This window comes from Serratia proteamaculans, assembly GCF_013337185.1.
In the GTDB taxonomy this organism is placed as follows: Bacteria; Pseudomonadota; Gammaproteobacteria; order Enterobacterales; family Enterobacteriaceae; genus Serratia; species Serratia proteamaculans_D.
Window position 1 is genome coordinate 114,138 of record NZ_SWDE01000002.1, and the last position, 57,671, is coordinate 171,808.

56 protein-coding genes (2 of these 56 cut by a window edge) are annotated in these 57,671 nt (G+C 52.3%); 47 read left to right on the plus strand and 9 right to left on the minus strand.

Translation table 11 applies throughout. From position 1 onward, the window contains the following. The 7 genes from FCL49_RS10775 to flhD all read right to left on the minus strand — a co-directional run. On the minus strand, positions 1 to 1,343 hold the 5' portion of the coding sequence (locus FCL49_RS10775; RefSeq protein WP_174353588.1) for a methyl-accepting chemotaxis protein. The gene continues 328 nt to the left of window position 1, outside the view; only the first 1,343 of its 1,671 coding nucleotides appear in the window; its start codon is at positions 1,341 to 1,343; the stop codon falls past the left edge of the window. Positions 1,344 to 1,498: 155 nt separating this feature from the next. After that, the gene (cheW, locus tag FCL49_RS10780) at positions 1,499 to 1,999 is read right to left on the minus strand and encodes a chemotaxis protein CheW (protein ID WP_012145706.1); all 501 of its coding nucleotides are present in this window, start codon (positions 1,997 to 1,999) and stop codon (positions 1,499 to 1,501) included. 32 nt (positions 2,000 to 2,031) lie between these two features. Continuing rightward, the gene (cheA, locus tag FCL49_RS10785; protein WP_174353589.1) at positions 2,032 to 4,005 is read right to left on the minus strand and encodes a chemotaxis protein CheA; all 1,974 of its coding nucleotides are present in this window, start codon (positions 4,003 to 4,005) and stop codon (positions 2,032 to 2,034) included. A gap of 4 nt (positions 4,006 to 4,009) precedes the next feature. Then, complete coding sequence (motB, locus tag FCL49_RS10790) at positions 4,010 to 4,975, minus strand: flagellar motor protein MotB (protein ID WP_174353590.1); 966 nt, start codon at positions 4,973 to 4,975, stop codon at positions 4,010 to 4,012. Further along, positions 4,972 to 5,862 carry a flagellar motor stator protein MotA gene (gene motA / locus FCL49_RS10795; protein WP_017893240.1) on the minus strand — a complete coding sequence of 297 codons (891 nt, stop codon included), beginning with the start codon at positions 5,860 to 5,862 and terminating at the stop codon, positions 4,972 to 4,974. The genes motB and motA overlap by 4 nt, the downstream gene beginning before the upstream one ends. 158 nt (positions 5,863 to 6,020) lie before the next feature. Then, positions 6,021 to 6,602: a flagellar transcriptional regulator FlhC gene (gene flhC, locus FCL49_RS10800; RefSeq protein WP_037418921.1), complete on the minus strand. Its 582-nt coding sequence runs from the start codon at positions 6,600 to 6,602 to the stop codon at positions 6,021 to 6,023. A 2-nt stretch (positions 6,603 to 6,604) separates the two neighbouring features. After that, on the minus strand, positions 6,605 to 6,955 hold the full coding sequence (flhD, locus tag FCL49_RS10805) for a flagellar transcriptional regulator FlhD (protein ID WP_044552100.1): 351 nt from the start codon (positions 6,953 to 6,955) through the stop codon (positions 6,605 to 6,607). A 1,393-nt stretch (positions 6,956 to 8,348) separates the two neighbouring features. Between flhD and ydgT the strand changes: the two genes are divergently transcribed. From ydgT to FCL49_RS10820, 3 genes are all read left to right on the plus strand, one after another. Next, positions 8,349 to 8,564 carry a transcription modulator YdgT gene (gene ydgT, locus FCL49_RS10810; RefSeq protein WP_012145712.1) on the plus strand — a complete coding sequence of 72 codons (216 nt, stop codon included), beginning with the start codon at positions 8,349 to 8,351 and terminating at the stop codon, positions 8,562 to 8,564. A gap of 152 nt (positions 8,565 to 8,716) precedes the next feature. Continuing rightward, on the plus strand, positions 8,717 to 9,136 hold the full coding sequence (gene uspC, locus FCL49_RS10815; RefSeq protein ID WP_135317048.1) for a universal stress protein UspC: 420 nt from the start codon (positions 8,717 to 8,719) through the stop codon (positions 9,134 to 9,136). Positions 9,137 to 9,212: 76 nt separating this feature from the next. Further along, complete coding sequence (locus FCL49_RS10820; protein ID WP_174353591.1) at positions 9,213 to 10,247, plus strand: NADP-dependent oxidoreductase; 1,035 nt, start codon at positions 9,213 to 9,215, stop codon at positions 10,245 to 10,247. Between the two features lie 98 nt (positions 10,248 to 10,345). Here the strand turns inward: FCL49_RS10820 and pcp are convergent, their stop codons facing one another. Next, positions 10,346 to 10,993, minus strand: a complete 648-nt coding sequence (gene pcp, locus FCL49_RS10825; RefSeq protein ID WP_174353592.1) for a pyroglutamyl-peptidase I — start codon at positions 10,991 to 10,993, stop codon at positions 10,346 to 10,348. A gap of 97 nt (positions 10,994 to 11,090) precedes the next feature. On the opposite strand from pcp, the gene FCL49_RS10830 reads away from it, so the two are divergent. The 12 genes from FCL49_RS10830 (at position 11,091) to FCL49_RS10885 (ending at position 25,377) form a co-directional block, all read left to right on the plus strand. After that, positions 11,091 to 12,023 (plus strand): LysR family transcriptional regulator, encoded by a 933-nt coding sequence (locus tag FCL49_RS10830; RefSeq protein WP_174353593.1) that lies wholly within the window; start codon positions 11,091 to 11,093, stop codon positions 12,021 to 12,023. Between the two features lie 1,110 nt (positions 12,024 to 13,133). Continuing rightward, entirely contained in the window at positions 13,134 to 13,634 is a 501-nt protein-coding gene (tagV, locus tag FCL49_RS10835; RefSeq protein WP_174353594.1) for a type VI secretion system accessory protein TagV, read from the plus strand. Between the two features lie 25 nt (positions 13,635 to 13,659). Beyond that, the gene (gene tssJ / locus FCL49_RS10840; RefSeq protein ID WP_174353595.1) at positions 13,660 to 14,190 is read left to right on the plus strand and encodes a type VI secretion system lipoprotein TssJ; all 531 of its coding nucleotides are present in this window, start codon (positions 13,660 to 13,662) and stop codon (positions 14,188 to 14,190) included. Between the two features lie 40 nt (positions 14,191 to 14,230). Next, on the plus strand, positions 14,231 to 15,577 hold the full coding sequence (gene tssK, locus FCL49_RS10845) for a type VI secretion system baseplate subunit TssK (protein ID WP_174353596.1): 1,347 nt from the start codon (positions 14,231 to 14,233) through the stop codon (positions 15,575 to 15,577). Between the two features lie 21 nt (positions 15,578 to 15,598). Further along, positions 15,599 to 16,801 carry a DotU family type VI secretion system protein gene (locus FCL49_RS10850; RefSeq protein WP_174353983.1) on the plus strand — a complete coding sequence of 401 codons (1,203 nt, stop codon included), beginning with the start codon at positions 15,599 to 15,601 and terminating at the stop codon, positions 16,799 to 16,801. After that, positions 16,801 to 20,439, plus strand: a complete 3,639-nt coding sequence (tssM, locus tag FCL49_RS10855) for a type VI secretion system membrane subunit TssM (protein ID WP_174353597.1) — start codon at positions 16,801 to 16,803, stop codon at positions 20,437 to 20,439. The genes FCL49_RS10850 and tssM overlap by 1 nt, the downstream gene beginning before the upstream one ends. Before the next feature lie 18 nt (positions 20,440 to 20,457). Beyond that, the gene (gene tagF / locus FCL49_RS10860; RefSeq protein WP_153860951.1) at positions 20,458 to 21,177 is read left to right on the plus strand and encodes a type VI secretion system-associated protein TagF; all 720 of its coding nucleotides are present in this window, start codon (positions 20,458 to 20,460) and stop codon (positions 21,175 to 21,177) included. A 23-nt stretch (positions 21,178 to 21,200) separates the two neighbouring features. Then, positions 21,201 to 22,226: a type VI secretion system protein TssA gene (tssA, locus tag FCL49_RS10865; RefSeq protein WP_174353598.1), complete on the plus strand. Its 1,026-nt coding sequence runs from the start codon at positions 21,201 to 21,203 to the stop codon at positions 22,224 to 22,226. Between the two features lie 104 nt (positions 22,227 to 22,330). After that, positions 22,331 to 22,867 carry a type VI secretion system contractile sheath small subunit gene (tssB, locus tag FCL49_RS10870; protein WP_012145725.1) on the plus strand — a complete coding sequence of 179 codons (537 nt, stop codon included), beginning with the start codon at positions 22,331 to 22,333 and terminating at the stop codon, positions 22,865 to 22,867. Between the two features lie 3 nt (positions 22,868 to 22,870). After that, positions 22,871 to 24,376: a type VI secretion system contractile sheath large subunit gene (gene tssC / locus FCL49_RS10875; protein ID WP_012145726.1), complete on the plus strand. Its 1,506-nt coding sequence runs from the start codon at positions 22,871 to 22,873 to the stop codon at positions 24,374 to 24,376. A 57-nt stretch (positions 24,377 to 24,433) separates the two neighbouring features. Continuing rightward, positions 24,434 to 24,940: a type VI secretion system amidase effector protein Tae4 gene (locus tag FCL49_RS10880; protein WP_112349604.1), complete on the plus strand. Its 507-nt coding sequence runs from the start codon at positions 24,434 to 24,436 to the stop codon at positions 24,938 to 24,940. Then, on the plus strand, positions 24,937 to 25,377 hold the full coding sequence (locus FCL49_RS10885) for a T6SS amidase immunity protein Tai4 family protein (RefSeq protein WP_174353599.1): 441 nt from the start codon (positions 24,937 to 24,939) through the stop codon (positions 25,375 to 25,377). Before FCL49_RS10880 ends, FCL49_RS10885 begins: the two co-directional genes overlap by 4 nt. A 95-nt stretch (positions 25,378 to 25,472) precedes the next feature. On the opposite strand, the gene FCL49_RS10890 is transcribed toward FCL49_RS10885, so the two are convergent. Beyond that, a complete protein-coding gene (locus tag FCL49_RS10890) occupies positions 25,473 to 25,682 on the minus strand; it encodes a hypothetical protein (protein WP_174353600.1) in 210 nt (69 codons plus the stop codon). Between the two features lie 276 nt (positions 25,683 to 25,958). On the opposite strand from FCL49_RS10890, the gene FCL49_RS10895 reads away from it, so the two are divergent. The 32 genes from FCL49_RS10895 to FCL49_RS11050 form a co-directional block, all read left to right on the plus strand. Further along, positions 25,959 to 26,441, plus strand: coding sequence for an Hcp family type VI secretion system effector (locus FCL49_RS10895; RefSeq protein WP_012145727.1), 483 nt, complete (start codon positions 25,959 to 25,961; stop codon positions 26,439 to 26,441). 289 nt (positions 26,442 to 26,730) lie between these two features. Next, positions 26,731 to 28,470 (plus strand): type VI secretion system-associated FHA domain protein TagH, encoded by a 1,740-nt coding sequence (gene tagH, locus FCL49_RS10900; RefSeq protein ID WP_174353601.1) that lies wholly within the window; start codon positions 26,731 to 26,733, stop codon positions 28,468 to 28,470. Next, positions 28,470 to 29,243: a PP2C family protein-serine/threonine phosphatase gene (locus FCL49_RS10905; protein WP_153859919.1), complete on the plus strand. Its 774-nt coding sequence runs from the start codon at positions 28,470 to 28,472 to the stop codon at positions 29,241 to 29,243. Before tagH ends, FCL49_RS10905 begins: the two co-directional genes overlap by 1 nt. A 30-nt stretch (positions 29,244 to 29,273) precedes the next feature. Beyond that, positions 29,274 to 30,260 carry a type VI secretion system-associated protein gene (locus FCL49_RS10910; RefSeq protein ID WP_174353602.1) on the plus strand — a complete coding sequence of 329 codons (987 nt, stop codon included), beginning with the start codon at positions 29,274 to 29,276 and terminating at the stop codon, positions 30,258 to 30,260. A gap of 17 nt (positions 30,261 to 30,277) precedes the next feature. After that, on the plus strand, positions 30,278 to 31,093 hold the full coding sequence (locus FCL49_RS10915; protein WP_368040111.1) for a type VI secretion system accessory protein TagJ: 816 nt from the start codon (positions 30,278 to 30,280) through the stop codon (positions 31,091 to 31,093). Positions 31,094 to 31,095: 2 nt separating this feature from the next. After that, positions 31,096 to 31,671 (plus strand): type VI secretion system baseplate subunit TssE, encoded by a 576-nt coding sequence (locus FCL49_RS10920; RefSeq protein WP_017893256.1) that lies wholly within the window; start codon positions 31,096 to 31,098, stop codon positions 31,669 to 31,671. A 4-nt stretch (positions 31,672 to 31,675) separates the two neighbouring features. Beyond that, positions 31,676 to 33,562 carry a type VI secretion system baseplate subunit TssF gene (gene tssF / locus FCL49_RS10925; protein WP_153859917.1) on the plus strand — a complete coding sequence of 629 codons (1,887 nt, stop codon included), beginning with the start codon at positions 31,676 to 31,678 and terminating at the stop codon, positions 33,560 to 33,562. Next, the gene (gene tssG / locus FCL49_RS10930) at positions 33,559 to 34,632 is read left to right on the plus strand and encodes a type VI secretion system baseplate subunit TssG (protein ID WP_174353603.1); all 1,074 of its coding nucleotides are present in this window, start codon (positions 33,559 to 33,561) and stop codon (positions 34,630 to 34,632) included. Before tssF ends, tssG begins: the two co-directional genes overlap by 4 nt. A gap of 57 nt (positions 34,633 to 34,689) precedes the next feature. Then, entirely contained in the window at positions 34,690 to 37,353 is a 2,664-nt protein-coding gene (tssH, locus tag FCL49_RS10935; protein WP_174353604.1) for a type VI secretion system ATPase TssH, read from the plus strand. 48 nt (positions 37,354 to 37,401) lie between these two features. Beyond that, on the plus strand, positions 37,402 to 38,844 hold the full coding sequence (locus FCL49_RS10940; protein WP_174353605.1) for a serine/threonine protein kinase: 1,443 nt from the start codon (positions 37,402 to 37,404) through the stop codon (positions 38,842 to 38,844). An 85-nt stretch (positions 38,845 to 38,929) separates the two neighbouring features. After that, entirely contained in the window at positions 38,930 to 40,858 is a 1,929-nt protein-coding gene (locus FCL49_RS10945; RefSeq protein ID WP_174353606.1) for a type VI secretion system Vgr family protein, read from the plus strand. A gap of 41 nt (positions 40,859 to 40,899) precedes the next feature. Then, the gene (locus FCL49_RS10950) at positions 40,900 to 41,340 is read left to right on the plus strand and encodes a DcrB-related protein (protein ID WP_174353607.1); all 441 of its coding nucleotides are present in this window, start codon (positions 40,900 to 40,902) and stop codon (positions 41,338 to 41,340) included. Between the two features lie 2 nt (positions 41,341 to 41,342). After that, positions 41,343 to 45,782, plus strand: coding sequence for an RHS repeat-associated core domain-containing protein (locus FCL49_RS10955; protein WP_174353608.1), 4,440 nt, complete (start codon positions 41,343 to 41,345; stop codon positions 45,780 to 45,782). A gap of 2 nt (positions 45,783 to 45,784) precedes the next feature. Further along, positions 45,785 to 46,066 (plus strand): hypothetical protein, encoded by a 282-nt coding sequence (locus tag FCL49_RS10960; RefSeq protein ID WP_174353609.1) that lies wholly within the window; start codon positions 45,785 to 45,787, stop codon positions 46,064 to 46,066. Between the two features lie 189 nt (positions 46,067 to 46,255). Beyond that, positions 46,256 to 46,630, plus strand: a complete 375-nt coding sequence (locus FCL49_RS10965; RefSeq protein WP_174353610.1) for a hypothetical protein — start codon at positions 46,256 to 46,258, stop codon at positions 46,628 to 46,630. 774 nt (positions 46,631 to 47,404) lie between these two features. Then, positions 47,405 to 47,668 (plus strand): hypothetical protein, encoded by a 264-nt coding sequence (locus FCL49_RS10970; RefSeq protein WP_174353611.1) that lies wholly within the window; start codon positions 47,405 to 47,407, stop codon positions 47,666 to 47,668. A gap of 453 nt (positions 47,669 to 48,121) precedes the next feature. Further along, positions 48,122 to 48,502: an immunity protein Tsi6 family protein gene (locus FCL49_RS10975; protein WP_217434398.1), complete on the plus strand. Its 381-nt coding sequence runs from the start codon at positions 48,122 to 48,124 to the stop codon at positions 48,500 to 48,502. 69 nt (positions 48,503 to 48,571) lie between these two features. Continuing rightward, positions 48,572 to 48,859: a hypothetical protein gene (locus FCL49_RS10980; protein ID WP_174353612.1), complete on the plus strand. Its 288-nt coding sequence runs from the start codon at positions 48,572 to 48,574 to the stop codon at positions 48,857 to 48,859. Between the two features lie 144 nt (positions 48,860 to 49,003). Beyond that, positions 49,004 to 49,702: a hypothetical protein gene (locus FCL49_RS10985; protein WP_174353613.1), complete on the plus strand. Its 699-nt coding sequence runs from the start codon at positions 49,004 to 49,006 to the stop codon at positions 49,700 to 49,702. A 288-nt stretch (positions 49,703 to 49,990) separates the two neighbouring features. Next, the gene (locus FCL49_RS10990) at positions 49,991 to 50,440 is read left to right on the plus strand and encodes a hypothetical protein (RefSeq protein WP_174353614.1); all 450 of its coding nucleotides are present in this window, start codon (positions 49,991 to 49,993) and stop codon (positions 50,438 to 50,440) included. Between the two features lie 371 nt (positions 50,441 to 50,811). Continuing rightward, positions 50,812 to 51,084 carry a hypothetical protein gene (locus FCL49_RS10995; protein WP_174353615.1) on the plus strand — a complete coding sequence of 91 codons (273 nt, stop codon included), beginning with the start codon at positions 50,812 to 50,814 and terminating at the stop codon, positions 51,082 to 51,084. Between the two features lie 136 nt (positions 51,085 to 51,220). Further along, a complete protein-coding gene (locus tag FCL49_RS11000; RefSeq protein ID WP_174353616.1) occupies positions 51,221 to 51,694 on the plus strand; it encodes a hypothetical protein in 474 nt (157 codons plus the stop codon). 66 nt (positions 51,695 to 51,760) lie between these two features. Beyond that, complete coding sequence (locus FCL49_RS11005; RefSeq protein WP_174353617.1) at positions 51,761 to 52,183, plus strand: hypothetical protein; 423 nt, start codon at positions 51,761 to 51,763, stop codon at positions 52,181 to 52,183. A gap of 98 nt (positions 52,184 to 52,281) precedes the next feature. Beyond that, entirely contained in the window at positions 52,282 to 52,668 is a 387-nt protein-coding gene (locus FCL49_RS11010; protein ID WP_174353618.1) for an immunity protein Tsi6 family protein, read from the plus strand. Positions 52,669 to 52,887: 219 nt separating this feature from the next. Further along, positions 52,888 to 53,373, plus strand: a complete 486-nt coding sequence (locus tag FCL49_RS11015; protein ID WP_174353619.1) for a hypothetical protein — start codon at positions 52,888 to 52,890, stop codon at positions 53,371 to 53,373. Between the two features lie 156 nt (positions 53,374 to 53,529). Then, positions 53,530 to 54,621, plus strand: coding sequence for an ADP-ribosylarginine hydrolase Tri1 (gene tri1, locus FCL49_RS11020; protein ID WP_174353620.1), 1,092 nt, complete (start codon positions 53,530 to 53,532; stop codon positions 54,619 to 54,621). 177 nt (positions 54,622 to 54,798) lie between these two features. Next, positions 54,799 to 55,026, plus strand: a complete 228-nt coding sequence (locus FCL49_RS11025) for an Imm74 family immunity protein (protein ID WP_174353621.1) — start codon at positions 54,799 to 54,801, stop codon at positions 55,024 to 55,026. 296 nt (positions 55,027 to 55,322) lie between these two features. Then, entirely contained in the window at positions 55,323 to 55,589 is a 267-nt protein-coding gene (locus FCL49_RS11030; RefSeq protein WP_174353622.1) for a hypothetical protein, read from the plus strand. 182 nt (positions 55,590 to 55,771) lie between these two features. Continuing rightward, positions 55,772 to 56,086, plus strand: coding sequence for a hypothetical protein (locus FCL49_RS11035; RefSeq protein WP_174353623.1), 315 nt, complete (start codon positions 55,772 to 55,774; stop codon positions 56,084 to 56,086). A gap of 255 nt (positions 56,087 to 56,341) precedes the next feature. Next, a complete protein-coding gene (locus tag FCL49_RS11040; protein ID WP_174353624.1) occupies positions 56,342 to 56,608 on the plus strand; it encodes a hypothetical protein in 267 nt (88 codons plus the stop codon). Positions 56,609 to 57,057: 449 nt separating this feature from the next. After that, positions 57,058 to 57,540: an Hcp family type VI secretion system effector gene (locus FCL49_RS11045; protein WP_012145741.1), complete on the plus strand. Its 483-nt coding sequence runs from the start codon at positions 57,058 to 57,060 to the stop codon at positions 57,538 to 57,540. 14 nt (positions 57,541 to 57,554) lie between these two features. Then, a protein-coding gene (locus tag FCL49_RS11050) for a hypothetical protein (RefSeq protein WP_174353625.1) crosses the window boundary here: on the plus strand, positions 57,555 to 57,671 show its beginning. 795 nt of this gene lie beyond the right edge of the window; only the first 117 of its 912 coding nucleotides appear in the window; it begins with the start codon at positions 57,555 to 57,557; its stop codon lies off the right edge, out of view.

Consider the following 57,671-nt stretch of genomic DNA (forward strand, 5'->3'; position numbering starts at 1 on the left):
GCATTGACGATATCGCCCATGGTTTCACCGGCGCTTTCTACCAGTACCGAGCCCATATCGACGCGATTGACGGAATCTTCGATCAACCCTTTGATTTCCTTCGCCGCCTGGGCACTACGCTGTGCCAGATTGCGCACTTCGCCAGCGACTACCGCAAAACCACGGCCCTGCTCACCGGCACGTGCCGCTTCGACCGCCGCATTCAATGCCAGGATGTTGGTCTGGAAGGCAATACCGTCGATCACGCCGGTAATGTCGGCAATTTTCTGCGAACTACCGGCGATGTCATGCATGGTTTGCACCACATTGGCCACCACCTTGCCGCCTTTCTGCGCGGTTTCGGAGGCGCTCAACGCCAGTTGGCTGGCCTGACGGGCATTTTCGGCGTTCTGTTTCACCGTGGCGGTCAGTTGCTCCATGCTGGCAGCGGTTTCCTCTAGTGAGGCGGCCTGCTGCTCGGTACGGGAAGAAAGGTCGTTGTTGCCGGCGGCAATTTCAGATGCACCGCTATAAATAGCATCGGCACCCTGACGCACGCCGCTAACGGTGTCGATCAGTTCGTTTTGCATATGCTTGAGGCTGGCGGCCAGCACGCCCATTTCATTGCGGCTGGTCACGGCGATCGGCTGGGTCAAATCACCGGCAGCAATCATTTTGATGTGTTCGATCATGCGGTTCAGCGGACGCACCAGAATGTGGTGAATACCGCTCCACACCAGGACGATTACCGCCAGTACCGCCAACAGCACTACCGCCAGCGTCCAGATAGCGAAGTTGAAGGAGTTGTTACTGTCTTCCACTGCGCTCTGGTAAAGCTTGTCGTTCTGCGCCAGGTAGGTGTTGTAGATATCTTCGAACGCGTCCTGATAGCTTTGCGTCGGCTGGTCAAAGAAGGCGTTGATTTTGCCCTCACCCAGCAACACGGTCAGTTCGGTCAAGGCACCGTGCAGAATGCCGTATTGCTGCTTGAGCTTTTCGGCCGCTTGCGCGTCCTGACGGGCATTGAGAGGAATTTTGTCATAGGCGGCATAGTGTTGCTCCGCCACCACCAGGTTGCTTTTGGCTCGCGCCAACAGCTCGGCGACGGTAGCACCGCTGCCAATATTGTTGGTATCCATCATGTGGCGGATACCGGCACGGTTTAGCGTGTTGCGAGCCTGCAGCAGGTTGACCCAGCTTTCGTTCAGCTCTGACTGTTGCTGACGAATGGTCTGCAATACGGTGAAGTTTTCTTTGTCATTCTTCAGTGAGGAGAAGAAGAGCCCGCCTGAAACCAGCTGCAAGGCGCCAAATAACACCAGCACCAGTAACAGGCTGGTGACCACCTTCATACGATTAAACATGTTTTCCCTTGATAAACGCCCGCGCGGACAGGCCCTGATTACGTTGATTGACAGAGTTATCGGCGCGGCGGGAAAGAACTTTATGCGAGGAGGTAACTATTTTTATGTAGGTTTCAGGGCGCAGCATGCAGCGCCCCTTCGCAGAGCCTGGTGGATCAGGCGCTTTTCGCCACGCTGTCGACCAGGGACATCTCTTCGCTGCTCAGCAGCTTTTCGATATCCACCAGGATCAACATACGGTCACCCAGCGAACCCAAGCCGGTCAGGTATTCGGTTGCCAGGGTCACGGCAAATTCCGGTGCCGGACGGATCTGCTCGGTGGTCAGCGACAGCACGTCGGATACGCCGTCGACCACGATACCCACCACCCGTTGGCCAAAGTTCAGCACGATCACCACGGTGTTTTCATCGTAAGACACATCCTGCTGAGCAAATTTCACCCGCAGGTCGATAATCGGCACAATCACGCCGCGCAGGTTGGTGACGCCCTTGATAAAGGCCGGAGTGTTGGCGATGCGAGTCACCTGATCGTATCCGCGGATCTCCTGCACCTTGAGGATATCAATGCCATATTCCTCATTGCCCAAGGTAAAAATCAGGAATTCTTGCCCTACCGTTTCGCCAGCCAGTTTGCTGACGGTTGCCAGTCCTGCCATGTCATTCACCTTTAAAATCAATAGATTAATTATTATGCGGCTGCGTCGGTCTGACGCTGTTCACGGTTCAGCGTTTGCAGCGCCGAGACATCGACAATCAGCGCCACGCTGCCATCGCCGAGAATAGTGGCGGCGGAAATACCCGGCACTTTGCGATAGTTGCTTTCCAGATTCTTCACCACTACCTGATGCTGACCGACCAATTGATCTACCAGTAACGCATAGCGACGACCGGCACTTTGCAGGATCACCACAATGCCCTGAGTGGCATCGGTTTTAGCGCCCTCTACTTCGAACACCCGGAACAATTCCACCAGCGGCAGATATTCACCGCGCACCTGCAACACCCGCTCGCCACCGGCCAATGGATGCAGGTCTTCGGCCTGCGGCTGCAGTGACTCCATCACCGCGTTGAGCGGCAGGATAAACACTTCGTCGTTCACCTTGACCGACATACCGTCGAGAATGGCCAGCGTCAACGGCAGCAGGATACGGATCGCGGTACCCTTGCCTGCCTGAGAATGGATTTCTACATGCCCACCCATCTCCTGAATATTTCGCTTCACCACGTCCATGCCGACACCGCGACCGGACACATCGGTGACCTGTTCGGCAGTGGAGAAACCCGGGGCGAAAATCAACATGCCGACATCTTCATCGCTCATGCTGTCACTGACTGCCAGCCCCTGTGAGGCCGCTTTGGCGAGAATTTTCTCACGGTTCAGACCGGCGCCGTCGTCGGTCACCTCGATGCAGATATTGCCGCCCTGATGCTCCGCCGACAGGATCAGATTACCCACCGCCGATTTCCCGGCCGCGACACGCGTATCGGGATCTTCAATGCCGTGATCCAGACTGTTGCGCACCAGGTGGGTCAAGGGATCGATAATGCGTTCGATCAGGCTTTTATCCAGTTCGGTCGAGCTGCCCTGGAGCTGCAACTCCACCTGTTTATTCAGTTTGCCGGCCAGATCGCGCACCAGTCGCGGGAAGCGGCTGAACACATACTCCATCGGCATCATACGGATCGACATCACCGACTCTTGCAAGTCGCGCGCGTTGCGTTCCAACTGGCTCATGCTGTTGAGCAGGTCACCGTGATTCACCGGATCCAGGCTGCCCGAACGCTGCGCCAGCATCGATTGGGTAATCACCAGTTCACCGACCAGGTTGATCAATTGGTCCACCTTCTCTACCGCTACGCGGATGCTGGTGGATTCACTGGCCTTGGCCCGTGGTTTGGCGGCTTCGACAGCCGCAGGGGCCGGTTTGACCACCGGAGCTACCGCGGCGGCAGGCGCTGACGGTGCGGCTGCAACTGGCGCGACTTCGGCCTGCGGCGGCGTGGCGAAGCTGATTTGCTCCGGCTCCAGTACAAAACAGAGTACCGCGCTGATGTCATCTTCGCTGGCGGAGGTCAGCAGCGTCACTTCCAGGCTGTTTTCGGTCTGCAGCGGGTTTTTCACCTCACCCAGATTCCCCAGCTCTTCGAGCATCAGCGGGACTTCGCTGGGCTTGAGGCCACTCAGGCAAATGCGCATCCCGCCTTCAATAGCCGCAGGGACCGCGACGGCATGTTCCGTGGCCGGATGCGCTGCGGGGGCATCCTGTTGCTGCGCGTCCAACGCCAGCTGCCGCAACGCCTGGCAGATGTATTCAAAGCTGTCGGCGTCAGGTTTTTGCGACGTCTTATAGGCGTCCAGTTGCTCCTGCATAATGTCTTTGGTTTCCAGAAACAGGTTGATAATCTCGGTGCTCAGGCTCATTTCCTGGCGCCGCGCACCGTCGAGCAGGTTCTCCAGCAGATGGGTGGTTTCCTGCAGTACCGTAAAACCAAAGGTAGCCGCGCCCCCTTTAATGGAATGCGCTGCGCGGAAAATGGCGTTCAGCGGCTCAATGTCCGGCGCCAGCGGATCCAACTCCAGCAGGTGTTGCTCCATATCGGCCAGCAACTCGTCTGCTTCATCAAAAAAGGTCTGATAAAACGCACTAATATCCATGCTCACGGGATCACCTCTGCTGTGAGTCGCTGTTAGTCGGTACTGGCTCAGCCGTCGGCTGCTCCGGTGCAATGAGGGTGGCCGGAGCCGTCGCCGCTGGGGCCAGCGACTTTAGCTCGACCGGCTGAGCGACATCCATCGCGTTGCTTTCGCCATTTTCGTGTTCGATACCCTGCTGGGTTTGCTTGTTCAGCACCAGCACGGTGATGCGGCGATTGATGGCGTCATCGGCGCCGTGCTGTTTCAGGCTCATGGTGGCCGCCATGCCCACCACCCGCAGCACCTTCCCTTCCGACAGCCCACCGGCAATCAGCTCACGCCGTGAAGCATTGGCGCGATCGGCCGAAAGCTCCCAGTTGCTGTAACCCCGCTCACCCGTGGCGTATGGAATGTCGTCGGTGTGGCCGGACAGGCTGATTTTATTCGGCAAATCATTGAGGATCGGGGCAATCGCTCGCAGGATGTCACGCATATAGCTTTCCACCTGCGCACTGCCGGTTTTGAACATCGGGCGGTTCTGGCTATCGATGATCTGAATGCGCAGACCTTCATCCATCATGTTGATCAGCAGATGCGGGCGCAGCGCTTTCAGCCGCGGATCGGACTCAATCAGCTCATCGAGCTTTTCCCGCAGCTTGTTCAAGCGCAGTTCCTCGTCGCGTTTCTCGAGCGTATCGATCTGCCTTTTCACCAGTCCGTCCTGCTGAGTCGGGTCATCGCCACCGCCGGGGATCGGGCTGCTTTCCGAACTGCTCTTGTCGCCGCTGGTCAGCGCCACTTTTAACGGCGTGCGGAAATATTCGGCAATTTGCGTCAGCTCCTGCGGGCTGGCGATAGCCAGCAGCCACATCACCAGGAAAAACGCCATCATCGCCGTCATAAAATCGGCGTAAGCAATCTTCCAGGAGCCGCCGTGATGGCCGGCCTGATGCGACTTGCGTTTTCTGACCAAAACAACCGGGTGATTCTGCTTCATGCCTGTTCTTCTTCCGTCGCCTGCTGTGCCGGCGCTTTCACCCGGCGCACATGTTCTTCCAGCTCGACGAAGGACGGACGCTCGGTGGTGTACAAGGTTTTACGGCCGAATTCGACGGCAATCTGCGGTGCGTAACCATTGAGGCTGGACAGTAAAGTGACCTTGATGCACTGCATCATTTTGACGTTTTCGGCGCTTTTCTGACGCAGCAGGGTAGCCAGCGGCGAGATAAAACCGTAGGCCAGTAAAATACCGAGGAAGGTGCCAACCATGGCGTTGGCGATCAACGCGCCCAGCTCGGCCGCCGGGCGGTCGGCCGAGGCCAGCGCATGCACCACCCCCATCACCGCCGCCACAATACCGAAGGCCGGCAACGAGTCACCGACCATCGCCAGGCTGCCTGCCGGGACTTCGCTTTCCTGTTCAAAGGTTTCGATCTCTTCGTCCATCAACGCTTCGATCTCAAACGCATTCATGTTGCCGCTCACCATCAGCCGTAAGTAATCGGTAATAAACTCTACGAGGGTGTTATCGGCAAGAATGCGCGGATAATTAGAGAAAATTTCACTTTCTTGCGGATTATCAATATCGAATTCGAGGGACAGCATGCCCTGCTGACGAGATTTGGCCAGCAGCAGGAAGAGTAGCGCCATCAGGTCCATGTATAAATCTTTACTGTATTTCGAACGACGCATCAGCTTGGGGATGGCGCGCAGCGTGGATTTTATCGCCTTACCGTTGTTGCCCACGATAAAAGCGCCGATACCCGCGCCGCCGATAATCAAAAATTCTGCCGGCTGATAAAGCGCGCCCAGATGGCCCCCCACAATCAGGTAGCCCCCAAAGACCGCACCCAATACCACGAGATAACCCAAAATAACTAGCACACGCATTCCTTAAATTAACAATGTGGATGGAAGGTGGGATAAGCGCGCGTTTGAGACGCACCGACGCAGCAGTCTGGGCTGCGTCGGTGGGTTCGGCATGCCGAACCCTGCGTGTTACAAATCGATTTAAGTCTGGATAAACCGGCGCTGTCGCCGGCTCAAATCGCGCGTTTAACCTGCTCGTCCAGCAGTTGAGGAATAATATCGGCCAGTTGCGGCGAAAGTTTACGTCTTTTTACTGCGCGGGATGGGGGCTGGCATAAACTGCAAACAAAACTGTTCAACGGCTGGTGCGCGTGGGTGATAAAAGTGCCGCCACAGCAGTTGCAGGCCGAAAGCTGCAGCATGCCGCTATCGACGAAACGCACCAGCGTCCAGGCACGGGTCAGCGCCAATAACGGCGCCTCTCCCGGTTGGTGTGGACACTGTTCCAGATACAAACGATAGGCTTTAATCACCGCCTCAACGCCAGTGCAGTGCCCACTCTTCATCAGGAAACTGTAGGCGTTATAAAACATCGATGAATGGATGTTCTGTTCCCAGGTCATAAACCAGTCGGTCGAGAACGGCAACATTCCTTTCGGCGGTGGACTGCCGCGCAATTCTTTATAGAGTTTGATCAAACGCCCGCGGCTGAGCTGAGTTTCGCTTTCCAGCATCTGCAAACGGGCGCCCAGCGTAATCAGCTCCATTGCCAGCTGAATATCCTTGGCTTCCTGAACAATACTTTTCTCTGCCATCTTCAAGCTCTTTTCTTCGTCGCACTACCGTCTTTAGCCGATAGTTCTTGCAGTAAGTGGCTTGATAGCAAAATGCCGGTATGGATTTGCTGCAGATCGTCAACGCGCGATTCTTTCGTCAGGCGCTCGATCGTCTGGTGATCGTTAAAACGGAAGTGACAGACCAGCTGGTTGGTCTCAGCCAGTTTAACCATTTGTGGCAACGTGAGCTGAGCAAGCGCATCAGCCATGGTCTCGTCGATCCCCAGACGGAACATTGCCGATGCTTTCTCATCATTAATCAGACGCTGTGCTAAAAGTAAATACGACAAATTGATGTCATAAATATGCTTAAGTAATTCAGACGTACCCATATTCCCCATCCCGACAGACTATGTTTAAAAACATACGCTGGGTGATAATTTTTATCGCCCGTGACCTGGGTTTGTTCCCTAAGTTGGCAAATGAATCCCTGAATAACGTTCGTTATAAATTTATCAACATCACTAATTTCGAACCGTCATTCAGTATTTGATACGTGCGTAAACCTACGTGTATGGATGTACAGCATTTTGCTTCAGCAGTGTGTAATCACTGTGAAACTATTTTTACAAAATTAATAAGATTATTCCTAATGCAGCGCAACTCTACCCCCGAACCGTTAGCACACACAATGTAAGTGAGAGGCAATTTTAAATACAATGTGATCTAAGTCACAAAAATAAAAAATATTTAAGCCAAATATCTCGATCCCTGCCTGTTTTTTAACCTTGTTTTTGAACAAAAAACGACCATAAGTAAAAAAACGTCTTAAAAACAATGTATATAAGCCAAAAAAATATCTTTTTTAGATCAATTCGAACAAAAGCATTACCAAACTAAAATAACAGAACAAAAATCTGCTCGTAGCCGATAAAAGCAGTACAAATAACCGTTTAATAAGCCATAAACTATCCATGTTGAAAAATAACGCACGTAAACTATAAGGTTATGAGGTTTCGGATTTGACTTAAAACCGGTGCCATTGGTTGTTTTAATTTTCATCTATTGTTCTTATTTGGTTAACAATAGCTCGCTTAGGTTGTGAACAAGAAAACAGACGTAACTATATATTTCCAGGCTGAGAGGATGAAAGTGGCAGGTTTCGATGTTTTTTTGTGAAAAGTATTCCAAAACGATTTATCGGCAATACTAATTTAAACTTTAATGGTTTTTTATCGAAAATTAAAAAATGACTGAAAGCTCAGATGATATTTATCAGTCAATAGAGGTCACTATCACTTTTATAAACCAAAATGCAGTTTCGTTTTATTTTATACCGGCGTTTCATCTATACCCCGTGCATTTGAAGTGACTACCAGACGGCCAGTCCATCCGTTTTGCCCAGGGCCGGGTATACCGCATGCCACATCCGCGCTTATGCAATGGAAAGATCCCATTGATTGATCCCGGGATCTTGGGGATTTGCACGCTACAGCAGACAAGGACTGGGCAGAACCGCCCTGCGCTCGTGCCACCTGGACTGATGGGGCCTGAGACTTTCCCTATTTTGCATATCGATCGACAGCCAGGCATTGCCGACAATCCACGGGCATATTATTATTCGCCACGCAGGGTCACCTCGCACTCAGCCATCTATTACCGTATTGAAATTTATTTATTTGAAATTAATTTTTCAGGTCTCACATCACACTCTTTTGCTACTGTCTGATGACAGGGTGATGTTTCTTCGTCCAACTACAACTATTAACAGGTTATATTTTAATCATGACAGATACCCTGGATTACCTGATGACATTCCGGAAATGCACCAGCCTGGACAGCGTTGAGAAAGTGTACGACAAGCTTAATTATTCTATTGATAATGATATTGAAATCAGCAACATGTACCGTGCTGCCGATCATCGCCGGGCGGAACTGGTTGCCGGAAAACTGTTCGATTTGGGCAAAGTACCCAAAACGCTGTGGGCACAGGTGCTATAATTTTCTTTAATTGCGCGCGCGTGTCTGTTTATCATTTATTGCTAAATAACGGCAATGTCCCATGATTTATTGACGCGCGTGATACAAAACACATTTATTAGTTTCGCCAGGCTCTACCCTTTTACCTTAACGACAGGAAACAGGAGCGGAAGATGGGATATCAAAACGTTTTGGTTACCGTCGCCGTGGCGGCAGACAGCCATCGCCTGGTTGAAAAAGCCGTTTCCATTGTGCGCCCCTACAACGGCAAAATCACCCTGCTGAGCATGATCGCCAATCCAGAAATGTACAATAACTTCGCCGGGCCGATGCTGGGCGATCTGCGTGCGTTAATGGAGGAAGAAACGCTGCTGTTTATGGAAGAATTACGCCTGCGGGCCGATTATCCAATAGCCGATACGTTGATCGTCCACGGCGAGTTGGGGGATAGCCTTAACTACGCCAGCCGTCAGCAACCTTTTGATCTGGTGGTTTGCGGCAATCATAGCGACAGCATGATGAACAAGGTTTCCTGCTCTGCTGCACGCTTTATCAATACCAGTCATATCGATGTACTGATCATTCCTCTTTAACGCTGAGCACATTCGGCTATTTGCTCTGGTCAATGATTGACTAGACTTGGGACTCCATCCGCATAAGGAATGTCTGATGTCCCAGTCTATGCAACACAACCGTCGTTTTTTACTCGCCTCACGCCCGCACGGTGAGCCTACCGCAGACAATTTCCACCTGGAAAAAGTAGCGACGCCGCAACCCGCCGCTGGCCAGGTGCTGTTACGTACCGTCTATCTGTCACTGGATCCTTACATGCGCGGCCGGATGAGCGATGCCCCTTCTTACGCGCCACCGGTAGAGATCGGTGAAGTGATGGTTGGCGGCACGGTATCGCGTGTGGTTGCGTCACAACATCCCGACTTCAAACCCGGTGACTGGGTGTTGGGCTACGACGGCTGGCAGGATTATGCTTTATCTGACGGTAGCGGCTTGCGGAACCTCGGTCCGGAGCAGAAACACCCTTCCCGCCTGCTCGGCGTGCTGGGCATGCCGGGTTTCACCGCCTATATGGGCCTGTTGGATATTGGTCAGCCGAAACCTGGTGAAACCCTGGTGGTCGCTGCCGCCAGTGGCGCTGTCGGTTCCGTCGTCGGGCAGGTCGCCAAGCTGAAAGGTTGCCGCGTGGTCGGCGTGGCCGGCGGTAAAGAAAAATGCCGTTATGTAGTAGAAGAACTGGGCTTCGACGCCTGTGTCGATCACCGGGCGCCTGATTTTGCCGAGCAACTGGCCGCCGCCTGCCCGCAGGGCATCGACATTTACTACGAGAACGTCGGCGGTGCGGTGTTTGATGCGGTGATCCCGCTGCTCAATACCCAGGCGCGTATTCCGGTGTGCGGCATTATCGCCCACTACAACGCCACCGACTTGCCTGCCGGCCCGGATCGCCTGCCGATGCTGCAGGGGCTGATCTTGCGTAAACGCATCCGCATGCAGGGTTTCATTATTTTTGATGACTATGCAGAAGGCTTTGGCGAATTCCTGCAGCAGATGGGCGAGTGGGTTGAGCAGGGGAAAATCAAATTCCGCGAAGACCTGGTCGATGGACTGGAAAATGCGCCACAGGCATTTATCGGCCTGCTGCAAGGCAAGAACTTCGGCAAACTGGTGATCCGCGTCGGCGACGAATAACGCTAAATCGGCAGGGGGTCGAACATGAGTTCGACCCTATTTAACCCATTGATGATGTAGCGCCCCTACCATGCAACACTGAACACTTCACCGGCACCTCAATGTAGTGCCCCCCCGGTGATGGTCAAATCCTCCCCCACCGTCAGTGAGGTATGCACAATACTGCGTACCGCCTCGATCATCGTCGCTAGCGCCATACTGGATTTTCCCGGATGGTTGGCCGCCAGCTCATGGCTGTAGGGAATATGGATAAAACCGCCCTTGATCGCCAGGTTATGGCTGGCGATATGGTGACTCAGGCCATAAAAAAGCTGGTTGCAGTTGTAGGTTCCCGCCGTGTGCGAAACCGCAGCCGGAATGCCTGACTGACGCAGCTGATGTACTATCGCTTTCACCGGCAACGTGGAGAAATAGCCTACCGGTCCGCCCTCCACCACCGGTATATCTATCGGTTGTTTACCGGCGTTATCAGGAATACGGGCATCAATCAGGTTGATGGCCACCCGCTCAATAGAGATTTCTCCGCGCCCACCCGCCAGTCCCAGGCAGACAACCACCTTCGGGCGCAACTCTTCAATCGCGGCAATGAGCTGCTGGTTGGACAAACCCAGCACGCAAGCCAATTGACGTACCACCACCTGCGCACCCGCCACCTGTTCCCCGGCCAAAGCTTGCGCGACCTGCCATGAAGGATTAATCGCGTCGCCGTCAAACGGCTCTATACCCGTCACCAATACCCTGTCCATCGCCTCACCTATGTTGTTATTGAATCAGCGTGTCCTCAGCCTAAACAACGCGGTATGATTCTGGAAATGGATTATCTGTATATAGAGTATTCATAATATGAATTTATCCAGTGTCGATCTCAATCTTCTGGTGGTATTTGAAGCGTTGTACCAAACGCGGAATGTCACCGTCGCCGGCCAACGTCTGAACCGCGCTCAACCCTCGGTGAGTAATGCGCTGGCCCGACTGCGTACCCTGTTTGACGATCCCTTGTTCGTCCGCAGCGGCGGCGGCATGCTGCCCACCGCCCGTGCTCACCAACTGATGCTGCAGATACAACCGGTGTTGGAACAGATCCATCAGGCATTAACGCCGCCAACCCGTTTCGATCCGGCAACAGCCAGCCAGCGCCGCTTTAGGCTGGCAGCCGGTGATTATGCAGATATCACGCTGTTACCCACCATCATCAGTCGGCTGCGTCAGGCTGCGCCCGGTATTGATATCCGCGTATCACGGCTGGATCGGCGCACGGTGGTACAACAACTTGAACGTGGAGAAATTGATGTAGCCCTGGGTGGGCATCTTGAAGTACCGGAAGGCATGCTGGTACAGCCGTTGTTTAACGAGAGTTTCACCTGTATCGCCAGCCGTCATCACCCACAGCTGGCAGCCGAAAGCTGGGGTTTGCAGCAGTACATTAGCCTGCCCCACGCGCTTTATGCACCGTCGGACGATGGTTCGGCACGCGGGGTCATCGACCGGCGCTTGACTGAAATGGGGCTGGAACGGCGAGTCGCCGCGACGTTTTCACATATTATTGCGCTACCTGCCGTGGTGGCGGGTAGCGATCTGATCGCCACCCTTGCCACCAGCGTTGCCCGGCAATTTGCTGACCCTTCACGAATTCGGTTCCTGCCACTCCCCAGTGAACTGGCCATACCTGCCTTCCCTATCGAATTAGTCGCCGGCCGACAGGTTAAACGCGACCCTGCGCTGGCATGGTTATGCGATACCCTCGGCCAACTCGAACTTCCCTCTTTCCACCGCTAATTCATCCACTCTGCTGTATTAAACACCAAGCCAAGCGCCCCGGTGTGACTGGCTTCGCATTCATACAAATAGGAATCCTCCTAAATTACATTCTTCTTATTTATATATGTGATCATCTTTACCCTGCAAATGGTAAGCACATAAAACAGCCTGTCACTTTTTTTTCGTTAAAAAATAGTTGTTATTTAAGTACATTGGCTTAAGTGTTACACAATTATTTCATGGTATTACCAATGATCCAAATAAATCAAACTACCACCAGCAAAAACTACAACTATATGTTTTATATATATAAAATAAAAAATGCGAGTGAGTTAACGAATTAGACATTGATCCAGAAGGTTATTTTGCAAATTTTCAGGGCTATTGTAGACTGCAGATTCTCTGTTTATATGTAAACTTTGTTAAGTTTTTCGTCAGCCCATGTCTCAAATCGTGACAGATACGCTACCGGGATCGCGCGTCAATTCTCGTGCGGTAGCTATGCCTAAAGCCAGAGATACTACGAATTATCTTATCATTACTCAATTCCTTCCACCCTGTTTAGCCGCGGTTTAAGAGCCTTCGGGAGGGGAAATTCACTGGAACTTTTGAGTCTTGAAAACCTGACCGCCACCTCTACAAAACCACGACGTACAAGCAGCCAATAACATCAAGATTGTGAAGTAGCCTGATATCTATTAAACCGAAAAACGGGATTGTTTTTGAGCGATGCAGCCAACTGCTCGCTGATATCTACGGGAAGCCTGACACACACAATGAAACTCATAAAAACATTGCGTCCAAGCGTGCCTTATCGTTCTTGCCACCGGCAGGAACAACATCACCCGGATGTCTCCATTTTGGTGCTAACCGACATGGGGGTTTCCCCGCGTCTGCGCCCTGAGCCTGAACTACGGCAACTCACCATCGAGGAGCCACGGCTTAACTGGCGTCCTCGATCTGGTCATTCTCAAAGCCAATCTCCATCTGCAAAACTCCACGACTGCGTTAGGTCGGTACACCACACCCAGTCGGTCAGGGATATTGCGGTTTGCGCCCTGAAATAGGCGTTTTGATTACACAGCCCTTCATTTCATTTCTGCCCATAAAAAGATCAAAGAGGATATTGTGAAAACACGGATTGCTCTAACGCTGCTAGCCGCCCTGACGCTTGCCGGTTGTTCTACCCCGCCACCCCCACCGCCGGCGCTCGATATTAACGCCCTGATCAGCAGCGAAGTGGACGGCGTCAAGCTTCAGCACCGCGCAGCCATCAAGGCCCCGCAAAAGTTCAAACCCATCGGCAAGGAATACCGCAGCCTGTACGCGGCCAGCATCATGAGTAGCCCAGGTTACAACGGCAGCGCCGTCGGCAGCCTGGACAATGCCGCCGCTTTCTATGTGCTGGGGGAAGTCGAAAATCATTGGCTGGCGATCACCGAGGCCGAAGGTGGAAACCTGATGGGTTACATCCAGAGCAACGCCGGCGTGCCGGTTGCACACTACAAATCGACGCTGCGTAAAGATTTACCGCGCCGTAATCGCGCGACCCGGCAGGACTGCGTGAAAGTCGGTGGTGACAGCAAAGCCTGTAAAGACAGCGGCTCTGCCACCTGGATCCTTCAGTAGTTCCCCCTGGTTGACGAGACTCACCATGATAACAACCCCCACTCTCTCCCGCTGGTGCGGGCTAGTGTTCCTGCTGTTGGGCGCATTGGTGCTCAACGGCTGCATGTCCTCTGCCAAGAGCGTGCCTTCGCGTTATAGCCTGGTCTTCGATGCCGACAGCCAGGTGAACGCCGCGGCAGGCCAACGGCCGGCACCGATAAAAATTCGTGTACTGCTGCTACGTTCCGATGCGGAATTTATGGACGCCGACTTCTTCAGCCTGCAGAGCGATGCCAAAAGCGTGCTTGGCAATAGCCTGCTGGACAGCGACCAGTTCTTCCTGACGCCGGGCCAGAGGGGAAAAAAACTCGGCGGCCAAAGCACGCTGGAAACCCGCTATATCGGCATCATCGCCGAATACCAGAACCTCGATGGCAAAGCCTGGCGCATTTCACTGCCGCTGCCGGAACCCACCGAGACCAATTTTTACAAGGTGTGGCAATTCTCGCCGGATGAGCTGGAAGCCCACATCGTGGCAGGCATTAATGGCCTGCGCACCGTGAAAGATCCCGACTGACCCGCCGCTGTGCCCAAGCGAAGTAACCATAGGTGTGACGATGAAAGATGCTCATAAGGTCGTCTGGACTGAAGGGATGTTTTTACGCCCTCATCATTTCCAGCAGGCGGAAAACTATCTCGAAAGCTACATGCGCAATTGGGGCCAGGCCCACCAAGGCTGTTTTTGGGGCTTTCTCCATCTGGATTTGGATCAAACCCTGCTGCGGCAGGGCAAAATTGCGCTTAACGCCGCCAGCGGCATCATGCCGGACGGCACGCCCTTTCGTTTCTCCGGCGCCCAGCAGGCACCAGCCCCGCTGACCATTGCCGAAAACAAGACCGGCGAAAACGTGGTTCTGGCATTGCCAACCTACCGCGCGGGCCGTGAAGACGTGATTTTTCAGGAAGCACCGGACGCTTTGGCGCGCTATCTGGCCTATGAAAACGAAGTCGACGACCTGAACGCCGTTTCGGTCGGCAGCGCGGCATTGCAGTTTGGTCAGTTGCGCCTGCGTCTGATGCTGGAAAGCGAACTCAATGCCGAATGGACGGCCCTCGGCGTAACCCGGGTGCTGGAAAAACGCGGGGACGCCAGCCTGCGTCTCGATCAGGTGCAAATTCCGCCGATGCTGAACTGTCAGGGAAGCCCGGTGCTGAAAACCTTTATCAACGATCTGCAAGGCTTGCTGCTACAGCGCAGCCAGCAGATGAGTCAGCGCCTGCTGCAACCGGGACGCGGCGGCAGTTCCGAGATGGTCGACTTCATGCTGCTGCAACTGATTAACCGCCATCTCGGCCAGGTGAGCCACGCTTACCATCTCGATCACCTGCATCCGGAACGCCTGTTCGCCGACTGGCTGCAGTTCGCCACCGAGCTGGCCAGTTTCTCGGCGCAGCGCACACCGGAAGCCCGGCTGCCGGTATATGACCATGACAACCTGGCGCTGTGTTTCGGCAAGCTGATGCTGTTGCTGCGCCAGGGGCTGTCGGTGGTGCTGGAAGACAACGCCATCCAACTGACGCTGGTCGAACGCTCGCATGGTCTGAACATTGCCACCGTCCAGGACACCAAAATGATGCGCGACTTCGGCTTCGTGCTGGCGGTACGTGCCGATGTCGCCGCCGAAGTGCTGCTCACTCACTTCCCGGCGCAAATGAAGATTGCCCCGGTCACGCGGATCCGCGATCTGGTGCAGTTGCAACTGCCGGGCATCGGGCTGCGTACCATGCCGGCGGCACCACGCCAGATCCCCTATCACGCGGGTTATACCTATTTCGAATTGGAAAAAGGCAGTGACCTGTGGAAACAGATGGAAAAATCCAGCGCCTTCGCTCTGCACCTGGCCGGCGACTTCCCGGGTCTGGATATGGAATTCTGGGCGATTCGCAGCCATACGGACCGGTAACCTATGACTCAGGAAAATAACATGACGCCGACGGGCAACCCGTTGGTAGAAGCCGCGAACCCTTTGCTGAACGCCATTTCACAAATCCGCCAATCGGCCACCCACGCCAATCCGGGGCAGCTGCGCCAGCAACTGATCGATAAAGTTCGCCACTTCGAACTCCAGGGGCAGCGCGCCAATCTGCCGTATGAAGTGATTATCGGCGCACGTTATTGCCTGTGTACCGCGCTGGACGAAGCCGCCGCGCTAACGCCCTGGGGCAGCAGCAGCGTCTGGTCCGGCAGCGGGCTGTTGGTCACTTTCCACAACGAAACCTGGGGTGGAGAGAAGTTCTTCCAACTGCTGGCCAAGCTGTCGCAAAGCCCGCGCGAACACATCCAACTGCTGGAATTGATTAACTTCTGCCTGCTGCTGGGGTTCGAAGGCCGCTATCGAGTGATGGAGAACGGCCGATCGCAGCTGGAAACCATGAAACAACGCCTGCTGCAACTGATCCGCTCGGTACGCGGCGGTTACGCTCCGCCGCTGTCCCCCAACGCACTGGATCTGCCGGTACAGCAAAAATTGTGGCGCCCGCTGGTGCCATTGTGGGCCTGCGTGGCACTGACCGGTTTTCTGGCGTCACTGCTGTTTATCGCCCTCAACTGGCGACTGGGCGACAGCACCAGTCCGGTGCTGGCAGCCATTTATCAGACCAACCTGCCACAGGTTGCCATCAGCAATCCGGCACCGGCGGCACCACCGACGCTGAGCCTGAAAAGCTTCCTGCGCAAAGAAATTGCCGAAGGTCTGGTGGTGGTGCGTGACGAAGCGCAGCAGAGCGTGGTGATCCTGAAAGGGGATGGCCTGTTTGACTCCGCTGCGACAACGGTGCGCGGCAACTATATCCCGGTCATTGACCGCATTGCCGCGGCGATGAACGGCGTCAGCGGCAAGATCCTGGTCACCGGCTACAGCGATAATCTGCCGATCCGCAGCGCGCGCTTCGCCTCCAACTGGGAGCTGTCACTGGCACGCGCCGACGCGGTCAGCGCCCAACTGCAGAAACACCTCGACAACCCGCAACGGGTGAAGGCGGAAGGCCGCGGTGAAAGTAACCCGGTCGCACCGAACAATAGCAAAGTGAACCGCGCGCTGAATCGCCGGGTAGAAATTACGCTGTTGGTTGCGCCAGAAAATACCCAGGCGGAAATCAACGGCTTGCCGCAAGGAAACGGAAAGTAATGCTCAGTACGTTATTCTCCATCATCACCAGCCGCCTGTTATGGGGCTTTGCCGGCATTACCGCGCTGGCGTTCATCATCTGGATGATCGGCCCGTTGGTGGCTATCGGCGATTATCGGCCGCTGGAGCCGGAACTCAACCGCCAGTTAACCATCGGCGCTATCTACCTGATCTGGTTCCTGTGCCGCATTATTCCACGCATCTACAGTGCCTGGTTCAACCGCCGCCTGCTGAGTAACCTGCGTGCCGCCGAAGAAGTCCCGGCTGAAAACGGTAAGCCGTTAGCCAAACAGGATGAACAGTTGGCCCAGCGCTTTGATGAAGCGGCGCAATTGTTGAAGAAAGCCCGCTTCGCACCGGGTCAGGGGGACAGCAAACACCGCTGGATGACCCACTTCAGCAGCCAATATCTCTACCAACTGCCGTGGTATGTGATCATCGGTGCGCCGGGAGCCGGTAAAACCACCGCGCTGGTCAACTCCGGCCTGCATTTTCCGCTGGCGGATCGCTTCGGCAAGTCTGCCCTGCGCGGCGTGGGCGGTACCCGTAACTGCGACTGGTGGTTCACCAATGACGCCGTGTTGCTTGATACCGCCGGTCGTTATACCACTCAGGAAAGCCAGCGCGAGGAAGACGCCGACGAGTGGAAAAGCTTCGTCGGCCTGCTGAAAAAATACCGTACCCGTCAGCCGATCAACGGCGTGATGGTGACCATCAGCATCGCCGATCTGTTGAGCGACAGCAGTGAAGCCCGCGCCGCGCAGGCCAGTTCGCTGCGTAAACGCCTGATTGAGCTGCATGAACAGTTGGGGATCCACTTCCCGGTTTATGTGTTGGTAACCAAGACCGACCTGCTTAATGGCTTTATGGCCTATTTCAACGGCTTTGATAAGGCGCAGCGCGAACAAATCTGGGGGTTTACCTTCCCCTATGAGGCATCGCGTCAGCCAGATTTCAATCTGAATGCCACCTTCGAACAACAGTATGGTTTGCTGCAGCAACGACTGGATTCTGCGCTGCCTGAAACCCTGCTGGTTGAACATGATGGTCGCCAGCGCGCTGAAAGCTACCTGTTCCCACAGGAATTCGCGGCCCTGCGCCCGCTGCTGGGCCAGTATCTGGAACAGGTGTTTGCCACCTCCAGTTTTGAAACCCGCTTCACCCCGCGCGGTATTTACTTCACCAGCGGCACCCAGGAAGGTCTGCCGTTCGATCGGGTGATGGGCGAACTGAATCGCTACCTGCAATTGCCGACGGCAAGCAGCCAAGCCCACGCCAACCCGGCCTGGAACCATGTGGATCCGGCCGCACCCATCCCGGCAGGCAAGGGCCAAAGCTTCTTCCTGAAAGACACGCTGGAATCGGTGATTTTCCAGGAGTCCGGGTTGGCGGGCAGCAACCGCTGGTGGGAATACCGTAACCGCGCGGTGCATTGGGCGGGCTATATCCTGCTGGCGGCTTGCCTGGCGATCCTGGCGATTTTCTGGTTCACCAGCTACAGCAACAACAAGGCTTATCTGGCCGAAGTGGCCGCCAAGGTACCCGGTGTAGAACGCCAGGGACTGGGTCTGACGCAGTTGGGCAACGGCGATATGCTTTCGCTGCTGCCGTTCCTTAACAGCGTGCTGCATTTGCCGGACAGTCAGAATTTCTCGCTGGAAGATCCCCCTTTCACCTATCGCATGGGGCTGTATCGTGGCGATCAGGTCAGTGACGCCAGCGACTCGCTGTATCAGAAAGCGCTGAAGGAATTGCTGCTGCCACAGGTGGCACAGCAGATCGCCACCACGCTGCGCAACGACAACCACGGCGATGCCGATTTCAGCTACGAAGCGCTGAAGGCCTACCAGATGCTGTATCTGCCAAAACAGTATGACGGTAAATTCCTGCGCGCCTGGGTGATGCTCAACCTGCAACGCAACCTGCCGCAGGGCAGCACCCAGAAACAGCTGCAGCAGATTGAATGGCACCTGAGCCAACTGCTCGACGAGCAGATCCAGGCTTCGCCTTACGCCAAAGATGAACCTATGGTGGAACAGGCGCAGGCCGCGCTAAACCGGGCGCCCCTGTCACAGCGGGTGTACGGTCGTCTGAAGCGCCTGCTGCTAAAGCAAACCGAGATTAAACCGGTCAGTCTGGTTGACCTGGCCGGCCCACAGACCGAACTGGCGTTTTCGCGTAAAAGCGGTAAGCCAGTGACCGACGGGGTACCGGGCCTGTTTACCTCTCGGGGCTACTGGAAAACCTTCAACGACAATATTGATCCGGTGACCGATACCCTGCGTCAGGAAGATGTTTGGGTGCTGAACAGCAAAACGCCGGATCAGAAAAACGCCGATTTGATCAAGACCATTCGCCAACTGTACATGCAGGATTTTATCAGCGCCTGGGATGAACTACTGGGTGATATTCAGTTGGCCAATATCGGAAACCTGAGCCAGCGTATCAGCAGCGCACGTTTGTTGTCCGGCACCCCTTCGCCGATGCGTAACCTGCTGGTTAACGTCAGCAAGAATGTCACCCTGCGCGACGAAAAAAGCACTGCTGACTCGCGTTCACTGCTGGATAAAACCGAAGAGCGGCTGAGCCAGAGCGCCAACCACCAACTGGAAGCGCTATTCACCAATCGACCGGCCAACGCCGACGGCGATGTCTCTGCCCAGCCGGAACAACTGGTAATGGCGCATTTCGCCGCATTACTGGAGCTGGCGCAAAGTCAGGGTGAAGGCAACAAGGCGATCCCGTTCGACAGCGTGCTGAAACAGGTTGATGAGCTGTACAGCTACCTGACCGCGGTTCAGGGCGCGGCCAACAGCGGCATGTCGGCACCGCCCAGCGATATCATCCCGCGCTTGCAGGCCGAGTCCGGCCGCTTACCGGTGCCGTTCAAACAGATGCTGCTGTCGCTGGCGATTGGTGCCAGCAGCGACACACAACGCAAAGAGATGGAAAACGTCAAGAAACGCATCAGCGTCGAAGTCGGCAGCTTCTGCCGCCAGGCGATTGCCGGGCGTTATCCTCTGGTCGCCAGGGCGCGTCAGGAAGTCACGCCGGACGATTTGGCGCGCATGTTTGCGCCCAACAGCGGGCTGATGGACAGCTTCTTCCGTGACAATTTGCAGGGCAAGGTCGACACCACCCGTGCCAACTGGCGTTTCACACCCGGCGTAGACGGCAAAACGCTGCCCGGTGGCGAAGGCATCCTGCGTTCATTTCAGCAGGCGCAACGCATTCGTGACGCCTTCTTTGCCAACGGCACCGCGACGCCGTCTTACCGCGTGACCGTTCGACCGGTACGGATGGATAACGACATCCTCAACCTGACGCTGGATATCGACGGACAACTGTTCAAATACAGCCACGGTCCGCAGGTACCTCTGGTGATCAGTTGGCCGGGTACCCGTAATACCAATCAGGTGCACCTGCAGTTGGCGCTGGCCAACGGCTCCACGGCCAGCCTGGTCACCAGCGGCCCCTGGGCGCTGAACCGTTTGGTGGATATGGCGCAGACTTCTGCCGGCAGCAGCAACCTCGGCCGTCAGGCTACCTTCAACCTGGATGGCCACCGCGTAACGCTGGAGTTCACTCCCAACAGTATCCGCAATCCGTTCCAGTTACCGGCATTCTCCTGCCCGTAGCCCCGAAAGGACAAGATAATGAGCAATGACCTGAGCCCGACCACAAGCATTGGCTGGTATGGCAAGATCCCTTCCGCCGGTGACTTCCTGCAGCGTCGCCTGCCGGATATGGTGGTGAACAATTGGGCCCACTGGTTCCATAACGGCCTGGTGAACCTGCAGCGCAATCCACCTGGCCCGAACGGAAATCCTTTCAGCAATGCGCCAGTATGGAACTTCGTCATTCCGGCCACGCTCGGCAGTCAGTACGTCCAGATGGGCTGCCTGCTGCCCGCTCGTGATCGGGTAGGTCGTCATTACCCGATCTGCGCCCTGCGCCTGTTCTGCCAGCAAGACTGGCGAACTCAGCAGTTGAACATGGCGGCGGAATGGTACAACCAGCTCGGCCACCGGCTGCTCAATGGGGTGCGCAATGGTTTTTCCGCCGAGCAGCTCGACCGTTCGCTGCTGGAGATCCCTGCCCTACCGACCCCACCGGCGGAGGCCGATTCCGAGATCCTGTCGATTATCGGCTTCCAGCATCCGGACGTACCCGGCCTGGGCTGGCAACAGGCGGCCGACTGTTTCGACCCGGCGCAGTACACCAGTTTCTGGTGGACCAATCAGGCCGATGGGCATCCGCTCTATACCCATGTGCACAGTGGCAACCTTACCGTGCAACTGTTTTCTCTGCTGTTTGAACCCAATGGCTGGGCGCGTCCCGGTCGTGGCGGTCAATATCCGCAGATGTTTGATTAACCTCGCCTGTTGAAGGAAATTTTATGGCTATCGACACCCTGTTAGCCCCGGTTGACGCAGAAAATCCCTGCGGCGAAAACCTGGAATATGACACCGACTTTCTGGCGATGGAGCAGGCTGCGACCGGCAAGAGCGAGCAGCAGTTCGGCAGCACCATCATTCCGGCAGAAGCGCCGGACTGGGTGCAGGTGGAACGGCTCGCGACCACGCTGCTGACACGCACCAAGGATTTACGGGTAATGCTGTGCCTGACCCGCGCCTGGACGCAGCTGCGCGGGTTGCAAGGCTACGCCGACGGCCTGATGCTGATCCACCAGGCGCTGGATCGTTACTGGGACACGTTGCTGCCGTTGCTGGAGTTCGACGGCGAGGCTGACCCGCTGTTTCGCATCAACGTGCTGGCCGATCTCGGCGACAAGGCCGCGTTGACCACCAGCGTGCGTGCTGCACCTCTGCTGAAAGGGGCAACCGGTGAAATCTCGCTGCGCGACGCCGGGGCATTGCTCGACGGCAGTAAGCTCGAATGCCCTACCTTTCCTGGTGGCCGTGCGCGCCTGCAGGATGAATTGTCTCAGCCGGAGCGCCCGGAAGCGCAATTGGTGATGCGCATCGCCGAAACCCTCGGTGCCATCCGTACTACGGTCACTCGCCATTTGGGTGAAAGCGCCCTGCCGGAAATGCACAACCTGACAAAGATTTTCGCCCTGGTCGCTCAGTTCGGCCAGGACCGCGCCTCGGTCAGCGAGTCAGCCGAACAGCCCGACGATATCGCCGCACCACCGACGAGTGCTGCCGCATCGGCCCCGGCCGCCACGCTCAACTGGCGGAGTGCGCAAATTCAGTCACGCGACGACGCCCAACTGATGCTGGACAAGGTAAAACACTATTTTCGTCTTCATGAGCCCAGCCACCCGGCGCCGCTGATGATCGACCGGGTACAGCGGCTGATTGCACTGGACTTTATGCAAATAATCCGTGATTTGGCACCCGATGGTCTTAACCAACTGGAGACCATTCTGGGTCGCCCCGATAACGAGGAGAACAACTAGCCGCCGACCCCTTTGTTCTCTTAACGATACTCATAACCGCATTTGAACCTGACTCTCCAAGCCGGAAGAGGCGCGTTCCCAATCGCCATTAGATGGAGTAAATCATGCCAAACTCGAAATCCCGTAGCGGGCAGAAATTTATCGCCCGTAACCGCGCACCGCGCGTACAGATTGAATACGATGTCGAAATTTATGGCGCAGAGCGCAAAATCCAGCTGCCGTTCGTGATGGGCGTGATGGCAGACCTGGTGGGGAAATCGGTGGATCCACAGGCGAGCGTTGATGAGCGCAAGTTCCTGGAGATCGACATCGACAACTTCGATGAGCGCATGAAATCGCTGAAACCGCGCGTTGCCTATCAGGTCGACAACACCCTGACCGGCGAAGGCAAACTGAATATCGATCTGACGTTTGAAAGCATGGAAGACTTCTCCCCTGCTGCGATTGCCCGCAAGGTCGACGCGCTGGACAACCTGCTGGACGCCCGCACCCAGCTTTCCAACCTGTTGTCTTATATGGACGGTAAAAACGGCGCTGAAGAGCTGATCTCCAAGATCTTGCAAAACCCGGCTTTACTGCAATCCCTGACCGATGCGCCGAAACCGGCCGCCACGGACGACAACAATCAGCGTGAGGACTAATCGATGAGCAACTCGCCTCAGCAACAAAAAGCGCTGCAGACCAGCGAAGCTTTCTCCAGCGATGAATTCAGCGCGCTGCTGAACAAAGAGTTTCGCCCGAAAACCGATCAGGCCAAAGAAGCGGTGGAAAATGCGGTAAAAACCCTGGCGCAGCAGGCGCTGGAAAACACCGTGACGGTCTCCTCTGACGCCTATCGCACCATTCAGGCGCTGATCGCCGAAATCGACGAAAAGCTGTCGCAGCAGGTTAACCAGATTATCCACCACGCTGAATTCCAGAAGCTGGAAGGTGCCTGGCACGGCCTGCACTATCTGGTTAACAACTCTGAAACCGACGAAATGCTGAAAATCCGCTTTATGAGCATTTCCAAGCAGGAGCTGGGCCGCACGCTGAAGCGCCATAAGGGCGTGGGCTGGGACCAGAGCCCCATCTTCAAAAAAGTGTACGAGGAAGAGTACGGCCAGTTCGGCGGCGAACCCTTCGGTTGCCTGGTGGGCGATTACTACTTCGACCACAGCCCGCAGGACGTAGAGTTGCTGGGCGAGATGGCGAAAATCAGTGCGGCCTCCCACTGCCCGTTCATCGCCGGTACCGCACCGAGCGTGATGCAGATGGAGTCCTGGCAGGAGCTGTCCAACCCACGCGATTTGACCAAGATCTTCCAAAATACCGAATACGCCGCCTGGCGCAGCCTGCGTGAATCGGAAGATGCCCGCTATCTGGGCCTGGTAATGCCGCGATTCCTGGCACGCCTGCCGTATGGCATCCGTACCAATCCGGTTGACGAGTTCGACTTCGAGGAAGAAACCGACGGCGCGAACCACGGTAACTACACCTGGACCAACGCCGCCTACGCCATGGCCGCCAACATCAACCGCTCGTTCAAAGAGTTCGGCTGGTGTACTGCGATCCGTGGGGTGGAGTCTGGCGGTGCGGTGGAGAATCTGCCGTGCCACACCTTCCCGAGCGACGACGGTGGCGTGGACATGAAGTGCCCGACCGAGATCGCCATCAGCGATCGTCGCGAGGCCGAGCTGGCAAAGAACGGCTTCATGCCGTTGGTACACCGCAAAAACTCCGACTTTGCCGCCTTTATCGGCGCCCAGTCGCTGCAAAAGCCGGCGGAATACTACGACGCCGATGCGTCTGCCAATGCCCAGCTCTCTGCCCGCCTGCCTTATCTGTTCGCCTGCTGCCGCTTCGCGCATTACCTGAAGTGCATCGTCCGCGACAAGATCGGTTCCTTCCGCGAGCGCGACGATATGGAACGCTGGTTAAACGACTGGATCATGAACTACGTGGATGGCGACCCGGCCAACTCCTCACAGGAAACCAAGTCACGCAAACCGCTGGCCGCTGCGGAAGTACAGGTGGAAGAAATCGAAGACAACCCAGGCTACTACAGCGCCAAGTTCTTCCTGCGCCCGCACTATCAATTGGAAGGCTTGACCGTCTCCCTGCGTTTGGTATCGAAACTGCCTTCACTGAAGCAGAACGACGCATCCTGATGTGCTGAAAGTCAGGCCGTGGGAACACGGCCTGAAAAAATAACATGGAGGTAGGATATGGGAGCAAGACCACGATTTCTCGCTGCATGGACAGCAGCCAAAAATATTTATGACGCTAATGACTCGCTGGGAAAAGTGAAAAATACCATTGGCGGCGCAGTGCAGCGCAACTTCGAGATCCCCGTGAATGCTGGAGGATGGGAAAATAGCTGTGCTGTGAGAATGAGTTATGTACTTAACTATACAGGGCATCCGGTCCCCAGAATAAGCCAACTCACGGTCTCTGGTGCAGATAAGAAATGGTACTTTTTCCGAGTACGTGATCTTATTTCATACTTGACAAAAACATGGGGAAAACCAGATTTAATTATCAATTTCCCTCAACTACCCGTGACCCAACTGGCCAATAAAAAAGGTCTAATCCTTTTTGAAGTATCCGGATGGGACAACGCAGGTGGGCATGCTACGTTCTGGAATGGGTCCAGTTGTTCGGATCATTGCTATTTCAATGAGCCGGGCACAAATTACTCAACTCCTCGAGCCAACTTTTGGGAGTTGCCATGAATACTCTAATTAAATTCAGTCTGCTTTCAACGCTACTGAGTGTTTCATTGCAGTCGCAAGCCACGGATATCCAAGACCCAGTAGCATTTATCAAACAAATGCCTTATTTCCAGGTGGTTAAAGAGCTGGCACTGACTCGCTGTCTGGCGCAGGTATCCGAATCAGACAAAACCTTCTCTCTTGATGCGGCCAGAACCGCCAATGCGATGAGAGAATGGATGCCGTTTGATATCGAAGCCGGTGATGAGAAAGTGAATACTCTCATCGATAAGTTCAAATCCAGAGTGAACGCGTTTCACAGCGAGACTAAAAACAGCAGTACAGGGGTAACCTTAAACTGCCTGAGGCTTTATCACAGCCCCGAGCTGGATAAATTATCTCGTGAAGTCATTGTTGGTGATCCTAATCACTCGTGGAATCAGGATAACCCGCAGTAATCAGCATTGGGCCATTGTCTTTTTTAATGATGGCTCGGTAATTAATATCGATAGTATTCGCCATTAATTACCATTCAAAAAAACAAACCTTGAAATTAATTTTTATTATAAAACTTCCCAGACAGCAAAAACACGACAACCATAATTATAAAGAAGAGTGTTTTACCAAAAACAACCCCCATAGAATTTGCAGTCAAAGACTCATATGCCACAACATAGTAAACAGAGCGAATGACATCAACAAGTGCATAAACGCCAATAATGAACGAAGTAATCAAAAGCACGACAGCAATAATCTTTTTCATTTAAACCTCATTAAGATCACAAAACAAACACTGGGAAATGATTCTAGTGTAACGGGTGGATTAATGTCTAGCATTTCATCCGTGTTTTGTGGTTAACCCATTCGGAGCGAGAACCTTATATCGTCGTTTCGAGTTTCACTGAGCTATGAAAATAGTTCAAGCCGAGGCAGAGGTAAAATATGGACGATTTTATTCGGCCCCATGCTTTCCTATTTGCCATATTCAGTGCTTTTTCGAAAGCAGCAATGTTATTTATCCCTAAAAAGAGTAGATACTATGGCTATTGATATGTTCCTGAAAGTTGAAGGTGCCAGCGGTGAATCTAAAGATTCAAATCACAAAGGCTGGACCGACATTACTTCTTTCTCCTGGGGCGCTTCTCAACCAGGCAACATGAGCGTGGGTGGTGGCGGCGGTGCCGGTAAGGTTTGCTTTAACGATCTGCATGTCAACGCGTTGGTCGACAAGTCAACCCCTGCACTGCTGAAGCACTGCTCCAGCGGTAAACACCTGACCAAGATTGAACTGTCAGTCTGTAAAGCCGGTGGCAGCCAGGTTGAATACGTCAAAATCACTCTGGACGACGTGCTGGTCACTGCCGTGCAGTACACCGGTGCCGGCGGTGAAGACACCGTAGGCGTAACCTACTCCTTCCAGGCATCAAAAGTGAAACAGCAATACTGGGAGCAGAGCGATAAGGGTGGTAAAGGCGCAGAAAGCAGCGCAGGTTGGAATATCAAGGAAAACCGCGAAGCTTAATCTGTATCCCCCCGGCTTTGTCCGGGGGTTTTCATACCATACAATGGAATGCCTCTCGCTTCCTCAATCCGCAGAAGCTAAAGTTATTTTCAAAAAACACGCAACGAATAAACAATAAAACCAAAAATGATTAATCATCATAAAATTAATATCATCTACTTCTTAAATTTCTCATTAACATATTAAAACCACAGCACAAACTGGCTTACCAAAATAACAGCCAATTTTTGTAAGCCAGACACCGAAATAATAATTAACTGCAATATCTCCTAATCAGCAGGAATGCCTTATGCGATTTTCTATTGTCAAAAATAAAAGTGGCCAGGTTCCGCCACAGAGCAGCTGCGACTTTCTGCCGCCCGGCGGCACCATTGGCCGTAGCGTGGACAACAATCTGGTATTGCCGGACGAAGAGCGCGCCATCTCGCGGTTGCAGGCGATCGTACATATTTCTGCTGATGGCGAATGCCGCGTAACCAACCGCGGTAACGTCACCCGCGTGTTGCTGAACGATATTCCGCTAGAGCGCGGCCGTCAGGTGGAGCTGCAGGATGGTGACATTCTCGGCATCGACGATTACCAAATCCAGGTTACCTCCTTACAGCAAGCGGCTGCACCGCAGGCTCAGCCGGCAGTGAAAACCGCCGACACGGCGCCAGTGACTACGCCGGTCGCCAAAGAAAAATCGGCTGCCCCCATCCCGAATGAGATCTGGGACAGCCTGGTAGAAGAGTTCACGCCAGCCGCAGCGGTGAATCCGCGCCCGGCTCCCGTCATTAATCAGGACAGCCATCCGCTGCTGGAAACCCCGGAGCCTGAGATGAACCCGGCCGATCCGCTGGCGCAATTGGCAGGCGACGTCGAACTACGTCAACTGCAGTCGCAGCAAACCGATCCGGCAATGTTGTTCAACACCGACACCACCTTCGAACGCGATCCAATTTTGGCCGATACCACCCCGAGTGCGCTGTTGGCCGAACAGCGTCCGACCACCAGCCAAGCTGCGCCGATCAAACCCGCTGAGCTGGAAAAAAATGAGCAGGAACTCGATCCGCTGGCGCTGTTTGGCGGTTCTTCTGCCCCCACATCGCCGGACGCGTTGAACAGCAACGATCCGCTCGGTCTGCTGATGGGCAGTGCTGTCCCCCTGGCACAGCCAGAGCCTCCGGCTGCGGTGCCACAACCGGCGCCCCCATTACAGCAACCGGTGATGGCCGCCCCGGTGGAAGCACCACAACCCAAAGCCGCGCCGCAGCCGGTCGCTCAGCCGGAGCCTATTCCGCAACCTGAGCCACAGTTTTCTCCTTCAACCCCACCGCAACCGCGTCCACGCCCGGCCAACCGCCTGGGTATCGATCCGATTGCCTATCAGACTGCGCGTGCCCAAAACGGTAGCGCACCTGCAGGTGAGCGCTTGGAAGGCCCACTGTTGGCCGCATTACTCCAGGGGGTAGGCCTGGATGACCTGCAGCCACAGCCGCACTTTGATGAGCAGCAACTGCGCCAGGCCGGTCGACTGCTGAGCCTGTTCTCTCAGGGTACCGTCGCCCTGCTCTCTTCACGCTCAATCCTTAAGCGCGGCGTGAAGGCCGAGATGACCATGATCCTCGACGAGGCCAATAACCCGTTCAAACTGCTGCCCTCGGGCAAAACGGTGTTGATGCAGATGTTCGGCAGCAAGATGCCGGGGTTTATGCCGCCGGAACAGGCGGTACGCGACGCACTGATCGACCTGCAGGCGCACCAGTTAGGCATGATCGCCGGTATTCGCGCCATCATCGCCGCCATGTTGCAGTCATTTAATCCAGATCGTCTTGAAGAAGAGGCGCGCAAGGAAGGCGCGGCACCTCGTTTATCCCTGCCGGCCAGCCGCAAGGCAGCGCTGTGGGATTACTTCGTGAAAAGCTATCAGCAGACTTCCGGCGAAATCGAAGACGACTTTCACACCCTGTTCGGCGAAGCCTTCCTGCACGCCTATGATGTTGAAGTGAATCAATATAAAGACTCACAGACCCAACCGGACGCGTAATGAATATCACTATAGCCTCTACCTCCAATCAGGGCGGCCGCGCCTCTAATCAGGATCAGACCGGTGAAGTGGTCGGTAACCGCGCCGCCTGTTTCGTGGTTTGTGACGGCATCGCCGGTTTTCCCGGTGGGGACGTTGCCGCCAAACTGGCACACGACACCATCCTGCAAAACTTCGACGGTGAAAAACACCTCAATGCCCAGAGCATTCGCCAACACATTGCCAGTGCCAATGCCGCCATCCACCAGCAGCAACGCCAGTCGGACGAATACGGCAAGATGGGCACCACACTGGTCAGTCTGTTTATCGATCGCGATTACCAACTGGCTTACTGGGCGCACGCCGGTGACAGCCGCTTGTACCTGTTCCGTCGCGGCTATCTGCATTCGGTGACCACCGACCACAGTCTGATCCAGCAAATGCAGGATGCCGGCTACCAAACCAGCGGCATCAACAGCAACCTGCTGTATTTCGCCCTGGGTCTGAATGAAGAACGCGACGCCACCTACAGCGACGTGTTGCAACTGGAAGACGGCGACGTTTTCCTGCTGTGTACCGACGGTTTTTGGCACAGCTTTACCCAGTCTGAACTGGAACAATCGCTGCATATGGTCAACTCCCCCAGCGAGTGGATTGCCCTGATGGAGCAGGCATGGAAGAAAAATAATAACAGCGATAACTACAGCGCTATCGCCGTCTGGATTGGCTCACCGCAGGAAACCACCCTGCTGCATTCTCTGGCGGATGCGGAGCGGTTTCTGTCCCGCGACTGAGTCAGGTACAAATTCACAGCAAGGTTACCTATGAAATACTGGATGCCCGGATTTATCGCCCTGATGGCGATACCGGCCGCGCAGGCGGCGAATTATCGCTTGGTCTACTCCCCCAGCCAGAAGCTGGAAGTGTTTATCGACGATGTCAAAAACAGCCAGCCGGCAAGTTGGTGCGGCAAAACCATCCCGCTGCGCATCGTTTCGGCACAGAGCAAAGATCCCGCAGTCCTGGACGACTTCCTGCCGCGAGTTGGCAATCTGTTGGCCAAGCAGTGTGCCAAAGCCAGCCAACTCCCCTGGACTTTGACCGACAAACGCGGTGAAAAACTGGCGTCCGGCGAAGCCAGCAAGGCACGGGGCTGGAAGCCGGTACACAAACAGCAGGCCGTCGAACCGGCTGCCCCGCCAGCGCCGGTGATCCCCGCCGCCGTGGCGGTCACCTCGCCGCAGGCAGACGGCGCACCGGTACCAAAATTTGACCTGCCACAGGGCTGCCATTTCCGCACCTACTGGAGCGAAGAAGCCAGCGGCAGCGCACTGTTTATCCCAAGTGGCGACGCCCTGCGTTGTGGTGATGACGGCTGGTTAAACGGCAGCAGCAGCGTAACGCTACAGCAAGATGGCAAAACCGCCTCGCCGGCATTGTCGTTCTATCAAGGCTATCCGCTGGTGAAGATCAACGTTGGCGAGCGCCCCTTGAGCGTGATCAGCGCCAATGTGCAGCGGCTGGTACTCGGTGCCAACCCGCAGGCACCAGGCAGTTTCGCGCTGTTACCTTTCGCCCCACAGCTTCACGCCTGGTCATTTAACGGCGAAGTGATTGTCGAAATGCCGCGTGAAGAAGCCGCAGACACCGCCAAAGTCAAACAACGTATTGAGCAGGCCCAGCGCGCCTGGCAGCCACTGCTTGCCAGCCCGGCCACGCCGCTGAACTTCAAGCTGGTGGAAAAGCTGGCCGAGGACCGCCTTGACCCTGCCAGTGGCAGCTACCTGTCGGTAAACAACGCCACTCACTGATTATTAAGGAAAGCCCTGTGAAATCATTAACAAACATGTTGCAAGGCGGCTCGGTCAGCGCCGCTATCGGCGCAGTGGAAAATGAGATCAAAGCGCGTCCGGCGGATGCCGATCTGCGTGCCGCGCTGGTGCAACTGCTGTGTCTGAGCGGCAACTGGCAGCGCGCCAATGCGCAGCTGAAATCCTGGCAGGCATTGAAGCCCATCGCCCAGCCCACCACGTTGCTGTTAATGCAATCGGTCAACGCGGAACTGCAGCGTCAGGCAGTGTTTGCCGGCGAGGCCGCCCCCGCGCTGCTGCAACAAAGTCAGCCCTGGTTGCAACCCATGATCCAGGCATTGCGTCACGATGCCCTGGGCGAAACCGAACAGGCGCAGGCATTGCGCGACGACGCGCTGGAAGCGGCACCGGCCAGTGCCGGGCAACTGACCCTGGCTGAACAGCCACAGCCCGTGGCGTTTGATTGGCTGACCGACGGTGATGGTCGTCTCGGCCCGGTTTGCGAACTGGCATTGAACGGCACCTATTACTGGCTGCCGTTCGCCGACATCGCGGAAATTCAGTTCCAGGCCCCACAAAGCGCCGTTGATCTGGTGTGGAGCCACGCACTGGTGCGACTGAACGACGGTCGCGAGCAGGTCTGCCAACTGCCCGCCCGCTATCCCCTGAACGCAGACAGTGACGATGCGCTGTTGCTCGGCAAACGTACCGAATGGCAAGCTCTGGGCGAAGGTCCGCACTACGCCGGACAGGGTCTGAAAACCTGGCTGAGCGAGAACGATGAGTTCCCGCTACACAGCCTGCGCCACCTGAGTTTTAACGCGAGCGCCTGACGATGAACAGCAAGCGGCCAACCCAACATGATGATGGTGACCTGCGCCGTCAGGGCTATCGCTCCCGCCAGGACAGCGAACGCCTGACGTCACGCGACAAAATGCAGCCGGTGCTGCTCGACATGCTGACCGACGACGAACCGCAGAAAAAAAAGGAAGCTCAGGTGCGCAACCTGGTCTCGCACAGCGAACTGCGCCGCCGGGTGCTGCGCGACCTGCAGTGGCTGTTTAACTGCGTGAACAGCGAGTCCAGTCTCGATTTGGGCGATTTTCCGCAGGTACGGCGTTCAACCCTCAACTACGGCATCGCCTCGCTGGCCGGCAAACGCATGTCGGACATCGAGTGGCAGGATATTCAGCTGGCGCTGACTGAATCCATCCTCAATTTCGAACCGCGCATCCTGCCCGAAGGGTTGCAGGTGCGCTGCATTTCGGACACCGGCTCGCTGGAGCTGCACAACGTATTGTCGATTGAAATCAAGGGACGCCTGTGGTGCGTGCCCTATCCGCTGGAGTTTCTGTTCCGTACCGACGTGGACCTGGAAAACGGCCACTTCGATCTGAAAGACATAGGGTAAGCCGATGGACAGTAAACTTTTAGACTATTACAACCGCGAGCTGGCCTATCTGCGTGAGATGGGCGCAGAGTTCGCCGAGCAGTATCCCAAAGTGGCAGGCCGCCTTGGCATGCGCGGTATCGACGTAGCGGATCCTTATATCGAGCGTTTGATGGAAGGCTTCGCCTTTCTCACCTCGCGCGTACAGCTGAAGATGGACGCGGAGTTTCCGCGTTTCTCCCAGCGTCTGCTGGAGATTATCTACCCCAACTATCTGTCGCCAACGCCATCGATGGCGATTGCCGAGCTGCAACCCGACAGCAACAAGGGCGATATCAGCAACGGCTTTGTCGTGCCGCGCGGCACCATGATGGACAGCCAGTCGTTGAAAAAGAGTGGCATCACCTGCAGCTACACCACCGCGCACGACGTCACGCTGCAGCCGGTGCGGCTGAAAAGCGTCGAGCTGGGCGGCATTCCGGCCGATATTCCGTTGGCCAGCCTGGGGTTGCAACAAAGTGGCTGCGTCAGCGCGCTGCGCATCCGGCTGGAGTGCTATGACAGCGTCACGCTCAACAACCTGCAGTTGGACCAGTTGATGTTTTATCTCTCCGGCCCGGACTTGCAGGCACAGCAACTGCTGGAACTGCTGATGCAGCACAGCGTCGGGCTGATTTGCCAGACGGTAGAGGCGCAACCGCAGCGGCGGGTGCTGGCACTGGACGGGTTGCGGCAGGAAGGCTTTGCCGCCGATCAGGCGCTGCTGCCGAACGATCTGCGCAATTTTGAAGGCTATCGCCTGCTGCAGGAATATTTTGCCTTCCCTGCACGCTTCCAGTTCTTCAGCGTCAATGGCATACGCCCGCTGTTGCAAAGCGTACGCGAAGGCAAAAAAACGCTGCGGCAGTTTGAGATCCTGGTGTTGCTTGACCGCCAGGATGCGGCGCTGGAACGGGTAATCGACGTCGCCCATTTGGCGTTGCACTGCACGCCGGTGATTAATCTGTTCCCGAAAGTCGCCGAACGCATCACGGTCAGCGAAAAAAGCCATGAATATCATCTGGTGGTCGATAACATTCGTCCGCTTGATTATGAAGTGTTCTCGGTACAGCGGCTCGGTGGCAGCGCCAGCGAAAAACGCTATGAGCAGGAATTCCGGCCGTTTTACAGCACCCTAAGCGCGGATGACGGCAACTACGGCGCCTACTTTTCACTGCGGCGCGAGCAGCGCACGTTGTCCGAACACGCCCGTCGCTACGGCACCCGCACCGGTTATGTCGGCTCGGAAGTGTTCGTCTCGCTGGTGGATGAACGGCAATCGCCGTGGCACAGCGACCTGAAATACCTTACCGCCGACGTACTGTGCACCAGCCGCGATCTGCCGCTGATGCTGTTACAGCAGGATCAGGGCAATTTCGTGATGCCGGACTCGATCCCGATCAAACAGGTGTCGCTGAAAAAAGGCCCGACGCCGCCGCGTCCGGCGCTGGCCGAAGGAATGATCACCTGGCGGCTGATCAGCCAACTGCAATTGAACTACCTCAGCATGATGGACGGCGACCCGGAACAGGGGGCTGCCAGCCTGCGTCAGTTGCTCGGTCTGTATGGCAACCTGAGCGAGCCGGCAATCACCAAGCAGATCCAGGGCGTGCGCCACTGTAACCTGCGCCCGGTATACCGCCGGGTGCCCGAGCCGGGGCCGATAGTGTTTGCCCGCGGTATTGCCATCGATCTGACCGTCGATGAACAGTCGTTCTCCGGCAGCAGCCCCTACCTGCTGGGGAGCGTACTGGAGCGTTTGTTCTCCCGGCTGGTAGCGATGAACACCTTTACCGAGATGACGCTTTCCAGCCAGCAACGCGGTGAAATTGCCCACTGGCAGGCGCGCATGGGCAAAAGGACGCTGATATGAGCGCCCTCCACACCGAGGCGGAACTGACGGTATCGCCCAAGATCAATGCCTTGCACCGCCTGCCGGAAGATTTCTGGCTGCGGCTCCGTAATGCACCTTATAAGCACGATCTATTTCAGCTGTTGCGGCGCCTCGACGCCCAGGGCGGGCAGGCCTACCTGCTGGGGCGAGCCCCCCTGCCGCGCCATGAAATGCTGCGGCTGGGGCAAGAACCTTCACTGTCGTTCGCCCCGTCGACGCTGGCACAGGTCAGCCCACGGCCACAAAGCCCGCTGCACGACGTTTCGATTTTCAGCTTTGGCCTGTTTGGCCCCAACGGGCCGCTGCCGCTGCACCTGACCGAATATGTGCGTGAACGGGTTTATCACCACCAGGACACCACCCTGCTGGCCTTTGCCAACCTGTTTCACCACCGGCTGACGCTGCTGTTTTACCGCGCCTGGGCCGATGCACAACCCACGGTATCGCTGGATCGGCAGGATAACCGGCGTTTCGACCAATACCTTTCCAGCCTGATTGGCATCGGCCAACCGGCGCAGCAGCAGCGCGACAGCATCAATGCCCATGCCAAGCATTTTATGGCCGGTCATCTGATTCGCCACAGCCGTGACCCGGAAGGCCTAAGCAAAATCTTGCAGCAGTACTTCAAGGTGCCGGTGCGCATCGTGGAAAACGTCCCACACTGGCTGCGGGTAGAACCCCGTGAACAGGCGCGCCTCAAAGCAGGTCGCGGCGCTCCCCGGCTCGGTGAGTCTTCGTTCCTTGGGATTGCCGTGCGCGATATTCAACACAAGTTCCGCATTGAACTGGGGCCAATGTCGCAACAAAACTATGAGCGTTTTTTGCCCGGAGCCGAACTGTGCCGGCAGTTGCGCGACTGGGTGCGCCAGTATCTGGGCATTGAGTTTGTCTGGGAAGTGCGGCTGATCCTGGCGAAGGATCAGCTCAGCGGCACCCAACTCGGCGGTGCCCAGCGCCTGGGATTAAGCAGTTGGCTGGAAGACGCCCGTCACCAACGCGACCTTGACGATCTGATCTTCAGCCCCGAACCGCTGGAAAACCCGTTCTGACTATTATTTTGGCCGGAGCCGCACAGCGCTCCGCCACTCTGAGACCTGAGGAAAACCATGTCTGAAATCAGCCGCTCGGTATTATTTGGCAAACTCGATAGCCTGTTATTCACCTCTCTGGAAAGTGCGACGGCGTTTTGCAAGCTGCGCGGTAACCCCTACGTTGAGCTGGCGCACTGGCTGCATCAACTGATGCAGGCACCGGAGGCCGACCTGCAACAGGTGATCCGCCACTTTGCACTGGACGAGGGGCAACTGGCGCGCGATATCGTCGAAGCGCTCGATCGTTTGCCACGCGGTGCCAGCGCAATTTCCGATCTGTCCGAACATATCGACAGCGCGGTGGAGCGGGCCTGGGTTTACGGCTCGCTGAAATTCGGTGCTGCGCAGATCCGCGGTGGCCATTTGCTGCTCGGCATCCTGAAAACCTACAGCCTGCGCCACCTGCTGAAAGCCATCTCCCCCCAGTTTGATCGCATCAACGCCGATCTGCTGATGGAACAATTTGCCACCATCACCGCCCACTCGGCGGAAAACAGCCTGACGCCGAACGCTCAGGCCGATACCACGCCGACGGCAGCGCAGACTGGCGGCAGCGTGTTGGCGCAATATGCTCAGGATCTGACGGCCAAGGCGCGCAACGGCGAGATTGATCCGGTGACCGGGCGTGACGAGGAAATCCGCCAGATTGTCGATATTTTAATGCGTCGCCGCCAGAACAACCCGCTGCTGACCGGTGAGGCCGGGGTCGGCAAAACCGCCGTGGTCGAAGGCCTGGCGCTGCGTATCGTGGCCGGTGATGTGCCGCCACAGCTGCGCGACGTCCAGCTGTATCTGCTGGATATCGGTATGCTGCAGGCCGGGGCCGGGGTGAAGGGCGAGTTTGAAAAGCGCCTGCAGACGGTGATTGACGAAGTTCAATCCAGCCCCACCCCGATCATTTTGTTTATCGATGAGATCCATACACTGATTGGTGCCGGTGGCGCACAGGGCACCGGCGATGCCGCCAACCTGTTGAAACCGGCGCTGGCACGCGGCCAATTACGTACCGTCGGGGCCACTACCTGGTCGGAATACAAAAAATACATTGAGAAAGATCCGGCGCTGACCCGCCGTTTCCAGGTGGTGCAGGTGCATGAACCGAGCGAAGACAAAGCGCTGCTGATGCTGCGCAGCACCGTCAGCCCGCTGGAACAGCACCACCGCGTGCTGTTGCTCGATGAGGCGGTCGACGCCGCCGTGCGCCTGTCGCATCGCTACATCCCGGCTCGCCAGTTGCCGGACAAGGCCGTGGCGCTGCTGGACACCGCCTGCGCCCGCGTGGCGGTCAGCCAGCATGCCGAGCCGGCCCAGGTGGAAGACTGCCGCCACCGCATTGAAGCGTTGCAGATTGAACTGGATATCGCCCAGCGCGAAGCCAAGGTCGGCATCGGCAATCCGCAGCGCCCACAGGATATCGAAGCTCAGTTGGCGCTGTTGCAACAGCAACTGGAACAGCTCACGGCCCGCTGGCAGGAGGAGTTGGCGCTGATCCAACAGATTATCGACCTGCGCGCCCAGTTGCATCGGGAAGATATTGAGGCTGAAACGACTGAGGAGATCACAGAGGAACCACAACCCGAGCCCTCTGCCGATGAACTGCGCGCGCAATTGGCGCAGTTGCAGCAACAGCTAGGCGAACTGCAGGGCGAGGCCCCGCTGATTTTCGCCGCCGTCGATGCCAACGTGGTGGCCGCGGTGGTCTCCGACTGGACCGGCATCCCTCTGGGTCGCATGGTGAAAAACGAAATCGACGCGGTACTGCAACTGGCGGATACGCTGAACCAGCGGGTTATCGGCCAACGGCATGCACTGGATCTTATCGCCCGTCGGGTACGCACCTCACGTGCACGGCTGGACGATCCGAACAAGCCGGTCGGGGTCTTCCTGTTGGCAGGCCCTTCCGGCGTCGGGAAAACCGAAACCGCGCTGGCGCTGGCGGAAACACTGTACGGCGGCGAGCAGAACGTGATTACCATCAACATGAGCGAGTTCCAGGAGGCGCATACCGTTTCAACCCTGAAAGGGGCCCCTCCCGGCTATGTGGGTTACGGTGAGGGTGGCGTGCTGACCGAAGCGGTGCGCCGCCGCCCTTACAGCGTGGTGCTGCTGGACGAAATAGAAAAAGCCCACCCGGACGTGCACGAGATCTTCTTCCAGGTGTTCGACAAAGGCTGGATGGAAGACGGCGAAGGCCGCCATATCGATTTCCGTAACACCATCATTATTCTGACTTCCAACGTCGGCACCGATCTGATCGCCGGGTTGTGCAGCGATGCGGACCTGGTGCCGGAGCCGGAGGCACTGAGCGGCGCCCTGCGCGAACCGCTGCTGTCGGTATTCCCGGCGGCGCTGCTTGGCCGTTTGCTGGTTGTGCCTTATTACCCGCTGACCGACGCCACGCTGGGCAATATCGTACGCCTGCAACTGGGGCGAGTGCAGCGCCGACTGGCGGAGAACCACGATATCGTCTGCACCTTCGACGACGCGGTGATCGAGCAGATCGTCAGCCGCTGCACCGAGGTGGAGTCCGGCGGCCGCATGGTCGACGCTATATTGACCAACACCCTGCTGCCGCAGATCAGCCACACCTTACTGACCGGCAGCGCCAACGATCAGCGCTATCGCCAACTGCATATCGCGCTGCAGCAAAACGAATTTATTTGTCAATTTCAGGCATAACGCCGCGGCCGCCGGTATGGCGGCCATTGTTCACAGAGAGTCATCATTATGTCGGGAACCGGGGTAAGCAAACCGAATTCAAACAGCCTGCCGATCGGCTATAGGTTCAATGAATTCGAGATCAAGGAAGCTATCGGCGAAGGCGGTTTCGGCATCGTCTACCGCGCCTACGATCATCAACTGGAACGTACCATCGCCATCAAAGAGTACATGCCGACTTCGCTGGCGATGCGCAATGACGATCTGAGTATCGGGCTGCGCGGCGAGCGTTTCAGCAAAACCTTCCAGGCCGGGTTAAACAGCTTTATTCAGGAAGCCCGCCTGCTGGCGCGTTTCTCACACCCAGGGCTGCTGCACGTGCTGCGCTTTTGGGAAGAGAATGGGACCGCCTACATGGGCACCCAGTTTTACAGCGGCACCACACTGAAGAACCTGCAGGCGCAGCAGCCGGAGAAAATCGACGAGGCCTGGATCCGCAGGCTGTTGCCACCGCTGTTCAGCGCCATCAACACCATCCATCAGGAAGGTTACCTGCACCGCGACATTTCACTGGATAACATTCAGATCCAGGAAAACCAGTTGCCGGTGCTGCTGGACTTCGGCTCAGCACGCAAAGAGATCGGCAACCTGTCCGACGAAACTGAAATCATGCTCAAACCGGGCTTTGCGCCGATTGAGCAATACACCGAGAACAGCGACGGTGAACAAGGCCCCTGGACCGACATTTACGCTCTGGGTGCCGTGCTGCATACGCTGATCGTCGGTTCACCGCCGCCGGTCAGCGTGGTGCGCAGCATCGAGGACAGCTACCAACCGCTGACCGAGCGTCGCCCGGCGGGTTATTCACTGGAACTGCTGCGCACTATCGACCATGCGCTGGCGTTGAAACCGGAAGACCGGCCACAAACCATCGACGAAATGGCCGAACTGCTGCATCTGCCGATTGCCGATGAAAACGAAATCATCAGCACCCCGGCCGCCGCACCGGAAAACTTGCTGATGGCCACCAATCCGGCCGCCGGTGCTGCAGCGGCAGGCACGGTTACCGCGCACGGCATGAAGCTCACTCGCCCGATGATGGCAGGTGCAGGCGTCGCGGCTTTGCTGGTGATCGGCGTCATCGCCTGGCTAAGCGGCGGCGACAGTACCCCAGCCCCAATAGCGGCCAATACGCCAGAAAGTGCACCGGTGGATAAACCCATAACGCCGCCACCAAGCGCACCGCAGACGGCCGAACAGCCCCCTGCAGCCCAGACCACTCCGGCACCATCGCCGGTGGCTCTGGTGTATTTCAAACTGCAACCCGGTGAGCAGGTCAGCCTGGACGGCAAGCCCCAGCAGGTGACCCCAGGCGACAACGGTTTTGCCCGTCTGAATTTGGCACCGGGCAGCTATCAGCTGGAAATCCGCCATAACGATCAGTTACGCCGTCAGCAGCTCAGCATCGAGAACGCCGGCACCTGGCTGGTCAACCCGGTTGCAGCAGGCTAACCCTCCGCTTATCCGGCCCGTCTCCGCGGGCCTTCACCGTATTTTCATGAGATTGACGCATGCGTCATTCACAGAGGACGTTCTCATGCTGGATCGTATTATTGCGCATACGCCACTGGGCCAGGAGTCATTGCTGTTCCGTTCGCTGGAAGGAACTGAAGCCCTTTCCTCACCCTTTGATTTCGCCATCGAACTGCTGAGCAAAAATGCCCGTCTCGACCGCAAGGCGCTGCTGGGTCAACCCCTGACGCTGGAGATCCCGACCCAGGGTTTTCTTGGCCCGCCCCGCTACCTGAACGGCAAGATCACCTCGATCGCCGTCAGCAGCGAAGAGATCAGCGGCACCCGTTATGCAGTGTACAACCTGCACGTGCAACCGGATCTGTGGCCGATGACCAAGGACCGCAACTTCCGCATATTCCAGGAACAGACGGTGCCGCAGATCGTCAAGACCCTGCTGACCGAACATAATGTTCAACTGGAAGACCAGCTCACCGGCGACTACCGCCTGTGGGGCTACTGCGTGCAGTATAACGAGAGCAGCTTCAACTTCATCAGCAGGCTGATGGAGCTGGAAGGTATCTATTACTATTTCAAACATGAGATGGGCAAGCACACCCTGGTGCTGGGCGATGCGCCCCACCATCATCAGCCCTATCCCGGCTACGAGATGATCCCTTACCATCTGACGCCGTCTGGCGGCAGTACCAGCGAAGAAGGCATTAGCCAGTGGACCCTGTCCGATCACGTCACGCCGGGTATTTACAGCCTCGACGATTACGATTTCCGCAAACCCAATGCCTGGCTGTTCCAGGCACGTCAGAACCCCGCCTCACCGACGCCGGGCCAGATTGACGTTTACGACTGGCCGGGCCGCTATACCGAGCATCAGCAGGGGGAGTTCTACGCCCGTATCCGTCAGGAAGCCTGGCAGGCCGAACATCAGCAGATTGAAGGCACCGCTACCGCGCTGGGCATCGCCCCCGGCAGCACCTTCACGCTGTATAACGCCCCGCATATCGACGACAACCGGGAATACCTGACGCTGCAGGCCAAATATCACCTGAAGGAAAACCGCTACGCCAGCGGCGACGATCAGCACAGCGAACACCGCATCGATTTCACCGTGCTGCCGGCGGATATTCCCTGGCACCCGGCGCAACAGGCCAGTTGGCCAAAAACTCACGGCCCACAGACGGCAAAAGTGGTCGGCCCGGCCGGTGAGTCGATCTGGACCGACAAATACGGCCGCATCAAGGTGAAATTCCACTGGGATCGCTTCGGGCCCAAAGACGACGGCAGCTCCTGCTGGGTACGCGTGTCCAGCGCCTGGGCTGGGCAGGGTTATGGCGGGGTACAGATCCCACGCGTCAACGACGAAGTGGTGGTGGACTTTATCAATGGCGATCCGGACCGCCCGATCGTGACCGGCCGCGTGTATAACGACGCCAGCATGCCGCCCTGGGCGCTGCCGGCCGCCGCAACCCAGATGGGCTTTATGAGCCGCACCAAGGATGGCACCGCCGACAACGCCAACGCCCTGCGCTTCGAGGATAAAGCCGGTTCGGAACAGGTGTGGATCCAGGCGGAACGCAACATGGACACCCAGGTGAAGAACGATGAGAGCCATACCATCGATAAGAACCATACGCACCTGGTCGGCGGCAATCAGATGAAACGGGTGGTGCTCAACCAGGCGACCGGGGTTAAAGGCGACTCTTCGTCGCTGACCGGCAAAACGCGCGCCGACAATGTGGTAGACGCCTTCACCCTGGGCTCCGGGGAGTCACTGCGGCTGGAATGCGGGGAAAGTGTCATTGAGCTGCGGGCCAATGGCCAGATCAACATCACCGGCACCAGCTTTAACATCACGGTCAAAAACGACGGCGAGATCAACACCGGCGGCAAGCTGCAACTCAATCAACCAGGCGGTGCCGCGCGCACTGCCGCCCCAGGGCCGGATCACAAGACGGCAATCCAGGGTGCCGTCGACCAGTTGTTCCCAAAATCCTGACCGCCGAACTTTTCGGCCCTCAACATTTTTAGAGAATACCCATGAATTATCTTTTCCAGGAAGGTCATTTCACCCTGCCCGCCGGCCCTTGGCAGGACTGCACCATCAATATCCTCAAAAACCCGCAGACCGGCGCTTCTCTGGTGATCACCCGTGGCGCGATCCCGCAGGACAGCACGCTGGAAGACGAATTTGAAAAACAGTGGCAGACATTGTTGCCACAGATCACCGATTTGCAGCAGTTGCCACGCCAGCGCATCAGCGTCGGGCCAAACCACCTTATCCGGGCTATCGAAGTCACCAGCAATTTCATCCGCGCCGGACACCATCATCATCAGCATCAGTTAGCGGCACAGCCCGAAGGGAGCCAGACGCTGCTGATCGTGACGTATTCCTCAATGAAGCCTTTCACCAGCGAGGATGGCCATCAATGGCAGCAGGTGAAAGCCTCGCTGGCATTGACCGGACAGGATGACCGATAACCATGAGCGATATTTGGGCGGCAAGAAAGGATGACGAACTGATCCATACCAGCCCGCTGGCGGACATCGCCAGCGCCGTTGCCGAGGTCGCGGTTTACTCACTGGCGACAGCCGCCGTTGCGGCCGCAGCGGCAGCGGCAGCTCCGGCACTGGCGGGGGTGGCGGTGTTGGGTGCGGCGGCAACAGCGGCTTCCGGCTGTGTCGGTGCCGGCCTGATCGTCGGCTTCACCGCCAGCCTGACCGGCGTCGGCGAACATATCAGCAACGGCTGTGACACCGTGGCCAACTGGCTGTTTCCTCCGGTGGTCTCCGGCGTGATCCTCACGGGGTCGGCCAATGTGTTCACCAACGCCAAACCGGCCGCTCGTGCCGCCGGGCGGTTGCTCACCGCTGATGAGATCAAAGCCCTGCCCGCGCCGCAACCGCCACAAAGTTTTTGGGATTACGGTTCTGAGCTGTTGGCCGCCGGGGGCAATATCATTTCCCAGCTGTGGCAGCCCAGCGTCGCCGGTCCAAGTCTGCCCAGCCAGGCGCTGGAAGAAGACAAGATCGCTTGCGACAAGCACCCCAGCCCGCAATATCTGGCGGAAGGTTCCGGCAAGGTATTCATTAACGGTCAACCGGCCGTGCGCAGTAACGATCGTTCCACCTGTGAAGCCAAGGTCTCGACCGACGTTTCAAAAAACGTCCTGATCGGCGGCGATGCGGTTGTGGTACGGGATATCAAGAGCGGCAAACTGCCGGGCATCGGCCTGGCACTGACCGTGCTGCCATTGCTGCTCGGCAACCCGTCCAAACTGGTCAAGAACCTGCCTTGCATGATTGGCGGCGGGCTGGCGGCGGCAGGGGCCAATGCGCTCGGGGAAGCAATCCACGCCGCGTTTAATCCAGTACACGCCGCCACCGGAGCCAAGGTACTGAACGGCGAAGAGGATATCGATCTGCTGCTGTCGGCACGCTTCCCACTGGTCTGGCAGCGTAATTACAACAGCCGCAACCGCTATCAGGGTCTGTTCGGTCACGGCTGGCGTACAACGTTTGAAACCTGGGTCGATCTGGCTGACGACGGCAAAGGCGGTGTCGAATGCTGCCTGCATGATGAAACCGGCCGCGAACTGCGCTTCCCGCTACCCGAGGTGAACAAACCCAGCTTCAATGCCGGTGAAGGTTTAATGTTCCGCAGCGGCGAAGAAGGTCAACTGGTCATCGCCGATACCGATGGCAGCGTGTGGCGACTGTTTGTCCCGCTGCCACAGGAACCCTCTCGCCTGCGGCTAATGTCGCTGAGCGACGAATATGACAACGCGCTGCTGTTGAGCTACGACGAACAGCAACGCCTGAGCCAGATCAGCGACAGTGCCAACGCCATGACGTTGCTACTGGAATACGCCGATGCTCGCTTTGCCGACCGCGTTACGGCACTGTGCCATAACCAACAGACGCGGGTACGTTATTGCTATAACGACAACGGCGATCTCCACCAGGTAGTTGACGTCGGTGGCCTGATTACCCGCGAGTTCCATTATAACGATCAGTCTCTGTTGACCCGCCATCAGCAGGCGGGCGCCCCCTATTTCGAATATCGCTGGGCGATGTTTGACGACTGGCGGGTGGTGGAACACCGCGATGAAGCCGGTGGCGGCTGCACCATAGATTACGATTTGGCGGCAGGCCTGACTACCGTCACCGAATACGATGGTCTGCAACACAGTCACCGCTGGAACAGCCAGCAGTTGATTACCGAATACACCGACGAACGCGGTGAAGTCTGGCGTTACCAGTGGAACGACGAAGATATGCTGGTCGCGAGTCAGGATCCGCTGGGCCATGGTTGGCAATTTCGCTACGACGAAGCCGGTAACCTGGTCGAGGAACAGGATCCGCTCGGCAATATCCGCCTGACACAATGGCTGCCACAGCGCGCGCTGCCGGTCAGTATCAAAGCACCTAACGGCGCCACACAGTATTTTTATTACGATCAGCGCCACGCGCTGGTAGCCGACGTTGATGCACTCGGTCACACCCAGCGTTATTTGCGCGATGACTACGGTCAGGTAGTGCAGTCGGTCGACGCCAACGGTGGCATCAGCCATTTCGCCTATGATGAACACGGCCAGTTGATCCGCGCCCGCGATTGCTCCGGCAAACAGACTACCTACAGCTACCTGCCACAAGGCTGGTTAACCGAGGTCACCGACGCCGCCGGTGAGAGCACTCGTTACCATTACGACAGCGCCGGCCGCCTGACACAGTTGCAGCGTGCCGAAGGCTGGCAGGAGAAACTGGGCTGGAACGAACAGGGTCAACTGGTGCATTACCAGGGGGCCGATGGCCGCCTGACACACTATCGTTACGACAGCGTCGGCCGCCTGCTGGCGACCCGCAACCCGCTCGATGGCGAAGTGCTGCGCAGCTACGATACTCGTGGTCGACTGACCGCCCTGCGCAATGAGAACGGCGAGAGTTACGGCTTCCAGTGGACAGCGGCCAATCTGCTGCAGGAAGAGACCGGGCTGGACGGTATCAGCACCCGCTATCGTTATGACGAGTGCCGCCGGGTTATTGAGCGCACCTTTGCGGCCAATACGCCTGCTGCCTTTTCACACTACTTCAGCCATGACGCCGCCGGGCAACTGTTGAACAAGCAGACGCCGGACGGAGAAACCCGCTATCGCTACAACCCGGTCGGCCAGTTACTGCACGCCGCCTTCTATCGCGGCGATGTATGGCGGGATTACCAGACGGAAGCGGAGAGCGAAGCCAGCTTCAGCTATGACCTGCTGGGTCGGGTGCTCAGTGAGCAAGGTAACCAGGGCACGCTGAACTACGATTACGACCCGATGGGCAACCGCACACAGGTTGCCCTGCCCGACGGCCGCACCCTGCGTTCGCTGTACTACGGCAGTGGCCACCTGCTGCAGGTGGCGCTGGATGACGTTACCATTAGCGAGTTCGAACGTGACAACCTGCACCGTGAGTTAAGCCGCACTCAGGGCCGACTGACCAGCCGACTGCACTACGATCGGCTCGGACGCAAAGATCGCCGGGAGATTTTTAACGACAATCGCCAACGTCCGGCCCCGGCCAGCAGTTCGCGGCAGTGGTTCTACGACTATCAAAATAACCTGACGCGCGAAGAACAGAACGCCAACCCGTTCGCCTATCAGCGTTATCACTATGACGCCGCAGGTCGCCTGCTAAGCCAGGACGGTACCTTGCCGGACACCGAGCGTTACCGCTACGATCCGGCCTCCAACCTGTTGGATGAAGGCCAGTTCCGCCAGCGGCATAACCGCGTGATGCACTATCAAGGCATCGATTACCGTTACGATACCTTTGGCCGCACGGTGGAAAAGCGCAAGGGCCACTACCGCTGGCAATACCGCTACGACGCCGAACACCGTCTCTGCGAAGTGGTACGTTACAGCCTGCACCGCAGCGAACCCCTGCAGCATGTGCAGTTCCGTTACGATCCACTCGGGCGGCGCACGCAAAAACAGGTATGGCGGCAAAGCCAGGACCTGCGCCAACCGGGCGGCAAGCGCCAGATCACCACCTTCCTATGGGAAGGTTTCCGACTGTTGCAGGAAACCCGCGACGGCATGCCGCTCACCTATGTGTATGCCGATCAGGGAAGCTATGAGCCGCTGGCACGTATCGACGGCGGGCCGCAGGCGCAGGTGTTTTACTTCCACACCGCGCCCAACGGCGAGCCGGAAAGCCTGACCGACAGCGACGGCACCCTACGCTGGCAAGGCCACAGCAGCGCCTGGGGCAAAACAAAGTATGAGGAAAATCAGCAGCATCTGGATTACTCCCAAAACCTGCGCCTGCAGGGCCAATACCTGGATCGCGAAACCGGATTGCACTACAATCTGTTCCGTTATTACGACCCGGATATCGGCAGATTTACCCAGCACGACCCGATTGGGTTGGCGGGTGGGATAAACCTTTATCAGTATGCGCCGAACCCTTTGGGGTGGGTGGATCCGCTGGGGTTGATGAAATGCTCGACGCCACCAAAAGGAAGGAAAGTTAACCGGACGGTCTATCGATTTGAACAACCTAGCAGGATGAGTACGACATGGACGACTCACCCCGGAAACATTGGTTCAAGGCACCGGTATACTGATGTTGGCAGTGGTGGTGTATATGGAGCGAACTCTAAAAAAACAGCGTTGGCTGAAGTCACTCACTGGAAGGTGGACTTATCAACTCGTGAATTGACCAGTAAAAAAGTACAACTTAATAATGTCTTGGATTTAACTCGTCCAGATGTCAGAAATCAGCTTGGTATATCATTAAAAGATATCTCTGGAAAAGAATATGATGTCACTCACCAGATTGGAGCATGGGCAAAAACACAAGGGTATGATGGTATACTTGCTCCTTCAGCACGGAACCCAACTGGTTCTAACTTGATCTCATTTTTAGGGTTTTAGCCATGACAGGATTAGAGATATATTATGCCGGAGACGAAACTTGGAAGCGTTCTGTAAAGATATTTTCAGATGCTTATTTGGATGACAATGCCCGTTTTCTTTCTGAAAAATTAGATGGGCATTTGGATTTGGCTGTAATTATTTATGGTAAAAGAGGAATAAAAGAAGCTTTATGGTGGATTGAACAAGAGGTTCCAGCATTAGAGGGAATGAAGCCCGTTGATTGCCTTAAAGAGCCTGAACTATTGAAACGTCTCCGCGAATGCGTAATGCGAATGTCATAAATATAATCAAAGAAGCTGGAAATTATTACAGAGGACCTTCCAGCTTTGTACATTTAGTTACCTGTCAAACCCGGCTGCGGGGCTTCTTCACCTTAGTTTAACCAAACCGGCGGAGGCACTCAACTTGAACCATCCCAATCTATTAGCCAACTTATTTCCGAAGGTCTAATTCGACCAATCCGGGGGAATATGACAGAGAAATGCATTAGTTCTGAAGCTAAAAAATTAATTTTTGATGGAAGTGAAGATCAGTTCTATCATTTCAAAGAAGAAATATATCTTACTGATACGAACGAGCAGGTGACTTATCAAAACTCAGTTGCAAAGCCAATATGGGAGGCTGATGATGAATTAAAAATAAACATAACAAAAAATATAAATGGGATAAATAAAATAGAATATAAATTTGATCCAACACCATCATACAAGCATGATAACTTAGATATTTACTTCCAAAAAGTTAGTTCAGAAAAAACCGGGAGGGAAATAATAATAGTAACTGCCGCTGGTGAAACACAACCTGCAAGATACAAAATAAAGTTACTTGGGCTAATATATAAGTAGCATACTGAACCAGCCCAGACTTGTTTGACACCCCCTAAAGAAGCACCAGTCATTGGGAAGGTTTCCGACTACAGCAGGCAACCCACGACGGCATGCCTCTCACCTATATAAGCTATGAAGCCACTGGCACGCATTGACGGCGGGCCGCAGGCGCAGGTGTTCTACTTCCACACTGCGCCCAACGGCGGAGGTGGAATTGAAGTGGTTGTTCCGCAAGATGCTGTTAACATCCATAACTTTAATTTTTTTTAACTATGAAAAACGACATTTATTCTAAAACTAGAAAGTTAGCAAGCTTATTAAAAAATGAGTCAATATCTAATTCTGAATTAGCAAAAGAACTTACTGATGCCATTGATTACAGTGCCACATCCAGTGAGGCCCTTATGAAGTTAAAATACCACATCAGAAAAACATTATTGGATAAAGGAAAATACAGCACCGAATTAATAAATCTCTCCTCGGATATTTATAGCGATATTGTAAAGCTAATTGGGTAGTGCGTGTAGGAACAGTTAACCTAATAAATAGAGGTAGATATGAATAAATTTATTGATTGTGAGAAAAATAACCATCGATGATATAAAAAATGCCGAAAGTTATATTGAAAAAAAATCCCAGACTCTCTAAAAAAGGTACAGTCGCCTTAACCAGACCTCAAATGCTTCTTGAGGGTAAAGTTGCCCCACAACTTCAATGGGGAGCAGATAAGATTGGAGGTGGTTGGCAAATAGTAACTGCGGGTGATAAATTCTCGTGAGCAACAGAATTATTATGAATTTAAAAGAAGTTAGTGAGAAAATATGCAAAGCGCTAATATCATCATCTTATATTGATGAAGCCAGTAAAATTAAAACCCTAGTTGATAAGGTCTTAACATTAGATAAAAATGATAACATCAGAACAGCAGCCATAGAAGAATTAATATCTCGATGCCATCCAAAATGGCTTGGTGACTACTACATTAAAAACACAACTTATAAAGAATGGACCGACCTTATAACGGACTTAAAGATAAGACTAAACAAAATTAAATAAAAAACTCAAACTATCTATTATAGCACGAGCAATTATGAGGTTTGCACCTGTACGGCCTCATTTTTTCAGATTTAAGTGGCCCCACCAAAACATTACTCAGACTAAAATAGTCAAGGTAGCATTACCAAATTGTCCTAGTGTAGTGACTTTCACCCATGCTTTATATTTAAAGAAATAAATCCAGCAGAGACAAACGTATATGTCTGCAAAGTCATCTAAAAATTAATTTCATATATGTGAAGCCAAAGAATTTTTATCCCTAGACATGTAACGCCCTTGCAATTCAAATTACCGAAAAATGACCATTGTTATAATTAATGAAGATAAAAAATTCACAACAAAATTATTTCCTCGTAAATAACGATTTGAGACCATCCTCCCAAACAGAAATCTGGCAGATACAATGGATTAGTAAAAATTAAATATTTGTGGTGCGCCGTGGAGTGAATTAAAATGAATACTAATTTAGATTACATAGATCGGGCACTTCGCTTGGCTAGAAAACGGCATGCGCATATTTTAAAAATACAAGGTGGCGAAACTCTCGAGCCCATGTACAACTCCATCGTTCAACAACTAATCTATCTACGCCGAGTCGTTATCGGTGAAGAAAAGAACAAAATCAAACTTTGGGAACTCACTTTCGGAATGTTTGCAACCAAAGAGTTTCAGGCGACAGATCCGATTTTTGAGGATAGATTAGGCGATGCCTTCTATATTGCTTCTCAAATCAGAAAAGGGCTTAAAGTGCAATTACCTCACCAAGTAGATCCTAACTTCGTCACAAAACAACAATCTCTCAAAGTTGCCTACCCTGACGATTTTGAAGACTAAAGCTGACTTGTTAATAATCCCGTAAACAGAAGTTTAATAGTTATTACTTTGTAAAATATACCTATAAAAATGAATAACAAAGATAGAGCAGTAAAAACAATAAAACAGACCATAATTGAACTTAAGGGTGTGATTATCACTAAAAATAATAAAATATTATCTGTGAGTTCACCGGAGCAAATAAATAATTTTATTATAATATTCGAACTTACGTTGCAAAACATACTGTCAGATAATATTCCCCCTAGAAATGAAAGGGCATTAGGCATAGCAAATGTAGTAGCAGATCAATGGCCCTTTGATATTGAATTAGGGAGTTTGATTATTGAAACAGAACAAGCTTATAAAAAAATATGACAAATAGGACCGAATGAAACCAAGTGAAAACCCCGTCATTTTCTTAGTGTCTAATATGCCCCCCCTTTAGGATTAAATGTAACTACGAACCGCTGGCTTGTACCTACGGCAGTCCGCAGAAACAAAATGCCAAAGGCGATAAATATGAAAAGTAAATTTTACTCATACGCGAAATCAACAGAATTTCAAGGGCATGAATTAGTAATCATCAACAATTCCACAGAGGAAATAGTTTCTACATTTGACTTCGTCCCTACAGACTTCCCGAGGAAGACTATAATAAATGTTGAGTTTGTTGGCACAATAAATAACAGTAGCGCCTGCTACAAAAATCAAAAAAAGAAAAAACACCTAACTAAATTAATTACATTAGAAAAAAACAGCAGTCTAATAATAAAATCCGGGTCGATTAAACATTCGATGGATGACTTAAATTTAGAATGCGGCGAACATGAGTTAAATATATATCACTTTATAGACACTCCATTAATTGCGAAAGAAGAATCACAACCTTCACGGTTAGAATTAATTAAAAATTCAGAAATATTTAATATTTACATAATAATTAGCAAAGAACATGGTGGTCAGTTAAGCGAAGTTAAAAAAATGAGTTTTTACGAAAGCTATGGTGAGCTTGGTTTCTTAGTCACTGATATTGAACGCATGTCAAAATTCATAAAAGAATCAACAAGAGTCATTGATAATGACCTATTCAAAGAGTTCACCACTACGGAGTTAGCATCGGAGTTATTTGACAATGGAATTATGATGTTATGTTGGGGCATAAAACATCATACATTGGTCAGTATAAATTTAGTTAGGAAATTCAAGAGGCTAGTATAATACCTGGGAACGCCTTATCAGATTGGGCATTATGCTGTGAAAAAAACTGGCCAAAACTAAAGATAAGTGGAGAAAGTGAGTTCGCTTCTATTGAACTTCATATAATTGATGCTTTATATCAAAACACCAATTCTGGGCATCCCATTCCAACCTTTTTTATTAGCAGAGATACGCAAAACAATGGTCTAATTAGTCCATTATTATACTCGAAAATATTATAACCGTGAAAGAGAACCCATTTTAATCAGCCTTTATAATAGGTTCTCTTTTTAAGTTGGGAGTATGATTATGAAGTTCCACTGTGACACTGGTATTTTTAATTTAAGTAGCAATTTAACCCTGTCGCCTAAAATGAGAAAGGAAGAGATATTAGCTCAAAATGTTGTTTGGGAGGAATGGTTTCCAATAATAGATGGCGTTGCATTTAATTATCGCACAGTCATTGACTTGAAGGGTGTTAATGACAATGAGAAAATAACAGTAATAATAAACCTTAATGGTACATCGCTGAGTAACTCCTCATTAAAAAGTTGGTTGTGTGCCCCAACACATGAATTTTCAGGAGTACAAACAAAACCAGAAGGTAAGATTACTAAAAATCTTCGAACTTGGTTTAAGTCGAAAACATCCACTTCCCTGCCTGCCAATGGGAACTGGGGAAGTATTGATGCTGCATACGACCCACATAATCAAACAGCTGAAATCGTATGTATTTACACCAAGAATAACAATTATTAATAATAAGAAAAGTATTATAATAACACACAACAAAAAACAAGAATTTTAGACTATGACAATAGCCAATCTCGACATGCAAGATAAAAAACCTCCTTGAGCTAATATATAATTAGCATTTTTAGCCAGCCCGAACTCGCTGGAAAAACCTTAAACGAGGCTCCTATCGTTGGTTATGTGATTAATATATAGATCAGGCTATTGTAGATAGTCTTCACTAAAATAACCCTGAAAAAATTTGCGAGTTTTACCATAGGCAACGAAGTTTGGAGTTATTTTCAATGATTTCCTTCGACAATTAATAGTGCATCGAAGTGACCCCATAACTGGAGCATAAGTGTTATAAAAACCACCAATATATTAAGAGGGTTATTATGGATGACATTCCTGTATTGGAAAAGCTAAGAGAGATCATCAACGCCTTGGAAAAGGAAAATAACAACAACCTTGAAAATATAACAAATGAATACAGAAAAACAATTTCAGAAATAGTCAACGGAACGCTTAGTTATAACCTAATACACAACTCCGTAAAAGCTTACCTGGAAATATATAATGATTATGACAATCCATTACTATACACAATGTCTGATGCTGAAGAGCTAGTCTCCCGGCACTTAGATTCAATGAGCACTAAAACACCTTAATGGATAGATATAATTTATTATTAGCATGCAACACGCAGCCTTACCTTCCACCATAAAATATAACTCAAATAAAAAATCAATTTTCATTAAACATTAATAACCGCAGTGATCACCACACCAAGAAAACCATTGGCACATGAATATAATAACGTTTGACTTTGATACAGGCTATCTATTTGTTAACAAACATTTACTAACCATTTCCAGTTATGACTCTTTTATCAGCTCTGAACTTTTTGTTAAGACCAGGGGGATTGAAAAATCCGGAGCATATTACTTTAATCTTCCCAATGTAGAGTGGATGGGAGAATTATTTTTCATGGAAATAAGACCATCAATAGGTCATTTTTCTCCTTGTATTTTCTTAATCAGTAGAACTGGGGATTTTTTCAACTCACTTAGTTCATGGGAGAAAAGAGCAGACCTTAGTGGTTTGAAAAATGAAGAAGAAAGGATGATAAATTGGGTACGGAGCAACAAAGAAAATGGGGATGAGAGAGTGATCACCCAGCCCTCCTATGGAGTTCAATGGGTATATACTTGGGGCGATATCGCTGTACAGTCCAATGCTCAGACTTTTGACTGTGGAATATACATCACATGGCCATGAAATTACTCCATACGGTAAAAGTATATTTTAAAGAAAACATCACCACAGAAGTGAATAAAAATTAACGTGATTATTGATTTTGAAAGAAAATACAGCAGCATCGAATACGACAGAGTTAACAATCCAAATAGTCTTAGCGTACTTAAACCATTACCAGATAGTTTTTCATGGTCATATAACGGAGTAAGCCATCAACGGGAAAATAGTGATAAAGTTATCCCATTGCTTTTAAAAGATGCTAATGCCATCGCTGTCGTCGAAGCTCCTTTTGATAAGAACAAAAACGCAGCATTTATACTCAACCCAGACAATAGTATAATGTGGGATATTAGTGATATCTATAGAAAAATGATGACCGTTGATTTCTTCTCAGACGTTTACTATGTGAATAATGAGCTATTTTATTTTTTACATAGTAATGGGAAAGATTTTAGATTTTCTTTTGACATTAAAACCGGCCTATGTGGAAAATTAACCCCCAGTTACTAGAATCAGCCACTCCGCACTATAATCACCCGAAGCTATTGACATGTGTCATTTTAAAATTCTTAATCGGGGTATTTAAAAATTATGATAGATCATGAGAAATGATTAATGACACGGCTATTGATTACATAAATAGAGCGTTGGCTTTAGCGAGGGTTCGTCATGCTGAAATTTTAGCCGCCAAAAACAATGAAGGCTTAGAACCTATGTATAATTCTATAGTACAACAGCTAATCTACTTGAAGAACGTTGTAACTGGACAAGAAAAGGACAAAAGTAAGCTTAAAGAATTCACAATGGGTTTGTATGCGGCAAAAGAATTTGAAGCATCCGACCCAGTGTTTGCCGATCGAATTTTTAGTGCATCTTTCATAGCACACCAAATAAGAAAGGGATTGAAAATAAAACTACCACATGAAGTGGAATCTGATTACTACGAAAGGCAGAAAAAACTAAGAAATGAACATCCTAATGATTTTCATAGTTAATATTAGCCAGTAACCAACAACACAAATAAACCATAATGCATAAAGCAACCATTGATTATCTAAACGAGGCTTTGTTGATTATCAAGCAAAGACAGACCAAACCACCAAAGATAGGCAAAAATTTCAGAGATAGTGCTATTTGTATTATGACAAGCATAGCACACCTACCATAATCTGATTATTACCGGCCTCCTCTCTGCTGAATCAGAGTTATTGAACATGAATATAATCTTCGATACTAGAAATATTATTATTAATAATGAAATCATTTTATCTAAAACTCAAAAAAGGAAAAATATAATTACAAAAAATCAAAGATGGGAGGACTGGTTGAGAAATGGTAATAACGAAGTTGTCTCATATAGAATTAAATTAAACAGCAAAGGTAGTAATTATGGTAATGTTTACTTAATTACTACATTCACTAGCCCTATCAATGATGCGTCGTTATTATGCTCATGGTTTCTCGCTCCTGAAAATTTAATTGAAGGAGTACAAAACAAACCGGAAGGAAAAGTAACAGCACGATTGAGAAAATGGTTTTTTGAAAAAACAAAAGAAAAACTACCTATAGGTAATGATTCGGAATACATTGACGCTTCTTATGATCCATGGAACAGTGTTGGCATGATAGTTTGTAATTACAGATCAGGCTTCAAAAATGATAAAGATTGGAAAGAATTTCGAAAAAACAATAAATTCTAGTCACCACCTGGCAAAGAAACAATCCTATTTAGGATGATTAAAAATGAAATAGCTAACAGGTATAAACGATGGTCAACTTTTCAGCTAAGTCAGAAGGTACATTCTTGCATAACAAACTCCACCAGAAATAAGAGTCATGATAATTATGGAGTATTTATGATCGACTTATATGAAGACACTTGGACATTACAACTTTATGCTCAACGTTACAGAGGGTTATCCCCGAAGAACTCACGCGAGCTACAATTGAGAATGGAATATGACCCTTTAAAGCCCAATTTGCCTACATCTGGAGAAGAGCAGAATAGCAAGCCAGAATGGCTCAATACACCTCCCAGCTTAATTCCAGAAAGCGAATCACTAGATAAAGCCAAAGGTGCTTTAGTCGGTTTAGCTATAGGGGATGCTATCGGCACCACTCTTGAGTTTCTTCCTCGAGATAAGCTTCATGTTAACGATATGGCGGGTGGCGGCCCATTCAGGTTACAACCAGGCGAGTGGACAGACGATACCTCAATGGCTCTTTGTTTGGCAGAGAGTTATATTTCAGCAGGCCGTTTAGATATTACTTTATTCCGCGAAAAATTAGTTCGCTGGTATCGCTATGGAGAAAACAGCTCAAACGGACGATGTTTTGATATAGGAAATACAACCAGGCATGCTTTGGAACAATATTTAAAACACGGGGAGAGTTGGTTTGGGAATACAGAGCCTGAAACTGCTGGTAATGCTGCAATAATACGGCAGGCTCCCACATCGATTTTCAGAAGGAAATCACTACAACGAACATTTGCAGACTCAGACTCACAAAGCATGGCAACCCACTGCGCACCTGAATCTATGGCCAGCTGCCAATTTTTAGGTTTTATACTAAATTATCTAATTAATGGAAGCAGCAGAGAGAAAGCTTTCTCACCACACGTCATGCCACTTCCGGTTAGAGTTCTATTAATAAATGCTGGCGAATACAAGGAAAAAAAACGTGCCGAAATTCGTTCAAGTGGGTATGTAATAGACACTTTAGAAGCAGCCATGTGGGCGGTGTGGAATACCGATAACTTCCGCGATGCTATTTTACTAGCAGCAAACCTGGGTGATGATGCTGACAGTGTAGCCGCTACAACGGGACAAATAGCAGGAGCACTATATGGATATTCAAGCATCCCAAAACCATGGCTTGATAAGCTAGTCCAACAAGAAAGAATATCTAATCTTGCTGAAGAGTTATTTCATACAGCTCCCGAATAAGATTTTTAGAAGAGCAGAAAACCTCATTACATTAGTAAATGACTCAGTAAATTCAAGCCTCTAAAAAAGGCTTAAATCTTTGCTTGAGAATGATTTAAATTAAATATAAAAGCCAAAAGAAATCACACCAAATCCATTACAGCAAACTAAAAAAGTCATTTCTGACACAGGATTAAAATGAAAATAATCGGGACAATCTCATATATAAAGATAGAGATAGACGGTCGGACAATAAAAATACCCGGGGAAATGATAGTCGGTGGGTTTGTTGCGCACAAGGAAGGAATGAAAAAATGGGAATCACCTCACAACAATGAGGAACTATCAGAAGAAATGAAGCATGAAATAATAAATAAAGTAATAGAGAAGACTAAAAATACACACATGGTTATTAGTTTTGAATAAAAACCATGAATTAAATATTAAAATTAAGTTACACGATAGGATTACAAAACACAGAAAATAATACATTGATTTTAAAGTGAAAAATAAATATGCATTACACATTTAATTTACATTAACTTCATCATGTACTCAGTCATCTATGAATTTATCATACAATCTATTTCCAGTAATTCCCATATATGACCTTGGACAGATTTTTTAGGTAACCGTCTTAAATTCCCGAAGCCATCATCAATACCAAAGACTTTGTGAAAGGTAAAGATTAAGAAGTCATTGATATGTTCACAGGAAAAATCATGATAAATTTAGTAATGGTAGACTCGAGCCCTTGGGATTTCACTTTATACAAAAGTGAAACTGGGGAGTATATTATTGAAATCATGTTCTCTGAAGGAGAGTATAAAATAGATGTCGCTCGGTATTACCACTTAACACATGATATTGATCTATTGAATATAAACCACACTACTCTAACTGAGCTATCGAAAAAAATAAGGAACTCTCCATCAAATTATGAAGAGAAAGAAATACAACCAGGAGATATAAAAGTGACACACAGATAACAATTCAAATAAATACAACGTATCTACAATTGAAAACATAACAATAAATTTAAAAGCACTATATTATAGTAACAAGTAGATATAGAAACACCACTCTAAAGGTGGCATTAAAAGCATTAGCCACTTAAGATAAAAGTAATTACTGAAATTTATTTCATTTTCAACACCAGAGTGACGCATGAATGAAAGTAAAATTACTTTATATCAGTAAGTTTTATTACAGCATATATTCAGTTGATGATAAATTTGCTGTGTCAGTAGTATTCTTTAACTCATACATAGATGCATCAAAGGAATCTTGGTTAACAGAAGACGATATTGAAAAATATAAAACGTGCGGAGAAGTATATTCCCTTGTAGAAAAAATAAGATTAACCCCAGACAAATACAAAGATAGAGAACTACCGGAGAATATCAGTTCCATTATATCGAAATTGAATACAAACCCCATATTTACACAGCAAGATGAGATTTATGACAGACGGATTACTTCATAAACAACCAATTTAGTATGACTATAGTAGTTAATTAAGGTTTTTTTGTTGAGAGATTTTATATTTACACTGAAGGCAACGTATATAACATATTGATTTTTCCCAACCCTATCAAAACTGACAGTTTCACTATCAGGAAGACACATTCAGCAGAATCTGATTAGAGGCATAGTTGCACCGCAATTTGAGTATGGCAATCAATATCTGGTGGAGCGGAGCAAGTTTTTGTTTTACAACATTGGAAATATGTTTTTCATTATGAATAATAGCATCGAACTATCATTACGCAGCGCATTAAAAAAAGTCACTGGCGCCATTGAACGACATGAACGCAATGAAGTGGTGCCACTTTCCATCCAGCTATTATCTCAGGTCAAAAAAGAACTTGAAGAAATGTTTAGAATCATGAACCCTGACATTTACATGCCTGGATATTCTCGTTTTATTTTAGATTATCACGACGATGAAGGGCTTGCAGAGGAATTAGTCAACGTTGCTTATCAATATGGGAAAATAAATAATTAACAGGAGAGCATCAACGTTATGGCAGGAAAATAACTTACTAAATTAATGGTAATTCTCTATTCGATTGGGTTTACCCTAATTATCGATCTTTAGCTTTGTGGTGTACTGAACCTGTCTGGGTTGGTGAATAAAAACGAAAATCATAAAATATAAACCACTCTATCTTACCAATAACTGTTTGATAAAAATCGCTCCTTAATCCACCCCTAAATTTAAAAACCTGTGGTAGTGCGAATTCTCTGCACTGCACAACCAAACTCACCCTAAAAACCAAAGGAGAGACACCCACCCATAGCCGTTGCAATCACCAATGATATTTAGTTCAAGTTTAATTCCGGGCGTATTAGCAAATGCTGTAACTGCCCAGAAGTATCACCTCACTTATTGGCCTTGATGGATATAAATCCGCTTCGCCAATGCAAATTAATCAATTTCATATAGGTATCAAAATGGCAATTGACTCATTTCTGAAGGTTGACGGGGTTACTGGCGAATCTAATGATTCTAATCACAAAAATTGGACTGATATTCTGTCATTCAACTGGGGGGCGACCCAGTCTGGCAATATGGCCGTAGGCGGTGGCGGCGGGACAGGGAAAGTAAACTTCAAGGATTTGGAGGTGCAGGCACTTATCGATAAATCCACACCGGCCATTCTGAAGTTTTGCTCCAGCGGTAAACATGTAACCAAAGTTGAACTTTCTATCTGCAAGGCCGGGGGTACCCAGGTCGAATATACCAGGATCGTGCTGGAAGATGTCCTGGTCAGTATGGCGGACTTTACCGGTGTTGGGCACACCGACAATATCCTGGTTAAATATCGCTTCCAGGCTTCCAAGGTCAACCTGCATTACTGGGAGCAAAGCGCCAGCGGCACCAAGGGTGCAGAAACCAAAGCCGGTTGGGATATTAAACAGAATAAAGAGATTTAAACGAGGGCAGCACTATGGCAGACCCAACGCTGGCAATAGACAATCTGCTCAACGATCTCTCGGTATACAATGCTGACGAGCTGCGGATAATTATCGCCTTTGTTAATGAGCTGGATAATACAGCGCTCAAC

What these genes read in the sequence shown, in the direction of transcription:
- FCL49_RS11035 (WP_174353623.1), top strand. Translation starts at nt 55,772, where the DNA reads ATGAAAGTAAAATTACTTTATATCAGTAAGTTTTATTACAGCATATAT.
- FCL49_RS10990 (WP_174353614.1), top strand. Translation starts at nt 49,991, where the DNA reads ATGAAGTTCCACTGTGACACTGGTATTTTTAATTTAAGTAGCAATTTA.
- tssB (WP_012145725.1), top strand. Translation starts at nt 22,331, where the DNA reads ATGCCAAACTCGAAATCCCGTAGCGGGCAGAAATTTATCGCCCGTAAC.
- FCL49_RS10850 (WP_174353983.1), top strand. Translation starts at nt 15,599, where the DNA reads ATGACGCCGACGGGCAACCCGTTGGTAGAAGCCGCGAACCCTTTGCTG.
- FCL49_RS10920 (WP_017893256.1), top strand. Translation starts at nt 31,096, where the DNA reads ATGAACAGCAAGCGGCCAACCCAACATGATGATGGTGACCTGCGCCGT.
- uspC (WP_135317048.1), top strand. Translation starts at nt 8,717, where the DNA reads ATGGGATATCAAAACGTTTTGGTTACCGTCGCCGTGGCGGCAGACAGC.
- tssH (WP_174353604.1), top strand. Translation starts at nt 34,690, where the DNA reads ATGTCTGAAATCAGCCGCTCGGTATTATTTGGCAAACTCGATAGCCTG.
- tri1 (WP_174353620.1), top strand. Translation starts at nt 53,530, where the DNA reads ATGATCGACTTATATGAAGACACTTGGACATTACAACTTTATGCTCAA.
- pcp (WP_174353592.1), bottom strand. Translation starts at nt 10,993, where the DNA reads ATGGACAGGGTATTGGTGACGGGTATAGAGCCGTTTGACGGCGACGCG.
- FCL49_RS10995 (WP_174353615.1), top strand. Translation starts at nt 50,812, where the DNA reads ATGGATGACATTCCTGTATTGGAAAAGCTAAGAGAGATCATCAACGCC.
- FCL49_RS10970 (WP_174353611.1), top strand. Translation starts at nt 47,405, where the DNA reads ATGAATTTAAAAGAAGTTAGTGAGAAAATATGCAAAGCGCTAATATCA.
- tagH (WP_174353601.1), top strand. Translation starts at nt 26,731, where the DNA reads ATGCGATTTTCTATTGTCAAAAATAAAAGTGGCCAGGTTCCGCCACAG.
- ydgT (WP_012145712.1), top strand. Translation starts at nt 8,349, where the DNA reads ATGACAGATACCCTGGATTACCTGATGACATTCCGGAAATGCACCAGC.
- FCL49_RS10945 (WP_174353606.1), top strand. Translation starts at nt 38,930, where the DNA reads ATGCTGGATCGTATTATTGCGCATACGCCACTGGGCCAGGAGTCATTG.
- tssM (WP_174353597.1), top strand. Translation starts at nt 16,801, where the DNA reads ATGCTCAGTACGTTATTCTCCATCATCACCAGCCGCCTGTTATGGGGC.
- FCL49_RS11000 (WP_174353616.1), top strand. Translation starts at nt 51,221, where the DNA reads ATGAATATAATAACGTTTGACTTTGATACAGGCTATCTATTTGTTAAC.
- FCL49_RS10985 (WP_174353613.1), top strand. Translation starts at nt 49,004, where the DNA reads ATGAAAAGTAAATTTTACTCATACGCGAAATCAACAGAATTTCAAGGG.
- FCL49_RS10820 (WP_174353591.1), top strand. Translation starts at nt 9,213, where the DNA reads ATGTCCCAGTCTATGCAACACAACCGTCGTTTTTTACTCGCCTCACGC.
- FCL49_RS10955 (WP_174353608.1), top strand. Translation starts at nt 41,343, where the DNA reads ATGAGCGATATTTGGGCGGCAAGAAAGGATGACGAACTGATCCATACC.
- FCL49_RS11025 (WP_174353621.1), top strand. Translation starts at nt 54,799, where the DNA reads ATGAAAATAATCGGGACAATCTCATATATAAAGATAGAGATAGACGGT.
- FCL49_RS10905 (WP_153859919.1), top strand. Translation starts at nt 28,470, where the DNA reads ATGAATATCACTATAGCCTCTACCTCCAATCAGGGCGGCCGCGCCTCT.
- FCL49_RS10885 (WP_174353599.1), top strand. Translation starts at nt 24,937, where the DNA reads ATGAATACTCTAATTAAATTCAGTCTGCTTTCAACGCTACTGAGTGTT.
- FCL49_RS11030 (WP_174353622.1), top strand. Translation starts at nt 55,323, where the DNA reads ATGATAAATTTAGTAATGGTAGACTCGAGCCCTTGGGATTTCACTTTA.
- FCL49_RS11040 (WP_174353624.1), top strand. Translation starts at nt 56,342, where the DNA reads ATGAATAATAGCATCGAACTATCATTACGCAGCGCATTAAAAAAAGTC.
- tssF (WP_153859917.1), top strand. Translation starts at nt 31,676, where the DNA reads ATGGACAGTAAACTTTTAGACTATTACAACCGCGAGCTGGCCTATCTG.
- FCL49_RS10965 (WP_174353610.1), top strand. Translation starts at nt 46,256, where the DNA reads ATGACAGAGAAATGCATTAGTTCTGAAGCTAAAAAATTAATTTTTGAT.
- FCL49_RS10830 (WP_174353593.1), top strand. Translation starts at nt 11,091, where the DNA reads ATGAATTTATCCAGTGTCGATCTCAATCTTCTGGTGGTATTTGAAGCG.
- tssA (WP_174353598.1), top strand. Translation starts at nt 21,201, where the DNA reads ATGGCTATCGACACCCTGTTAGCCCCGGTTGACGCAGAAAATCCCTGC.
- FCL49_RS10980 (WP_174353612.1), top strand. Translation starts at nt 48,572, where the DNA reads ATGAATAACAAAGATAGAGCAGTAAAAACAATAAAACAGACCATAATT.
- FCL49_RS11015 (WP_174353619.1), top strand. Translation starts at nt 52,888, where the DNA reads ATGAATATAATCTTCGATACTAGAAATATTATTATTAATAATGAAATC.
- FCL49_RS11045 (WP_012145741.1), top strand. Translation starts at nt 57,058, where the DNA reads ATGGCAATTGACTCATTTCTGAAGGTTGACGGGGTTACTGGCGAATCT.
- FCL49_RS10950 (WP_174353607.1), top strand. Translation starts at nt 40,900, where the DNA reads ATGAATTATCTTTTCCAGGAAGGTCATTTCACCCTGCCCGCCGGCCCT.
- tssJ (WP_174353595.1), top strand. Translation starts at nt 13,660, where the DNA reads ATGATAACAACCCCCACTCTCTCCCGCTGGTGCGGGCTAGTGTTCCTG.
- FCL49_RS10940 (WP_174353605.1), top strand. Translation starts at nt 37,402, where the DNA reads ATGTCGGGAACCGGGGTAAGCAAACCGAATTCAAACAGCCTGCCGATC.
- tssK (WP_174353596.1), top strand. Translation starts at nt 14,231, where the DNA reads ATGAAAGATGCTCATAAGGTCGTCTGGACTGAAGGGATGTTTTTACGC.
- FCL49_RS10910 (WP_174353602.1), top strand. Translation starts at nt 29,274, where the DNA reads ATGAAATACTGGATGCCCGGATTTATCGCCCTGATGGCGATACCGGCC.
- tssC (WP_012145726.1), top strand. Translation starts at nt 22,871, where the DNA reads ATGAGCAACTCGCCTCAGCAACAAAAAGCGCTGCAGACCAGCGAAGCT.
- tssG (WP_174353603.1), top strand. Translation starts at nt 33,559, where the DNA reads ATGAGCGCCCTCCACACCGAGGCGGAACTGACGGTATCGCCCAAGATC.
- FCL49_RS11010 (WP_174353618.1), top strand. Translation starts at nt 52,282, where the DNA reads ATGATTAATGACACGGCTATTGATTACATAAATAGAGCGTTGGCTTTA.
- cheW (WP_012145706.1), bottom strand. Translation starts at nt 1,999, where the DNA reads ATGGCAGGACTGGCAACCGTCAGCAAACTGGCTGGCGAAACGGTAGGG.
- FCL49_RS10895 (WP_012145727.1), top strand. Translation starts at nt 25,959, where the DNA reads ATGGCTATTGATATGTTCCTGAAAGTTGAAGGTGCCAGCGGTGAATCT.
- FCL49_RS10880 (WP_112349604.1), top strand. Translation starts at nt 24,434, where the DNA reads ATGGGAGCAAGACCACGATTTCTCGCTGCATGGACAGCAGCCAAAAAT.
- flhD (WP_044552100.1), bottom strand. Translation starts at nt 6,955, where the DNA reads ATGGGTACGTCTGAATTACTTAAGCATATTTATGACATCAATTTGTCG.
- flhC (WP_037418921.1), bottom strand. Translation starts at nt 6,602, where the DNA reads ATGGCAGAGAAAAGTATTGTTCAGGAAGCCAAGGATATTCAGCTGGCA.
- FCL49_RS10960 (WP_174353609.1), top strand. Translation starts at nt 45,785, where the DNA reads ATGACAGGATTAGAGATATATTATGCCGGAGACGAAACTTGGAAGCGT.
- motB (WP_174353590.1), bottom strand. Translation starts at nt 4,975, where the DNA reads ATGAAGCAGAATCACCCGGTTGTTTTGGTCAGAAAACGCAAGTCGCAT.
- FCL49_RS10890 (WP_174353600.1), bottom strand. Translation starts at nt 25,682, where the DNA reads ATGAAAAAGATTATTGCTGTCGTGCTTTTGATTACTTCGTTCATTATT.
- FCL49_RS10975 (WP_217434398.1), top strand. Translation starts at nt 48,122, where the DNA reads ATGAATACTAATTTAGATTACATAGATCGGGCACTTCGCTTGGCTAGA.
- tagF (WP_153860951.1), top strand. Translation starts at nt 20,458, where the DNA reads ATGAGCAATGACCTGAGCCCGACCACAAGCATTGGCTGGTATGGCAAG.